This is a genomic window from Microcoleus sp. S13_C3, from assembly GCF_036700905.1.
Lineage (GTDB): Bacteria > Cyanobacteriota > Cyanobacteriia > Cyanobacteriales > Microcoleaceae > Microcoleus.
Genome location: NZ_JAUBPT010000003.1, coordinates 1 through 57,671, shown reverse-complemented (window position 1 = coordinate 57,671; position 57,671 = coordinate 1). Strand labels below are relative to the sequence as shown.

Below are 57,671 nucleotides of genomic sequence, written 5' to 3'. Positions count from 1 at the left end.
CTGTTTGAAAGGGATTTACCGGAATTTTATAGTAATGTTTTGAGCGTGGAACAAAGGTTAGAAAATTTTGAGAAGTTGATGTCTGAACCCGAAGAATTGATGATTTTGCTGAAACCGTTAATTCCTGAGTTAGTGAGGGAAGAATTAGATGGGTTGAAGTTGGAATTACAAAAGGCGATCGACCTCGCGAGCAATAATAAAATTAATCGGATCGAGTTGGAGGCAAAATTAGCAGACTGGGAAAATCAGATTGCTAATTTGAACCAGCAGCCACTGCCGAATGCAGAACAGTTAATGCAACGGCTGATGCCGGTGGTGGGCGATCTGCTCAACCGTAAGGTAGAGGAGTCTAAGTTAGAGGTGGCTTCGGCGATCGCACCGAGAGTCAATCAAGTAATTCACAATCAAAACGGACTTGAAGAACAGGTAGTAAGAATTGAAGATAGAGTAGCGAATATTCAGCAGCGTTACCAGCAGCAACCGGAAGATTTAATCAAGCAGCTAGTACCAATAGTTAGCGATTTACTGAACCGCAAAATTAGTGAATTAAAGTTAGAGGTTGTAGAAGCAGTTGCCCCCTCAGTACAGGTAAGAATAGCTTGGGTAGAAATAGAAGAAAAAGTATTGAGCATCATCGAAGGCCGACTGGCTACGCAACAGTCGCCAATTCAGAAGCCAGAAGAGATAATGGCGATGCTAATGCCAGCAATAGCTGATTTGCTGAATCAGAAAATAGATGAATCAAAATTACAAGTAGCAGCGACGATCCAACCTTTGATAGAATCAGCAATTCTTCAAAGAGAAGTTCAAGGAAAATTGAGCGACGTAGAAAGTAGACTAAATAATCTTCAGCGACAGCAAAAAACTCAGCCGGAAGATATAATGGCAAGGTTAATGCCGTTAATGATTGAGTCGCTGAACCGGAAAATCGAGGAGACAAAGTTAGAGGTGAGAGAGGCGATCGCACCTGGTGTCAACACCGCTATTCAAAACAGCGGTATTGCAGCACAAATATTAAATAATGAAACTAAGATTGGCGAAGTTCAGCAGCAAGTTTTAGGCGAGATAGAAGGGTTGATGGCAAGAATAATGCCAGTGATTGTAGAAATGCTGTCTCGAAGCATCGGCGAAGCAAAGCTAGAAATAGAATCTGCGATCGCCCCCGCTGTCGATGCCATCATTCAGAATAAAAGGATCGATCAAAGACTCGGGAAGATCGAACAACAGATTGTGGCGATCGAACACCGGATTTATGAATCCACAGACTTGTTTACAGATTTACTGAAACCTTTGATTGACGAGCTGATGATTAGCCATCACGCCCAACTACAAAAGTCGGTCATCGAATCTATTTTACCATTGTTAGATGAAGTTGTAAGTTATAATTACAGACTCAACGATAAAGTAGGGGAACTCGATCGCAAAATTACTGATGCGGAATGGGGAGGCGATCGGGAAGAATTACTCGCCCGAATTAAAATCATGTTTCCCGAAATGATGCTCCAAACAATTAATGAGTCGAGAAAATCATTTGTCGAAACCATAAGTCCGATAATTGATGAAATAATTAATACTAAAACCCGACAAAACAGGCAGTCGATGGGAGTAGCCATATCGCCGGCTCTGACTGTGGGAATCAGCCACAGAATGAGTGAATCGCCCGATGAAATTGCAATGGCGATCGCGCCGGAAATGGCTGCCGCTATCAAACAGCAAATTCATCTCAAGCGAGAAGCAATGTCGGATGCACTTTATCCGATCATCGGCAGCACGATTTTAAAATACATCGCCGAGATGATGGGGGAGATTAATGAAAAACTCGAATCCGCTTTAAGTCCAGAGGGAATTAGTCGCAAAATCAAAGCCAAATTACAGGGCATTTCTGAAGCAGAATTGCTGATGAAAGAAACAACACCACTGAGTGTTAAAGCTGTTTTTTTAATTCAAACACAATCGGGATTAGTAATTTCAGCAGTGCAGCATTCTGAACGCGAACAGCTAGAATCAGACATGGTGGCTGGGATGCTGACTGCTATTCGGGCTTTTGTCAACGATTGTATATCTCAGTCGGGAAATGTGGCAGAAATTGATGCCATAGAATACGGCACATCTAAGATAGTATTGGAAGTAGCTGGTTCGTGTTATCTAGCAGTAGTGATGCAAGGAGAAACCCGCCAGTGGTTTAAGTATAAAATGCGATCGATATTCAACAATATTGTTCAAGAATACGGAGATAAAATTCAGTCATTTAACGGCGATCCAGCAACTGTACCACCCGAAGTAAACTCGAAATTGCAAAAATTAATCGATACAGAGGTAAAAGTTAAATCTTCTAAACTTCCCATTTTACCAATTATCGGTTTGGCAGCGTTAGGTTTAATTGGCATACCTTGGGGAATTCATCAATACCGCAGCGGAGTTGAAGCGAGCTTAGAAGCAGATACGAATTTAGCATTACAATCTGCTCCAGAGTTATCGGTTTATCGTATCGCGGCAGATGTTAAAGATAAATTATTGGAGATTTCGGGACGAGTGCCGAATCAAAAGCTGCGCTCGAAAGCGGAAAAAATAGCTCAGCAAGCAGCTCCAAAATTAAGAATTGAAAATAAAATTATAGCCGTTGAAGTACCTCCCGATCCGGTTTTAGTAGAAGCCGATGTCAAGCGGACTGCAGCTCTTTTGAATAAAGTGGAAAGCATTAATATCTCAGCTCGCTATGCAGAGGGAAAAGTCGCCGTTGCAGGCAGTGTTAGCCAAGTGCCAGATGCTCAGAAAATAACTCAAGCTTTTGAGAAAATTCCGGGGGTGAAGTCGGTAACAAATACAGTGATAATAGGAACTCCACCGCCACCAAAGATAATAATGCCAGTTCGCGTGTATTTCGGTGCAGGTTCAGCAAGTTTGCAGGCGAAAGATGTAGCAGAAAAGCTTAGCAAAGTCAAGGAATATATGGAGACAAATCCCACGAAGAATTTAAGGATAGTGGGCTACAGCGATTTTAAAAGCACTCCGGTAGAAAATCAAAAGTTGGCACTGCAAAGGGCGACAAATGTGAAAAATATTTTGGTTAGACAAGGGATAAATGGCAACAGAATAGAAGTTGCTTCTACTAAGGGTCGTCCCGAAGGTGTGGAGGCCAATCAACCGCTGTGGCTGAGCAGATTGGTAGTATTTGAGGTGATAAATTAGAAATAGGGAATGGGGAATTGGGCATCGGGCATCGGGCATCGGGCGTCGGGCATCGGACATTGTTAATTGGGAATTTTCCCTAATGACTAATGACTAATGACTAATGACTCATGACTGTTGACTCATGACTGTTGACTCATGACTCCTGACTACTGATATCATGTCCGATCGATTAACCATAATATCCCGGCCGGGGCGGGTTTTTGAGATGGTCAATTATTGGCAGGTATTGTTGGTGAACCCGCCCCTACCTGATTTCGGGTAATCGACAGGATATGACTAATGACTACTGACTACTGACTACTGACTACTGACTAATGACTACTGACTACTGACTACTGACTAATGACTCTTAAATTAATCGAACTCGCCCGGAGGTAAAGGCTTGTATTCGATCGCCCGCCAAGCATACTAACAAGCGACCGCTTCCGTCAATGCCGGCGGCTTCTCCGCAGATGGTTTGCGAGGAAAGTTCGATCGCCACCGGGCAGCCAATCAACGCATCGCGGCGGCGCAATTCCGGCAAAAGTAGCGCTAAACCGGACTTGGAGGCTGGCTTGTCTGTGGTAGAAAACATATCGGCTAGTTCGAGTAAATAGTGCCGCAGTCGATCGACCAAACACAGTTCATCTGGTACTGTACTAGCAATAGAATGCAAGCTTACCGCATTGCCGAGATCCCTTTCATCCAATCCCGCAGCCGCGAAATCTACGCAGCGGTTGAGTCCAATTCCCACAACGGCGCGAGTTTTACCCAAAGCATTGCCCGAAGAGGCTTCGCAGAGAATGCCGGCTAATTTGTGGCGATCGATCCAGACATCGTTTGGCCATTTCAGGCGCAGCATATCGCGACAGTCGGGAACCAAATCTTCGATCGCGTAAATCACGGCTAAACCCGCTGCTAAACTGAGTCCCGGCAACAGAGTGGGGTTTAGGTTGTCGAGGACAAAACTAACAGTCAAGACACCGCTTGGGGCGTGCCAGGTGCGCCCGTGTTGGCCGCGCCCGCTGGTTTGTCGCCTAGTAAATACTGCATCTCCGTGGTGGAGTTGGGCCGCGCGGGCGATCGCCCAACTGTTGGTACTCGGACAGGTATCCAACGAGTGTAGCCAGTGAGGGAGGTTTGGGCGATGGGCTTCTGGCAATGCGGGCACGGGAGTTAAGGGCAATTCAGACAATGTTGGATTTGTAGTATTTGATATTTAAAAGCTGATTATCGCATTTTCCAGAAGTGCCACCTCGCGCGACGGCGAGAATTCAGAGAAATTTGAGTGTAGTACAGTTTAAGCATCAGATTTACCTTACGCCACAACATCTGTTTAGCAGCACAATCTCTTATTATATAAGGTTTTTGGGGGACGGCGAGGGTTGATGGGAGCGATCGACACCCCTTTAAAAAACCCAATTTAAAAAAAAGTTGTATTACCCCCTTGACAGTCTTGTATTACGCAATGTAGTATAAATGTATGGCGAAGGGGAAAGAGCTTCAAAGCCTTACCCCACGAGCAATATGAACCTTGAAAACAGAATAGGAAGTTAATCGTGTCACATAATTGTGGACATCGGCGGTGTAGACTCCGGCAACAATAGCCCGATCGGGTTGTAGTACGCGGAATCAACCGCCACCCCGTCCCAACTTGAGTAATTCAAGGACAGAATATTGTTCATTTTCGCGGGGGTATAGCTCAACCGGTCAGAGCAGTCGCCTGTCGAGCGAAAGGTTGCGAGTTCAAGTCTCGTTACTCCCGTCAGTCGATTTTAGATTTTAGATTTTAGATTTTAGATTTACTCCACAGGAGAAGAATCTCGGAATTGGAACTTTGGTCTAAAATCCACACCTCCTATCGGAAAGCAAGTATCCGTTTTTCGGCGGGGGTCAAAGTCCCGTAGGCAAAAGTCAAGCCGTCTCCCCCTCAAGGAGAAGATTGCGAGTGCAAACCTCGTCGGGACTCCCAGGTTAGGTGGCTGAGTGGCTCAAAGCGTCGGTCTGCAAAACCGAATTGCGCGGGTTCAAATCCCGCCCTAACCTCTGTTCCTATTTATTCGCAGGAGCAATCTCAAATCTCAAAGAGCAATCCAAAATCTAAAATCTAAAATCTAAAATCGATAGTGCTGTAGGCAAATGGTTTAAGCCGCTTGGTTTTCACCCAAGTGATTGCGGGTTCAACTCCCGTCAGCACTTCCAAACTGGGTCGTTGGCAGAATGGTTTTGCAGCCGCCTTTTAAGCGGATGGATCGAGGTTCAATTCCTCGACGACCTACCAAAAATCCTATCTTGGGTCGGCCCTCCTATTGGTGTGGGTAGCTGTCTGTAAAACAGTAGCTTAAAGCGTTGCTGGTTCAATTCCAGCCCGACCCATTTGTAACTGCATTTAATCTGCAGTTGCAATCTTGAGAGCGTGGTGTAGCCGGATAACATCTCAGTTAATAAAACTGAAGATTGAGGGTTCAAATCCCTCCGTTCTCGCTCGCTGTGGAGAGGTGGCCGAGTGGCTTAAGGCGCTTTCCTGCTAAGAAAGAGCGGTTTAACAACCGTCGAGGGTTCAAATCCCTCCTTCTCCGTTTTCCCCCGATAGCTCAGTTGGTAGAGCGCTTGTCTGAAGAACAAGAGGTCGTCAGTTCGATACTGACTTGGGGGATTGCGTTGCCTTATAGCTCAATGGTAGAGCAAGCGGTTGTTAACCGCTAGGTTGTAGGTTCGAGTCCTACTGGGGCAGCCATTTTTTAAATTGCCGAGTGGACGAAAGGCAAGTCGCATGGCCCTGAACCATGAAGTTGCAGGTTCAACCCCTGCCTCGGCACCCAATTATTGGGAAGTCGCCTAATCGGTATGGCACCGCTCTTTGAAAGCGCCAGAATGCAGGTTCGATCCCTGCCTTCCCAGTTCTGCTATTACCAAAGCAGATCAATTACACTCCTGTAGCCCAATTGGCAGAGGCTGCAATTTCAAAAATTGTTTTGTGTGAGTTCAAATCTCACTCCCGAGTACCAAATTTTCTACTAAGTTTCTACTTGCTCCTGTGGCGGAATTGGCAGACGCGGCAGACTTAAAATCTGTTTTATTTTGAGTGTGAGTTCGAGTCTCACGCTTGAGCATGAACGGGATGTAATTCAGCGGCCAGAAGCCATGCTTTGGGAGCATGGAGTCGTTGGTTCAAATCCAACCATCCCGACTTTACCCCTGTGATGTAATTGGAAAACATCACTCGCTCAAAACGAGTGTTTTTTGCAGGTTCGAGGCCTGTCAGGGGTATGAGGTTTTATTCAATCTCAAATCTCAAATCTCAAATCTCAAATCGGTTTTGCCCCTGTAGCCCAATTGGTAGAGGCGCTAGATTTAGGATCTAGTTAGTGCTGGTTCGATGCCAGTCAGGGGTATTTGGTGACATCGCGGGTGAAGTAGCCTGGGTAGGCTTGGAGGTCTCATAAGCCTCTTAATAGCAGGTTCAACTCCTGCCCCCGCCACCAAAAAAGCAGGTGTGATGTAATTGGCAACATGAGGCTCTTGTAAAGCTTTCTTGCAGGTTCAACTCCTGTCACCTGCTTGGGAAAATACGATCGCTATTTAGCCAGAATTGCGATCGCCACCTTCCCAAATTTGCAGTTGTCGTTCCGCCGCAACAAAACAGTTTACATACGGCGTGGGATAAACAAAATAGTCGTAAGCCAGTGCCATTTGCCGCGCGGCTTCGCGATAAGGAACTCTGCCTATCCCCGTTCCTAAACCCGGACAAACGACACTCTCAATTTTACGTTTTGCGTGTCGATTGTAGCGCCGAATTGTTAATAGCATTGCCCACATTGCCACATACGGAACGTCTGTACCCACAACAGACATAGGTACGCGCATGGTGGGAGTATGAGCGAGAAAAGGATGTTTGGGATGGTGAGTTTCGATGATGAATGACGTGCCAACGGGTTGTTCGCCTAAATAGTCTTCCAAGATATGCTGCTGCACCCTAACCATCAGAGAATGACCGAAAAAACCAACGATAGCTGCGTCGATACCGCCATCCATCATGCCAAATGAATTAGCGGGACTCACCAAACAGTCATACTCGGTTAAATCCTCGAAACATTTGTTGGTAATTTCGACATTGGGTAGGTAGAAAAAATGCTCTTGGAATGCGGCGAATAGTTCGGGATTGGGTGCTGTAAGTATAAGTTTCATGTGTTTTATCTCCGAGCGCTAGTTTAGCAAATAGCTAAGGGCGATCGTACTCATTTTTCCAAAAACTTGTCATAATTGAGGTTGAGTAGTTCAAGGTTAAACTATGCTAGCAACTGACAACACCTCAATGGGAAAAATTATTACCACACTCACCGTGACTAACCGCGCCGATCAAAATGTCGCAGCCAGAGGATTTATGCCTTCCGACCAAATCCGTTCAGTCACTCTAAATAATGTGCTAGTTGATACAGGTGCAACAACATTGTGTTTGCCTGCAAGTATCATTGCACAACTCGGTTTAGAATTGCTCAAAGAAGTGGATGTAGAGACTGCTAATGGCATTGGTAAAGCCAGAATTTTTCAGGATGCTAAAATTTCTTTGGTAGGACGTGAAGGAACGTTTGAGTGTTTGGAATTGCCGGGAGGTATGAATCCTCTATTAGGCGTGATTCCTCTAGAAGCCCTGGGAATTGAATTAGATTTAAAAAATCAGCGATTAGTAACTTTACCCATCAGTCCAACGCAAACTTACTTGACAATTTTGTAAAGGCTGTATGTTGAGGTTAAAGAGATACAATCGGTAAAACTAATTGAAGTGCGGATATGGTGCAACGGTAGCATCTGAGTCTTCCAAACTCGCGATACGGGTTCGAGTCCCGTTATCCGCTTGGCTAAAACGAGGTTTTCTTCAATCCGAAATCTAAAATCGCCAGAGGTTTTCTTCAATCCAAAATCTAAAATCTAAAATCTAAAATCGGTTTATGGGAGTGTAGCTCAATGGATAGAGCGCCGCGCTTCGGACGCGGATGTTGTGGGTTCAAGTCCTGCCACTCTCGTTGTTTTTGCTTTAATTTAAGGAGGTTGATTCCATTGAATGGATAATTTTTTATAGTAAGAGCGATCGCCCTTTGCGTGTCCCAATCTTTGGAGCCTACATACTTTAGTACGAGAGGAAAGGTACCGCTGTCAAAATCAGCGGGCGTTTGAGAACGAGGAGTGCATTGAACCCGGCAGGTTGGCTTGAAGGTAGCCATCCTTTAAAGAGTGTGTAATAACTCATCGGCGGAGTCCCTCTAGTAACTGAGAAAACGCAATGCTCTGATAACTTGCACGGAAAGTGCGTGAAGCGCAGCTATCCCGTAGGGAATCGCACAAATCAACAAAAAATACGGGAGTGTAACTCAACTGGATAGAGTGTCGAGCTTCTACCTCGAATGTTGTGGGTTCGAGTCCTACCACTCCTGCTGTCTGGGGTTCGTAGCTTAATTGGTAAAGCATCTAACTGGCTGTTAGAAAGATATCGGTTCAAATCCGATCGCGATCCACCACACCAATTTTAGATTTTAGATTTTAGATTTTCGATTTTAGATTTTAGATTGACTCCACAGATGAATCTGGGAGCTTGAACATTCATCTAAAATTCGATTTCTCCACAACTTAAGTCGGAGGGTTATATTCGTTTCGGGGTCATAGCTCAATTGGTAGAGCGCTTGCTTTGCACGCAAGAGGCCAGGAGTTCGATCCTCCTTGACTCCACTTCCGGTGTCTGAAGTCGAAGCGGTCGAGACGCTAGCCTGTGAAGCTAGTTATTAGCGGGTTCGAGGCCCGTCGGACACCTTTGAATTGATAATGGAGGTTATGATATTAAGGTATTTTTGAGAGGTTGATTTCTGAAACTTTTTTTGTTGAGAGCAGTTAATAAAGGCTAATTCAATTCCCTTTTCTAAACAGGCTTGAAACTTGCGACTATCATTATTGTGAATAGACGCTAGTTTTTCTGCCCCATAAATTGGCTCGTAATGGAAAATGCCATTTAACTCAAAAGCTAAATTTAGAGAGGGAATGTATATATCAAGCTCTGCATTTATGGCATCTTTGCGATTGAAATAAATTTCTATCTATCTCTGGATAAAGGTTTAAAAGCTGCTCCTCAATCCAATATTCAAGCTTAGAGCGTCGATTTCCATAATTTTTATGGCAATTTTTGTAAGTGGCTGCACATGAATTTGAACAAAAATCTGGTTTGCCCTCTTGTAGTCGGTGTCTTTGTTTATAAAAAACCTTATCACAGGTAAAACAAACTACTTCCTTCGCTAGGATTGGTTTGACAAATAACGGTAAGCCTGCTGCTTTCAAAGCATTATTCCAACTTCCAAATTTTCTGACTACTGTATTGTGTGTTACTGGGCAAGGAATACTTTTATCTCTAACTTTATTTAAGGCAGGAACTTCACCGTGAGACTGATAGTATTCTTGGAACCATTTTATTAGTTGATCTTGAGTGATTTGCATGACAAGCTTTTAAAGGTATTGCCATCTTACTCTTAAATGGGGTGTGTATTAATAATAAAAAATTTTAAGAGTCGTTATACACCCAAAATTTGGGAAGCTGCTGCCGAGAGGACGGCAACCTGTCTCGAACACAGGAGTGCAGTTAACAACTGTAGGGGTTCGACTCCTCCAGCTTCCGTTATTCAACTTGGAAGATGCCGCCGAGTGGACGGCAAGCAATCTTGAAAATTGTGGTGCGACAGCGATGTCGTAAGGGTTCGATTCCTTCATCTTCCTTTTTACTACCCACCGGAAGTCAAAAAGCGAGACATCGTGCTGATAACGCAGAGGTAGGAGGGGCAGTACCTCCCCGGTGGATTTCTTATGATTTTATATATAAATAAGGGAGAATTCTGGTTGATTTTTTCACGAGCTTTGCTCTCATATACTGAGAAAAATTATGGGGAGGTCGCCTAAGTGGAATGGCACCGTAAAAACTTTGGAAAAGCGGCTCCCAAAAGGACGATCGGGTTTGTTGAGTAGGGTAAAAAGTTGCTTCGCGACGTTCCCTGAAAACGCAAACTGGCAGCGGGTTGCGGAGGCACTGAAAGGAATTAACAGTCCGAGATGGGGGCAGTTCTCATCTGCTTGCGGGCAGTAAGGAAGCGCGTTTCCTGAAAGTTGCTGTCGATTGATGCGGGTTCGAGTCCCGTCCTCTCCATTCAAGGTTCAAGTCCAAATCGAAGAGTTTCAACCCGTGCCCTAACAGTTAAAGCATACATACTCGGCTGTTAACCGACTAAAACCAATGCTTTACGCACTTGCACGGGTTGAACCTCAGAACCTCAGTTGTTCTTGAGGTCTAAATCCCGATCGTAGCTGCCGATTGGCCGCAGTCTGGTCATCAACTGCTTCAGCAAGAAGCCGTTGCTGTTCCAAGCGGTATAAGGAGTAGCCCCTTGTCCCTTCAGGCACAAGGTTTGTCGGGCTTTGTTGTGGCAGATATTTGCCAGCAGGCTAACGACTGACACTAAGCCGAGTTCATCGACAAGGGCTTCGAGTTCATCTTGAGTCACAAGCACACCTCCAGGGTTGACTATTTTCCTGAAGGATAGCACAATGGGGAAAGAAAGGGTACCAAATGGGGCTAGTCAGGGGTAAGTTTATCGTCAATCAGCTTATATTCGTTGATAGTTGCCAGGAGCATCAGTTTAGACATGGATATTCCTGACTCGTCAGACAGCTTCTTCAGCTTTTGATGAATTCGGTTGGGCATTGTGACTTTTATGGTTTTGGAAACTTCCTCTTGTTCAGTCATTTCAAGCAGTTATGTTTAGTTGACACCAGCTTATCCTCTTTCCGAGTACCGATCGCACCTTGCTGCGATCGTCTGTAGGGATGCGGGCGCAGCGCGATAAAATGGCTGCTGCTAGGAAACTGGGCGCTAACAAATAAAAAGGTCGATCGCAAATCTTTAACCAAGGGAGCGATTGGATCTATTGGTTACATTCAGAAGCACCCAGTAACCACACAACTTAATAAAAAAGGTGAAATATGCGAAAATTAAAATATTGTGTTATACTATTCTAGATGCGGGAGTATAGCTCAGTTGGTTAGAGCAGGTGACTCTTAATCTCAAGGTCGAAGGTTCAAGTCCTTCTACTCCCATCCCAAATCCTGAACCTGAATTTATCGAAACTCACGAGTGCAGTCAACTGCTGTAGCGGTTCGAGGCGTCGGGGTGTTTGCATTGTCGGATTTTTAATGCCGATCGAGCATTGGGGCGAGTTGATCGATAAAAGTGCGATCGCCCAAGCTATTTTTAAACTGAATAACAACAGGAAATGGTGATTAGCTATGATGGCCAATCTCTCGGCGCGCTGCTATACGGGCGATCGCGATTTAGATGCGATCGCCCATTTAATCAATACTTGCGAAGAAGTCGATCGGCTCGATGAAGGCACTTCCATCTCGGAACTACAACAAGAATTTAACGCACCGTCCCTAGATGTAGCCCGCGATATCCGCCTTTGGGAAGATGCGGAGGGAAAATTAATCGGTTTTGCTCAGTTGTCACTTTCTGAGCCTGGGGAAGTAATTGACGGTTGGCTGTGGTTTCGCGTTCACCCCGACGCGCGCGGAGGCGATGTGGAAGCAGCCGCGATCGCCTGGGGTGAAGTGCGGATGCGCGAGGTGTCTGCGATACGGGGCGCGCGCGTGAAGCTGCGAACCTACGCGCGCGCTGAGGATTGCGATCGCATTTCATTGCTGACAAGTAATGGTTTCAAGGTCGATCGCTATTTTTGCCGAATGGCGCGATCGCTCTCTGAACCGATCCCACAACCGCACTTCCCCGAAGGTTTCGCGCTGCGTCAGTTCCCCGGCGAACAGGATGCGGCAGCTTGGGTAGAAATGTTCAACCAGTCGTTTATCGATCACTGGAATCATCACGATTTAACAGTGGATAAATTTAAGTACGAGTTAGCTAAACCCGATTACAGAAATGATTTAGACTTGATTGCTGTTGCTGATGACGGCACATTTGTCAGTTTTTGTTACTGCAAGATTAGTGTGGAAGAGTGCGATCGTACCGGGCGCAATGAAGGCTGGATTGCTTGTCTCGGCACTCGGCGCGGCTTCCGCAAAATGGGATTGGGACGATCGATGTTGCTCGCTGGTTTGCATCGACTGAAAGCTGCCGGTGTGGCTACTGCTATTCTCGGCGTCGATGCTGAAAATTCATCAGGTGCGATGGGACTTTACGAGTCTGCTGGCTTCCACAATATTCGCGACAGCATTTCCTATGTTAAGGATGTTTAATCGATATTTTTTGGTGAAACAACCCGGTTTCTGGCTACCCGTGCATAAGTCCTATCTAATTATGGGCGGGCTCTCCGGCCCAACCCTTACTCCCCACAATCAAATTCACGGGCGGGCTCTCCGGCCCAACCCCTACTCCCCACAATCAAATTCATTCTTTGTGGAACAGGCATCTTGCCTGTTCCTGACAATAGTGCGAGATATGCGATCTAAAAAAACTTTTGCTACCCCCTTGACAGTCGTGTAGTATTTATGTAGTATATAGATATGGAAAGCGCAGGACAAGCAAAAACCTGTATTTTTCGTGCAAATTCTGAACCTTGACAACTAAATATTGCTCAAAATTTCAATGAACATCAATTTGAAAGTCTTGTAACATAGACTCGATGGTCATGTTGTTACTTTATACGAGACTGTTCGGTTACACACTGACTCGGCCCGAGTCAGATGTTGTACGAAATCAGTCTAATTTCAACGAATTTCATGCGGATTCAGAACAGACAAGTTCAGCCAGATTTCAACCAACCAAAAAGGCTGAGGAACTCCGCAAAATCAAACAAGCTTATCATTTAGAACGGCGCTTCTTTCAGTAAAGATTATCAGATTTCGTGAATCTTTACCGATACTGGCAATTTGCCCGCGTCTCACAAAAAGCCAAATTCGAGAGCAGATAAGCTACTAATCCAAAATCCAAAATTGCTCTAGGAGGTATCGGTAATGGTTCACATTCGTTTTGAAGGACGTTCCTACGATCTGGCCGAAGACCAACTGGGTATCGCGGCAGGAATGAGCGACAAGGCTATTAAGGAACGTCTGGCAAATCATTTTGATGTCAAGGGATCTCGCTTCGAGTCTTACGTTCTGGATCGCCGTCCCAGCGGTGATTTAATTGTCCGCCCAGAAGCTGTTTACGGCTAGAAATTCACTTAAAGCACGTATTAGGCCGCGCACCCCAACTAAAGAAGCTTACAAACTGGAAACGTTCGACTTAAAATCGAATAGTAGGTTCAATTCCTACCTGCCGCGAGGCTGAAACAATGCTTCTCTGACTTGTGCGCTGCCTTTTATAGCTGAACTTTTTATATCTATCCGGCGCTTAAAAGTTCCACTTCGCGCCCCAACACAGGAAGCTTACATACTAGCTCATTGGTAGAGCAATTCCCTCTTAAGGAAATGGTCGCGGGTTCAACTCCTGCGTATGTGCCAACGGCTTTCTTGACTTGCGCGAAGTGACTTTTTAGGCGCTATAAACTCTTGTTGTTAATTCAGGATAATAATTAAGTAATCCTGTTTGTATTGAAGACTTCCGTCCTCAAAAATAAATTGGGTATTAGCCATGAGAAAAAGACTGGCAATTTACCGATCGCCCAAGGAGATAGACAGTCTGATTCATGCCTTCCAAGAAGGCAACCTGTCACGAAGTCAATGGACGCACGAAGCACATTTAACTGTTGCCCTGTGGTATCTGTGTTATGACTCGGAGCAAGAAGCGATAAATGCGATTCGCAATGGCATTAAACGTTACAACTCGGCTCAAGGAATTGAAACCACAAAAAACAGCGGGTATCACGAAACACTAACGCTGTTTTGGGTGCGAACTATTCGCCGGTATCTCGCCGATGAAAGCCAAAATCGCTCGATCGTACATCTGGCTAACGGTTTGATTGCAAAATATGCCGATCGCACTTTACCATTTCGCTATTACACGCGCGATCGGTTGATGTCTTCGGAAGCTCGAATTAACTGGGTTGAACCCGATTTGAGATCCCTTGAACTAGAAACAGTTTCCCTCAAATAATTTTCAATAGCAGTTATTGCCGCGCCCCAATCGCGAGAGCTTACATACAGACCCTATTAGGTTTAGCCATAGGTTTACTAAAAAAAAGCTCCCCAAACTTGCGCGGTGATTTTTAAATTTCACTTGCTAGCGTGCAACAACTGCCAACCACCGATTTTGAATACTTCTAAAATCCAAAATCCAAAATCGAATAGGAAGGTAACACCAATGAATATGAATACAGCAGAGCGCGATTTGCGTTTGGAAATGCTCAACAGTCTGCTCACAACTCCTCACCGCCAATTAGAAAAAGTAGCAGAAATTCACAAGTTAATTATCGAATTAGACCCAATTTTTTACGGTCATTTAGCAGTGTGGTATCAACGTCACGGCGACGTGCGCGATCACAAGGAAGTTTTTGCCGGAAATTTGCTGACTTCGGCGCTGATGGAACACCGAGATGCCGGTTTTATGATGCTGCAAGAGTTCCCTCCCTACGAGGTTTCGCGGATTGTGGACTTTATGAAGCGGCACCAGAATAAGATGCCTCGCAGCGCGCGCACTGCTGTCACTCGCTATCTGAAATCGCGGGAAAAGAATGCACAGTTTTTCGATCGCGCCGCCCTCCGCAACCGCAAGGCGATGAAGCATTTGTACGCAACGCTGCACGTCAAGCCGAGCGATCGCGCTAATGCTATTCTGTTTAAAGACAATCCGCCGTCCGACTCTCTGGCATTCGTTTTGAAGCAGTTAGCAAAGGCGGCGACACCTGCGGAACAGGCGAATTTGATTGTTGAGTACAAGATTCCGTATACGATCGCAGTTGGTGCGATCAGACAGCTAACGCCAACAGTTTTGGCCGCGCTGATTAACTCGATGTCGCCGCAGGAAGTCATCAACAATTTGAAATCGATTCAGTCGCGGGGCGCGATGGATCACGCGGAAGTCAAGCAGTTGATTGACTCGAAGCTGGATGAAGCGGCCAAGTGCGATCGGGTTTCTGCTTACAAAGCGAGTGTTGCGGGTGCGGGCGCGAACTTCGACGCAGCAACGGCGGCGAAGCTGGAAGCGGTGACAAACGAACAGGTGAAGAAGCGTGGCAAGATTGCGAAAGCAACGGGTTTGTTGATTGACAAGTCGGGTTCGATGGAAAGTGCGATCGAAGTCGGGAAGCGTCTCGCTGCTTTGATTTCGGGCATTTCCGAGGCTGCACTGTTCGTTTATGCCTTTGACACGATACCCTATCCAGTGCAAGCAAACGGCAGCGAATTGACAGACTGGGAAGGCGCTTTCAAGCACATTCGCGCTGGCGGCGGCACAAGTTGCGGTTGCGCGGTGGAAGCAATGCGAATTAAAAAGCAGGTTGTCGAGCAATTCATTATGGTAACAGATGAAGGCGAAAATGCTGCACCTTATTTTGCAGATGCTTATCAAAATTACTGTCGCAGTTTGGGGGTAATTCCTGATGTTGTGATTGTGCGAGTTGGTGCTTGGTGCGAATATGTCCAGAAGCAATTGAAGGACAAACAAGTATCGGTAGAAACCTTTACGTTTGCCGGGGATTACTACTCCTTGCCGAATTTAGTGCCGATGTTGAGCCGTCCTTCGCGACTGGAATTGTTGATGGAAATTCTGGATACGTCGCTGCCTGTGAGGGATGACAAGTGATATAATTGGGCATGGCTCGTGAGTTAAGCTCGCGGGCAATGCTCGCAAAGTTAGTGGGAGTTAGAATTGTATGTCAACTGAGACTACATACACTGACGCTGAAGCTAATTTAGAAAATCTCTGCGATCGCGCTGTTGAAACTGGGGAAGTAATAGTTATTACTAGACCTCACGGCAAAAATGCAGTTTTGATTTCTGAGGTTTAATTAGAAAGTTTGCTAGAAACACTTTATTTGCTGAGATCGCCTGCCACTGTAACTCGCTTGTTAAGGGCACTGAAGCGAGCTAAATCAAGAGTCATTCAACCTCAGACACTCGATGAAATTTGCAAAAAATTTGGGATTAATGAAGAGGATGATACTGAAAATGAGGTAGCGATCGCCAGTTAAACCATTGATGAGAGAATCACAATCTTCTACTATACTCTAAACTTGGGAGGCGCAGTTGGTGACTTCAATATTAATCAAGGATTTAGCAACCGACTTAGAGCTTTTTACCGAAGATCCAGTGGAAAGATTTATTACCAGCGGGGTAAGTTGGCAACAGTATGAACAACTACTGACTCAACTCGGAGATAGTCCTTGGTATCGGGTTACTTATTTAGATGAAGTGCTGGAAATTATGGCCCCAAGTCGCCGTCACGATCGAGATAAAACCAATATTGGGATGCTGCTAGAAGCGTATTTTCAAGAAACACGGACTCGGTTTTGGGGATTGGGTTCAACTACCTTCCGCATTCAAGCAAAAAAGGGCGGTACAGAACCGGACGAGTGCTATTGTATCGGTACAGAAAAAGAATTTCCTGATTTGGCGATCGAGGTTGTACTCAGTAGTGGCGGCCTGGACAAGTTAGCAGTTTACAAAAAGCTCGGAATCAGAGAGGTTTGGTTCTGGAAAAATCGTCGCTTTGAGGTTTTTCATCTTCGGGGAGAGGAATATGAAAAAATGCAGCAAAGCGAGTTGTTGCCGAATTTGGATTTATCAGTGATTGGAGAGTATGTACAACGGCCTGATCCCCTTGAGGCTGTGTTGGAGTTTCGGGAAAGAGTTAGAGAAAATTTAAGGGGAAGTTGAGATTTAATATCCTTCTTTACTACCAAAAATCTCCCTCAATATCCTCAATCGACAACTTTTTACCTTTTTTCACTTATTCTCTAATTTGATCAATAATTTCTTGTAATTCTGGATTAGCTATGGATGACACTAACTGGGAATCCGCACCAGCCAAAGCAGCGCGTAACTTTTCCGAAGTCAGTGCAGGATATTTCTCTAACACCTGCTGTTGAGTCCATCCCGCAGCAAAGAGCCCTAGCAAAAATTCTACAGAGAATCGAGTTTCTGGCGCTGCTGGTTGACTTGTTGAAGCTTTCGGGTTTGGATGAATGAGCTTTCGCCAGTCCATTGTTTTAGTTAAACGATTTGGGAAGATTCCGCCGATTATACTGCATTTGGACACAGTAGAAACACGGGCATCGTTGACTGACTTTGTAACAGTGCCACCGCAGGTCATACCATGTTAGATTTTAGATTTTAGATTTTAGATTGGGAATCACTGATGAATTAAGGGTTTGAAGCTTGGCTAGAGTCGCATTTTTTGGGAACTGGTGTCATTTCGCGATTTTGCCATTAAATTGTTATTACGATCGCAGTACAGCACTTTCTTATAGACTAGAGTAATGGTGTAGCGACGGGGCGAGATCCCTTTTTCCTTTTGTCCGTTTCAATACCAAACCGCGTTAGCGAAGCCCTCGAAGAGGATCGCACTAGATCTCAACCCACTGTTCAACGAACTGTGCAACCCACTGTGCAAACCACTGTGCAACCCACTGTGCAACCCACAATACAACTACTTTAACTTCTTAAAACTATGGGAAAAAAGTCGAAAGCCAAAAAATCCCAGGTCAAAAAATCCAGTTTGCTCTGCCAGCGACTCCAAGAAGCTCTCGATCGAGGCAGTAAAGTTTGGATTAAAACAAATAATAGCAGTTTCGGCGGCATCCCGATTAATTTGTTCGGGGAGTTTGCGGAACTTTTGGTGATAGTTCCCCCTAACGAACAGGGGGAAAATATCGATGCTTACGGACAAGTTACGTGGCTGATTCGACTCTCTGATATTATTGCACTCGCTTATCCTACTGAATACTGGTCTAAAGATAGATTAGAAAGTTTGCTGCCACCTGATGCAGTTACTTCCGAAGTAGGAGATTAACTGTAAGGTGCACATTGTGTACCCTACTTTTAGCCGATTGGTATTCTTTAAGGTGCGCCCAGCGCACCTTAAACTTACTATTGTCTAAACTATTTTACCAGCGATAATCTACACTGCTACGACCAATTTTTATCACTTTAATTACTTGTTGCAAGCTGAAAGCTGCACTTTACAGTTGCCGCCCTCTAGTTCGCTGCAACCAGCGAGAGCTTGAGCTTCGGCTGCTGCTTTATCGTCACCCCAGCCCGCACCGGCTCCTCCTTTGCCTACTGCGATCGCTCCACAATTATTACTATTAGATGTCAGGGGTTCGCAGTCGTTCGCACCTCCGCTGTGCTCATTGCAGACGGCTACTGCTGCGTTTAGTGCTTCTTTCTCTGTAGGATGATCCCAACTAATACCAGTGGCATCAGAAGTCGGAGAATAAGCAGTAGCTCCATAGCTGTCCTGAGCTTTAGCTACCTGGACTGAGCCAAAAATAGGAAGTGTCAGAGCTGTCACTACAACCAACTTAGAAAAGAGCTTTGGCAGCATATTTACTTGATATATCTACAAGGTTTAATTTGGATTATCGCTCAATATTATATTAGGATAGTGATTTGTGTCAAGAGGGTTTACAAATCTTTAGGAGTGCTTAAATTAAAAGTGCGTTCTGTAAAAAAGAGTAAGATTACGGAGGTCAATTTAGTGGCAGATATTCGCAAAATTCTCAGCCAACTCGCTGCCCAAGAAGGGCAGCTACTCGATACCCTATTCCTGGCTCCCTGCGTGCGCGGGGGAAGCGTGCGGATACGGGTTAGCTCAATGGTTTATACTTTTAAACCGCAGCCGCGCAACTTTGAAGGATGGGGTATTTTTAAGCCTATTAATGAGAAACTAGCTGCGGTAATTGAGGAGCCGAGTTTGCCGCAAGTGGCGGAGTATTTGCAACTGCTCGTACCCGTTCGCTTGCACTTGGCTTACGTGCTGCAAGGCCAAACGTGGCTGGCTTATCCTGTTAACGAATCTGATGCTAAACAGCGCACGGGTGTTGCGAAACCAGTACCAGTGGATTTAGTAACAGAAGGTTCGCAGTTTGAGCAGATTGTTGCGCGCTGGGACGGTCATTGTTTGTGGTTTGAAGAGATTGACAGGCGCGCCGATCCACTGCCATCTGAGAAGTTAAAAGCAGCTTTAAAAAAGTTGCTTTTGCCTCAAGAAGTTCGCTTTAAAGGGATGACGCCGGAAATGCGAACTGTTTACGAATTGGTGTCCCGAAATATTAAAGATTTCGATCCGAAAGTGCGGGAAGAAAAGCGCTTGCAGCGGGCGTTGAAAATGGGCGGCGGTGAATTGCGGGATTTTTGCGATCGCGAAAATTATTGGCTGGTTGAATGGACTAGCGGAACGGGAGAACACCACACTTCTGCGATCGCCAAAAATGACTTGACAGTTATGAGTGCTGGCATTTGTCTCAGCGGATTGGACAAAGACTTCGACTTGCATTCATTAGTTGGAGTAGTTGAAAATAGATAATGGGAATGGGGAATTGGGCATGGGGCATGGGGCATCAAAGAATATCTAATAGTTAGTTGTCAGTTGTCAGTTGTCAGTTGTTAGTTGTTAGTTGAGCCTGGTTTGTATAATAAAAAATAATCAAGAAATAACCAATGTCCTGCGCGGGCCAATGCCCAATGCCCTGCGCGGGCCAATGCCCAATGCCCAATGCCCAATGCCCAATGCCCATGAGTATATTTTTTCACGAACAACTTTATAGAAGTCCCGCAGTGATGTCGCAGATCAAAAATTTCCCGGTAACGGTGTGCGGGGCGGGTGCTTTGGGTGCGAATATTACAGAAAGTCTGGCGCGATCGGGCTTTGGTCAGTTAAAAGTCATCGATCGCGATCGCATCGAGGAACGCAACCTTTCCACTCAACCCTATTATCGATCGGACATCGGCGCATTCAAAGCAAAAATTCTCGCCAACAACCTCTATCGCGCTTTGGGAGTCAGCATTGACGCGCACTCAAAAGAATTGACACCCGCAAATGCCGATCGGCTGCTTGCTGTCAGCGCCACAGTCATCGATACTTTTGATAACAGTGTCGGGCGGCAAGCAGTCAAGGATTACTGTGCGAGTGTCTCCCTTCCCTGCGTACACGTCGGATTAGCTGCCGATTACTCCGAAATAATTTGGAACGAACACTATCGGGTTCCTTCAGCGGCGAATGATGACGTTTGCGATTACCCGCTGGCGCGAAACTTGGTAATGCTGACGGTTGCAGTTGCCTGCGAAGTAATTGTTACCTTTGCTGCTACCAAACAGCAACAAAATTTAACTTGCACGATCGGAGATTTTGCAGTAAAGCCACTTATATTGTAGAATGTCGGTTGACTGTTGCCAGAAACCCGGTGAATCGAGATTGGATGCCCCCATCCCAGAAACCCGGTTTCTCACTCTCAAACAATCGTCAAACTTGCAAAAAACGCTTGAGAAAATTAACAGGGAAAGTATGGCCGGAACACAGACTTTTTATTATTTACTAGCAATTCTCGGTCTATTAGTTCTGACGGGCACAAGTAGAGCCAACTATGCAGCGAGCTCCGCAGTTTGCCACACAGATGATTGCCATCAACCAGTAGTAAGACACCATAAAAGGATTTTAAAATGCGGCTCGAAAGGGCACGATGTGAAGAAACTGCAAAAGTTGTTGAACGCGCGGGGCTTGTCCCCACACCCGATCGTAATTGATGGCGTGTTCGGTCCGACAACCGAAGATGCAGTGAAAAGATTTCAGCGACAAGCGGATATTCCTGTAGACGGAATTGTGGGAGGCAAAACTTGGGACAGACTGTTTGCTAGTTTGTAACTTTAAGCACCGGACAACAAAGGTTCCTAAGTCAGTCGATTTTAGATTTTAGATTTTAGATTTTAGATTTACTCGATAACAGATGAATCTGGAAGCTTAAACTCTGTAATCTAATTTTTTTTCTAGACCCTCGATAGCCTCGGAAAGCAAGTACCTGTGTTTGGGTGGAGTCATCTTTGGTAATCATTAATCGCTGCGGTTTGTAGTTGGACAGATAGCGCATTTTGTGCAACTACAGACACAGAAGCTTTAATCAACAATCAATCGCCTACTAGATTGCTAATGAATGAAGTTTTAGATTTTTGGTTTGGTCGATCGCACTCTCCTGAGTTTGGCAAAGTCCACAAGAAATGGTTTGAAAAAGATGCGGATTTTGATGCAGAAGTGCGATCGCGCTTTCTGCCGCAATACAAACTAGCCGCCTCCGGTAAACTCGACTCATGGCAAGATTCCCCCGACAACTGCCTCGCATTAATTATACTGCTCGATCAATTTCCGCGCAATATGTTTCGCGGAACGCCCCAAGCATTCGCCACAGACAGCAAAGCTTTAGCCACCGCCGAATACGCTGTTAATAATAAATTCGATCGCCAATTGGTGACTGTACAAAAATTATTTGTTTATCTGCCTTTTCAACACAGCGAAAATTTAGAAAACCAGCAAAAATCTGTCGAACTATTTCGCCAACTCAGCGGCGAACCTGACAGCGATTCACTCATTGAATACGGGATGCAGCATTTAGAAATAATCGAGCGTTTTGGGAGATTTCCCCACCGCAATCAAATTCTCGGCCGCGAAACAACTCCCGAAGAAGCCGAGTTTCTGAAACAACCCGGTTCGGGATTTTAAAGCGCGATCGCAAAACCTCGATCGTTGTGATATATTCGAGACTTGTAGAGGCGGTTTTAGCGCGCAATCAGAACCAACAGCCATCTCTTTACAAAACCCGCCGCAACCCAGCGAATCTCAAATTGAATAGTGAAATTATGTCCGGTCGAGCGACCCCGATTTTGGTAGGGGCGGGTTCACCAACAATACCTGCCAATAATTGACCATCTCAAAAACCCGCCCCGACCGGGATATTATGGTTAATCGATCGGACATGATATGAAATTAGAAAAGAAGATAAATTCTTGATTCAACAAAAAGTATACGAGGGTGAAGAATTTATCGATCGCCCAATCGTCAGCGGCGATACTGCACCCGATAAATCCGGTTGTTCGCTTCCTCAGTAAACAGCAAACTCCCGTCAGGTAAAACCAGCAAACCAACGGGCCTCCCCCAAGTTTTCGGGCCCGACGGATCTGTGAGAAAACCAGTCAGAAAATCCTCATAATAACCTTGAGGGCGTCCGTTCGCGGCATTAAAAGGTACAAACACGATTTTATAACCAGTTCCAGCGTTCCGGTTCCAACTGCCGCGAAACGCCACAAACGCCCCGTTAATAAATCTTTTGGGAAACGTTTTGCCGTCGTAAAACTGAAGCCCCAAAGCGGCCGAGTGCGCCTGAAACAGCACGTCTGGCATTAATGTTTTAGCCGCTAAATCAGGTCGATCGCTATTGCCGTTTCTGGAGTGGCGCGGGTCGAGCAAATTCGGCTTAAAATAAGTGTAAGGCCAGCCGTAAAACTCGCCTTGACGAATTCTTGTCAAGTAATCCGGCACCAAATCATCTCCCAAACCGTCACGTTCGTTGACTGTCGTGTAGAGTTGATTGGTTTTTGGGTGAAAATCCAATCCCACCGGATTTCGCAAACCCGAAGCAAAAATTTGCTGGTTCTTGCCGTCCAAATTCATCACTTGAACAGACGCCCTCGGCAGCGGTTCGACATCGGCATTAGACTGCGATCCAACTGAGACGAAAAGCTTGCTATTGTCGGGGGAAACGACAACATTTCGCGTCCAGTGTTGGTTGTAGCCGCCGCCCGGTAAATCGGCAATTTTTTGACCAGTACCTGTCAATTGTTCCTGCCCTTTTGTGTAGGGAAATCGGCGGACTTCAGCGGTATTTCCGAGGAAAAAATAGCGCTCGGCAAAAGCCATGCCAAAGGGAATATTTAACCCGTTTTGGGCATTTGCAAAAGTTTTGCGAACCTCAGCAACGCCGTCGCCGTTGGCATCTCGCAACAGCGTAATTCGATTCTGCCGGGTTTCTGTTACCAAAACATCGCCTGTCGGCGTCAAAGCTAGCCATCGGGGAGCGTCTAAATTGTCAGCAAAAACGTTGACGACAAAGCCAGGAGGCACTCGCAGCACTGGCGATGCGGGAATCGGTATTACTTGAGGAGGTTTTGAGGCGCTTTCGCTGGCTCCTGGCTGCGGCAAAGTAGTTGCAACAATACGGATTGGCTGCGGCGACAGCGGTTTGGTCGGTACAATTTGATTTGTCCCAACATTTGTCACCGGTGCACGGGAGGGAATTTGCGAGACGGGGCTGTTGTCGCCCACAGCAGGGGCGATCGCATCTGTAGCTCGATCGCACGCAATCATCGGCAACAGCAGAATTAGCAGCAAGAAATGCAGGTAATACATAGCAGCGATTTCTCCACAATTGCTGGACAATTCTATTATTCTAACTGCTATTAAACAGCTAAGCCACCGCCGGCGCGGTGGCTTAATTCCATTTACTGATACCAGTTGCAAAAAAGAATGCAATTGTAGGCCTGTGCTCCCAACTTTGAGCTCGATCAGTCAATCGATTTTAGATTTTAGATTTTAGATTGAAGAACGCGATCCCACGAATGAATCCGGGGGCCCCGGATCAAATTGCTTGATCGTCATTGCCAATTCCCAATCGAAAATCAAAAATCTCAAATCGAAAATGGTATAGCCTAGCTCTACCAAAGTCCTCTCACAGGAGCCGGACGAGGAGCCGGAGCCGGAATTGGACGGGGAGCCGGCATCGGAGCCGGACGAGGAGCCGGACGAGGAGCCGGACGCGGTGGCGGTTCTGGAGCCGGACGCGGTGCCGGTGCTGGGGTTGCGGGACGAGCAACCGTTGTGGCTACGACCTTATAATCGGGGATCACCGCGATATTTTGTATCTGAGATCCGGCGACGGTGGCTCTGACTTTCATTCCCGGTACTAGGCCAATAATTCTCAGGACGCATCTTTGAATCCTGAGAGTCCTGTACGGCGTGTTTTCTTCGCGAATAGTTACTACATCGCCGACAATATCTTTGACAAAACCGACAATGGTTGTAGTGTTTGCTGTGGTGGTGGTCTGCGTTTGGGCTATTTGAGTTGCAGGGTTAGCCATCGCAGGATGTACTGAGACCGCCGAAATTAGCACCGACAGTGTTGCACCTGTCAATAATTTGATGTTCTGAAGACGCATTGAAACCTCACATTAACTGCTATTCAGGGTTGGGTTTGCTTCCGCTGCACGAAAGTCCCAACTTCTATACCTAATCCAGTTTAATCCCCAGAGTAGGAAATTTATGACAATCTCAAAAAAAGATTATCGAACAAGTATTGAAAGACTAAATTTTACATCATAAGTTCCCGATTTACAACAAGTTCAGCGGTTTGCATCTCTAGAGTGTTGCCGTGATATATTGAGTTTATTCGATCGACCGTAGCAGTTTTTTTCCGCAGACCTAACTGTTGCTGGGAGGAACTCTACCCAAAGACAGATTGTGCTTGCCGGATACTGCAGCGCCATAGTTTGAATACTCGATCGCCCGCTGGTCATTGCTAAAAAATCAAATTAGTCGGAGGTAAAATTTAATCATTTTCTGGCAAGATGTACGCATAAACCGGGTTTTGTAACGACATTCTATTGCGTAACTCGACTGAGCAGCTTATAAAAACCTTGTTGTTTTGGTATTATTGCCTAAGCTTTGTGTTGAGTTACAAGTGATCGGTGGTGGAATTTCAACTAAAAACTGTGCAGCGCAGTTGCCGTCATTCGATTTTAGATTTTAAATTTTAGATTTTAGATTGACACCACGGATAAATCCGGGGGCTTGAGGATGCAAGGATTTTGGATTTGGGATTGATTCCACGGATAAATCACGTGGCGGGTATCACCTTTGAAATTCTTGGTCAAAAAGCCATCTCAAAATTTTTCGGATCGGGTGCGGTTGGCGGATAATTAGATAGGAACTTTGTAGGAACTGCTGGTTAGGAGTTTAGCGAACAAAAAAATGGTGAACAGCAAATTGTTATTTAATAAGCTAATTGTGCTTAGCTTGAGTGCAGCCGCGCTGTCGGTGGGCATACAGCAGCAGGCGACGGCCGAAGTTGTGGCTAATTCAAGTAATAGTGCGATCGCAGCGCAGCGGCCCACATCCGAGACACAATTGCCGAATCTCGGAGCCCCAGAACTGCCGCCCTTGGGAGAACCATTTCGTTATATTCCCCAGGAACCAAAGCCTGCGGTAAATCCTATTGAGGAAGTGCGTTTAGTGCTGAAATTGCGAGAACGCCGCGTCTATGTTTACCGACAAAATAAGGTGCAAACCAGTTTCCCGGTTGCTGTGGGAAAAGGTGGCTGGGAAACTCCTACAGGCAATTTTAAAGTTATTCAAATGATCAAAGATCCAGTTTGGCAAAATCCTTGGACAGGAGAACTTATTCCTGCGGGGCCAGACAATCCATTAGGGAGTAGGTGGATGGGGTTTTGGACGGATGGCAAGAATGTGATTGGTTTTCATGGTACTCCGAACCCAGAGTCGATCGGGGGGGCGGCTTCTCACGGTTGTGTCAGAATGTTTGACAAAGATGCACAGGCTTTATTTGAGAAAGTCGCCGTTGGCACACCGGTGATAGTTGAGCATTAGTTATTAGCAAGTATAAAAACATCAATTCCCGGCGATTGAAATCGCGGCTACACATACAAAGTCCGCCTACGCGGACTGAAGAATTTCTTAGTCCGCGTAGGCGGACTTCGTTTGTATAGTAGCGGTTTCAACCGCCGAGGGATCAAGGGGTGTGGTTTCAACCGCCGAGGGATCGAGTAACGAACCCGGATTTGACCAAATATTCGATCGCACCTTGGCGGCTGGTTGGATAGTTGAAAAGCGATCGGGCATTTTCCCCGTTGGTACCGCATTTTGAATACCGCACCAATGTCAGCACAGAATTGCCTAAAGATTTCTTTACCCTCCGGATCGGTTGTGCGACTCAATGATAATACTAAAAGATTAAGGTAACAAACAAAACAAGGTATCAGCAGCTATTGCTTCTAGTAATGGTGAAGCTGACTACGATATATCATTAATTTCACAGGAGTTAGGCTCGCATGAACTCAAAGCAAAGGTTAGCTCAGTTAAAAACAAACTTAAAGTTGCTATACGAGAAACTTGGCGAGATGGAAAAGGATCTCACCATGACTGCAGACCCAATGCAAGCAATCAGCATCAAACAGCAAATTCGAGAGCGAGTTTTACCGCAAATTCGCAAGTACGAGGAGGAGCAGTCTTGGTGGCGTCTGGCAGAAGATGCACGCTATTGTGAATTGGCAGAAGTGGATGCGAGTAATGCCATCATTGAGGTTCGCCCGAAAGTTGAAGAAATTGTGAACAAATCCAGTGCCAACTATCCCGATGACTTGATGCGGAAGTTGCAGGAGATTCTCGACACGCTGAATGAACAGCAGACACCTGCAGCAGCTAAGCTGATAGCCGCTGTGCATCTTATACCTGGGATTCTGTCTTGTGAGATGGAACTTGGTACAGAAATCTCGTTTACAAGCGTATTTGAGGGAATTAAACAACTGTTAAAAAAAAACAGTACCAATAGAGTCACCAGTTCCACCCACACTACCAGCAATTGATCCGCGTAGTCCTCAATCAATTCCCCCAGAAGCATCAGTTGTACGCTCACAACTTTATCAGGCGATTGAGCAACCAGGGGCATTAATATGCGTAAAAACTTCCAGACCCAGGGCCACAATCTATTTAATACCCAATGAAATTATCAAGGTTCACACTCCGAAAAACTATAAAGCAGTTCGCGTGAACTTTCAGTGGGCAAACAATGATTTAACCCACTCAGATCAGTTATTGCAGTGGTTCTGTGCCCAAATTACGTCGGAACTTCAGCTACAAAATACACTAGCTGAGTCTTGGCAGGGAGAAAGATCGAGCAACATGAACTGTACTGACTATTTTGAAAAATACCTGTTACCGAAAATCCCAACCGCCCTTGTCTTGGTCTTGTATAACGTGGAGTTGATTCTTGAAGATCGAGCGAGCGATGACGACTTTTTTCGATTGCTGAAAGCTTGGCGTAATAAGGCTGCAAACAACAAGATTTGGAAAAAACTGCGGTTGGTAATTGTGTATTCTCAAGACCACAATCCGCCTTTTTCTGTAGGAGTAGTAATTAATTTTTTATAGCCAGAAGCGAGACAATGAGGTTTCACATTTGCATGATTTGTATCAACAGTCTTTCACAGTAATTGGAGAATTAATTGATGTACGAATTATCAGGAAATTTACCCCTAAATTCGCCCACATACGTCGAGCGTGAGGCAGATGAAAGCTTATACAAAGCATTGATCTCAGGAAATTTTTGTTATGTCTTGAGTCCGCGACAAACTGGCAAATCAAGTTTGAAAGTGAGAACAATCCAACGGTTGGAAACACAAGGGTTTGATTGTATTGATATTGACCTTAATATGATCGGCAAGGATATCACAATAGATCAATGGTATGCAACGGTGATCGATCGTCTGGCAACACGCATAAATCCCCCCGATTTTAATGTCACTAGCTGGTGCAATCTTTATCGTGAACAGTCGGCGGTGTATCGATTGAGAAAATTTATTGAAGAGAAATTGGTTCCTCATCCCAACAAGATTGTCATTTTTGTAGATGAAATCGACTCTGTGCTCAGTAATAGCCTCAATGGCAAGCTAGATGATTTTTTCGCATTGATCCGAAGTTGTTCTAACCAAGGGGCTAGTCAACCAGAATTCAAGCGTATAACTTTCGTGCTGTTAGGGGTAGCTACTATCTCAGAATTGATCGCAGATCCAAAGATCACCTCGTTTAATATTGGTACGGCTATTGAGCTTAACGGCTTTCATCTGGAGGAAGCTGAACCTTTGCTTCGGGAATTAGAGAAGAAAGTTAGTAATCCCCAAGCGGTGCTGAAAGAGGTCTTAGCTTGGACGGGTGGGCAACCTTTTCTTACCCAAAAACTTTGCAAACTTATAACAAATGGTATGGAGGCATCGGGGGTTGAACAGTTGGTGCAACAGCGGATTGTCCAAAACTGGGAAGACCAGGATGACACGTACCATTTGAGGACTATACGCCATCGCATTATTAACTCCTTCTCCAGTCCGCAAAGTGGTCTATTGCTAGGGCTATATCAGCAAATTTTACAAAACAAAGAAATTATTGCCGATGCCAGTGATGAACACCAAGAATTGCTGTTATCAGGGTTGATTGTTAAACAAGATAAAAAATTAAAAGTTTACAATCCTATTTACCAGCTTATTTTTAATCTTAAATGGGTTGAGAATCAGCTACTGGATAGGCGACCTTACCAACAAGAAATAACGCAATGGCTTGCTAATCATCGACCCCCATCTAAACTGTTGCGAGGAAAAAAGTTAAATGAGGCACTCACATGGCTTGAGGGTAAAACATTAACCTCACAAGACGAGGAATTTATAAATGCAAGCCTAAAATGGAAAAAGGAAAAAAATCGGAAGTTATGGATTGGTAGTGTAATTTTCTTGCTTGTGCTTGTGGGTACGGGTGGGTTTGGCTACTGGGTTTGGCGGCATATTCAAGATGTGAATGAGCTATTATCTAGCGAAGGTGAGCGGACTCTCTTTAAGGGCATTGAAAATGCTAATCGAGATAAAGGTATTGAAGCTTTCAACAAACCTAATTATGAAGAAGCTTATAGGTTTTTTGAAAAAGCGAGAATAGCTGATCGTAAAGATCCAGAAGTAGAAATTTATTTCAATAATGCCAAAGCCTTGAAAGAGGAGAAATCAGGAAACAAGGAAAAGAAAGAATTAGTCACTCTTGCAGTAGTTGTACCTCTGGATAGTAAAGACGAAATCGCTCAGGAAATCTTGCGAGGAGTTGCACAAGCACAATATAAATTCAACGACAAAAAACAGAACCGATTCTTGAAGATTCTAATAGCTAAGGATGGGAATGACCCCAAGAAAGCAGAAGAAGTTGCTAAAAAGCTCATAAAAAACCAAGATATTATGGGAGTGATTGGACACAATACCAGTAAAGTTACGGAAGCTGCACTCCCTGAGTATCAAAAAGGTAAGCTAGCTATAATCTCCCCCACTAGCACTAGCACTACACTCATTAGCGCTAAACCGGAGAGTCAGGTTTTTTTCAGAACCGTGCCGAACGACACAGAAACTGCTAAAAAATTAGCGAGTTATGCCATAAACAACAACTACAAAAAAGTTGGTATTTGCAATAACCCTAAGAGTACATATAGTGGGAGCATAACAAAGGCGTTTAAAGACTCTTTTGAAAAAGAAGGTAGAGAAGTTGTAGGAGATCCGATTGATTTGACCTATCCTGCACTGGATGCTTCTGGCGTAGTTGCAACAATGCTTAATAATCAAGCTAATGCATCTGTATTGTTGCCAGACACAGAGAGAATTTCTGTGGCCATTGAAATTGCCAGCGCCCAGGAAAAACTAAGCCAGTCTGGAACCAAAAAGCTACAGCTACTTGGAGGGGATGCTTTGTACAATCCACAGATTTTAGAAGGCGGAAAGGCTGTTGAAGGTTTGGTTTTAGCTGTACCTTGGTTTCGAGATCAAAAAAATTCAAAAACATTTGCTGCTGAAGCTAAGGAAAGATGGAAAGGGAATGTTAGCTGGCGCACAGCAACCAGTTATGATGCGACTCAAGCTTTAATTAAAGCTCTGCCTGTGGCTCAAAAACCCTCCCGCGATGCTGTATTGAAAAACCTCAAATCTATTAATCTTACAGCAAATGAAACTTCAGGAAGTCCACTCCGTTTTGTTAACGGTGAGCGCCAAGGTCAAGAACCAGTTCTCGTCAAGGTATTTAGAGGTAGTAATGGCCTCGATTTTAAACTGGAGAATGAGTGATATCATGTCCGGTCGAGCGACCGCGGTTTTTGTAGGGGCGGGTTCACCAACAATACCTACTAATAATTGACCATCTCAAAAACCCGCCCCGACCGGGATATTATGGTTAATCGATCGGACATGATATGATAATTCCCGGCGATTGAAATCGCGGCTACACATACAAAGTCCGCCTGCGCGGACTGAAGAATTTCTTAGTCCGCGTAGGCGGACTTCGTTTGTATAGTAGCGGTTTCAACCGCCGAGCGATTTTGATATTAAATAGATTGCTGATATTTTTCCAACAACTCCGGGATGTAATCGTAGCCATCAACACCGATCGCCGGAATGATATTCCCTCGACTTTTCGCCAAAGCTTGTTTAAAAGATTCCGCCCCCATTTGACCACGCAAAATTGTCAACAAACCAGCCGATTGACGCCACTCCATCGCACCAATTTGCTCCAAAGTATACATCCCCAAACTGCCCGCAAATATCGCTTTTTCTAGTGAGTTGATTCTGTAATAAGCTTGAGCCAAGTAAGCCAAATTCAGACCTTGCAAATATAAATCCCCTGAGAATTGAGCCGCTTGCCAACCTTTGAGCAAATATTCGATCGCACCTTCAGCATTTTCCAGGGCGATTTTAGCAATACCGAGACTGCTGGAACAAAAAGCTTGACTTTGCCTGTCTCCCAATCTTTCCGATAGCAACAAACCTTGTTCCAAATAACCGATCGCACTCTCATAAACCTCTGGTTCCACTTCCTCCAACTGCCGCGCTTGAAACACTTCACTGTAACCCAAATTAGCCAGAGCATTTGCCTCGCCTTGTCGCTCTCCCGCTTGTCGTGCCATAATTAAAGCCCGCTGGCTGTAATTAATCGCTTCCTGATAATTTTTTTGAGCAACATAGTTGCGGCTGATGTGATTGAGATTGGCAACTTCGCAAGCTTTGTCTCCTTCGGTACGGGCAATTTCCAGCGCTTGCTTGTGCAGCAAGAGCGAGCGCTCGTAGGCCCCAGCCGCCTGCATCGAATAACCCAAAAGCGTCAGAATCCGAGCTTTCGCTTGAGTGCCTTCAACTCGGCGCAGCGGTTCGTCTAAATAATCCAAAGTATGACGCAGAGCTTTACCATCAAAGGAAGCAAAAATCCCGCCGTAAAGCGGAAAATATTCTCGCTGAGAAAAAGCGCGCAAAATTTGCAAAGTTACTTGAAAACAAGCATTTGCCAACTGCTCCCCGCTCTTGGTAGAATTATTAAACCCACTAGCTAGCTGACTCCAAATTACCGCAAAAGTAATGTAAGTAGAAATTGAAGCTTTTGTTGACACTTTGGAATCGTAAACTTGCTTGTCAAACCATGTCGCCAACGCCCGCTGCAAGCACTGCAAAATAATCGCCACTTCCACCAATATGCCTAAATCTAAATTCGATTGCTGGGCTGCGAATTGAACTACAGATTCACCGAGCGCAATAGTATTCAAAAGAGCCTGGGGAAAGGGACTGTTAACTTTTTTTGCCCAAAAAGCCCAAGGCCCATTTTGTTCGGGACTACCTGCAAATCCTAGCTGCTGCGGCTGATAAATCCAGCCCACAAGTTCCGGTTCCAAACGCTGCCAAGATTCTAAACCTTTGGCGATGCCGGCGGTGATTTGCTGCAAATCTTGTTCGGTTTCGGGATTAGAAGTTTGCAGCATTTGTTGGTGCAGAGATTTGGCTAATTGCTGCAATTGATCGAGAGTCAGCGGATGTTCTTTATTCGGATCGATTACTTGCAATAATGCCAGGAGGCGGGCGTTAGATTCGGCATTAACGATTTGTTGGATTGACGATGCAATTTCGCGATCGACGCGGTTATCTTTCTGCCAGCGTTCCCATTCTCCTTGGATGGTTTTGAGAGCTCGGAGGCTGCGATTTGCCTTTGCTTGTTTGATTTCGTCTTTTTCATTTCTGAGTTGATTTTCGGCGGCATCAAGGCGTTCGCCGAAACAGCGTTCAAAGATTTCGCCAGTACCGGTACTAATGTCTTGCACCAGCATTTGATAAACTTGTTCTTTGGAGCGAATTTGACCTTTGAGGGTGATTTCGACAATTTTGTCGATTAGTGCTAGGTAGCGATCGCGCAATGAGGTAGATTCAGGCATAATTTATTTTTAGTTAATAAGTTTTTATCGACAGCGCTTGCAGCTTGCACAATTTCATGCTGCTATTTAATTTTACAGCTCATCTGGATTAATGCCCATTGCTCGCAGTCGATCGGCTAAACGATTTGCTCGCTCTCTTTCTGATTCAGCTCGTTGCCTTTCAAACTCGGCTCGTTGCCTTTCTGATTCAGCTTGCTGTCTTTCAATTTCAGCTTGCTGCCTTTCAAACTCGGCTCGTTGGCTTTCCAATTGAGCTCGCTGTCTTTCAAATTCTTCTGGAGTCAGAATCAAATTGCCATTAATATCATACCAGCGCAACCACAACCTTTGATTGTGCAGGAAAGCACCTTCCCACAAACCCAAACTTAACTGTATTTCCGGTATCCAAAATCGAGAACCTGTTAACAATTGTTCGCGGTAACGGTTGCCAATTAACCGAAATACCCTCAATTGGTTGTTGTATTTGCTAAAAACAAAGTAATAAGGAATCTTCAAAATTCTTTCGTAAACCTGCCACTTAGTCGGCGGTTTGTTTGGTTCTGATTCTGTCAGTCCTAAATCTTCATCTTCCGTACCAGGTGACAGAAACTCGATCGCAATTAAAGGAGTTATTGCTTCGTCCCAAATCACGTAACTTTGGCGCAAGTCTCTGTCTTGGTAAAATCTCGAAACCCCCACAACTAAATACCAATCGGGTCTTTTGTACCAATTGGGATGGTTGGAGTCGTAGTATAGATTGAGATCGCTGGCCGAGAAGAGGCGATCGGGTGGATAATTAGAGGGGAGGCAGCTATCGCACAAAAGTTGTGCTTGCCACCGGTGATATTCGTCAGGCAAACCAGGCTCCTCCGGGTCTTCACTGGGTAGATCGTACATCGTCGGCAGCACTTTTCTTGGGGAAGATTGCGAATCTGGTATGTACATTGTTATACAATTATCCCTGCGAGATGTTCAGGAGATTCAGGCCCTACGGTAATTGTAATATTATAGCGCGATGCGATGTCTTGCTGCAGAAAGTCGGTATCTTCTGCACCGGGAATTTTATCGAGATAGCAATTTTTCACTGCTAACAAAAAGCCTGCGATCTCTTCTGATGAATTTGGGGAGGCGGCTACCTTCAACAAATCTTGCCATTAACTCTCATCTTGGCCGTTAATATATCGTGGTGAAATCGGTGAGTTTATCCTCTGTTACGCTGCGGTTTATTTGGTTTAAATAGTGCAGCCTTAACTCAAAAAAATTAGCTGGTAACTTGCCGTTTGTTGTGCCTTCTTTCTTTGCAATGAATGGGTTGCCAGAGAGTTTGGCTAGCAAAACGGTGATGTTTCTGTCGCCGGCTATTTCGGTTTTAAGGTTTCCTAGATTTTGAGCAGCCGCAGTGGCTTGATGGCCAAGTTTCCCAAGAGGACAAATATGTAAATTCCCCAGATGTAGGGATTTTTGGGAAGTGATTTGATGAAGGGGCGATTGCTTTGTTCAGCTTTGAGATCATTGATGTATAGCCTTTCGAGCTCTCATATGAGGTACTCATGGGCATAGGGCATAGGGCATAGGGCATAGGGCATAGGGCATAGGGCATAGGGCATACCTCACCACGCTTGAGAACCGCTATATACACGGAGATTTGCGATCGTTGTTTGTGACAAATTAGCTTTAGGTTCATCCAAAATTTTTAAGGCTGATTCTAGGTTTGATACAGCCTGATTTAACTCCGGTGAAGTTAGCGTCTTTGCTTTTTCTTGAAGGTGAAGAGCAATACTTAGCAAGACAGGGGCCACAGGGCTACGCACATTTGCATCGGAGTCTTTCAGCAGCGGAACTAGCTGCGGCACAACAGTTTTAGCTTCTGCACCCATACTTTCCAAAGCAGAGGCTGCACTACTACGCAGATTGGCATCGGAGTCTTTCAGCAGCGGAACTAGCTGCGGCACAACAGTTTTAGCTTCTGCACCAATCATCCTCAAAGCAGAGGCTGCACTACCTACGCACATTTGGATTGGAGTCTTTCAGCAAGACAATTAGCTGCGGCAGTGCAGTTTAAGCTTTTGCACGGATTTTATTCAAAGCAGAGGCTGTACTACTACGCACATTTGGATTGGAGTCTTTCAGCAAGACAATTAGCTGCGGCAGTGCAGTTTTAGCTTCTGCACCAATCATCCCCAAAGCAGAGGCTGCACTATTACGCACAGTTGCATCTGAGTCTTGAAGCAGGGAAATTAGCTGTGGCACAGCAGTTTTAACTTCTGCACGCATCCTTGCCAAAGCATAGTCTGCACGGCTACGCACAGTGGCATCGGAGTCTTTCAGCAACAGAATTAGCTGCGGCACAACAGTTTTAGCTTCTGCACCCATCCTTCCCAAAGCATTGGCTGCACGGCTACGCACAGTGGCATCGGAGTCTTTCAGCAACAGAATTAGCTGCGGCACAGCAGTTTTAGCTTCTGCACCCATCATGCCCAAAGCATAGTCTGCACGGCTACGCACAGTTGCATCGGAGTCTTTCAGCAACAGAATTAGCTGCGGCAGTGCAATTTTAGCTTCTGCACCCACCGACACATCTGAGTCTTTCAAGGTTTTGACAAAGGCAGGAATAGCAGGAAGACGAATTGGTATTAGAACCTCAGCAGCACTCTGGCCGACTGACAAATTCTGATCCTGCAAAGCTTCCATCCAATCAGGGATGGCGGGTTCACCTATTTTTCGTAACAGCTTAATAGCTGCATCAAGTGCCGTTTCATCGTTAGTCTTTAACTTGTCGGTGAGGGAGGCAATCTGTTTGGGATTAGCTGTGGGTTCGTCCTCAATTTCAGCCGCAGCATTGCGAGTCAACAGCAAAGGCGATGTGAAAGATAGAAACGAGAGGGCAATTACGGCAGCTAATCTTTGTCGGCAGTGCTTCGTCATGGGCTAGAATCCTTGTGTTTGATGAGCCGTCTCAGCCATTTGAATAATTGTGTATACATTCTCATCAAACTGTTTCAGGACTCCGGGGCATCTAAATTTGTGCTTGTCCGTGGTGAAATCGCCCTAAATACTGCTTAAAAAGGGGGACTTTAAGAACATTCGGCAGTCTAAGGCATAATGAGATATCTTATATTCGTTCTATGATGTGTTTATGATTTCCGAACCCCTTACCCTCTCAACAAGCAATCCTGTTTTAGCAGCCAAAGGATTAACTCGTCGTTTTGGTGGTTTAATTGCGGTAAACGACGTATCTTTCACAGTTCAAAAACACGAAATTTTTGGATTAATCGGCCCTAACGGCGCGGGCAAGACAACTCTATTTAATCTAATGACTGGACTGATACCTGCTTCTAGTGGCAACCTGATTTATCAAAATGAAAATATTTCCCAATTGAAGCCTTATCAAATTGCCAATAAAGGTATTGCCAGAACTTTTCAAAATATCCGGTTATTTGGGGAACTTTCTGCGGTGGAAAATGTGGCGATCGCCCGACACATCCACAGTCGATCGGGCAATCCAGTTTTATCGGTGCTGGCGGGGATTTTCGGCTTGCCAGCATCTAACGCAATGGAACGCAAAACCCAGCGAAAAGCCTTAGAATTGTTGGATTTAGTCGGATTGGGCGATCGCGCGGGCGAACAAGCCAAAAACTTGTCCTACGGCGACCAGAGGCGCTTAGAAATTGCCCGCGCTTTAGCCCTAGAACCGCAAATACTCTTGTTAGATGAACCGGCAGCGGGGATGAATCCCAATGAAAAGCACAAATTAAGCGAATTTATCCGCGAAGTGCGCCAACAATTCAATTTAACTGTAATATTGATCGAGCATCATGTACCGCTAGTTATGGGATTGTGCGAGCGCATTGCCGTCTTGCATTTCGGTCAGCTTATTGCCTTGGGCGAGCCTGCTGTTGTGAGGAATGACCCGGCTGTGATTGAGGCTTATTTGGGAGATGAAAAATAACTAAGGAAACCCGGCGATTGGAAATCGCGTCTACACAAACAATGTCCGCCTACGCGGACTAAGAGTAATATTAAAAAATCACATATTGCACCATTATTACACATTCTGTAGGGGCGGGTTCACCGACAATAATTGCCTAAAAATAACAATCTCATAAACCCGCCCCCACCCAACATTAAATCGCAATGTACCTCAAACTCAAAGTCACAGAAAATGCACGATAGCCCACCCAAAATATCTCAAAATATCCTCTTAGAACTCAAGAATCTTTCTGTAAATTATGGTGGCATTCAAGCCATACAAAATATTAATCTCACGATTAATGCAGGCGAGGTTGTCAGTCTCATCGGTGCCAACGGTGCGGGCAAAAGTACCACATTGAGAGCGATTTCTAAAATAGTTAATTTGCGACAAGGACAAATTATTTATAACGGGCGCGACATTAGCCGCCGTCAAGCTCACGAAGTTGTGAAATTGGGAATCGCCCATAGCCCAGAAGGGCGGCGGGTTTTGGCGCAGCAAACGGTGTTAACTAACTTAGAATTAGGGGCCTATATTCGATCGGACTCGGCGGCAGTAAAAGCCGATTTAGAGCGCCAATTTGAGATATTTCCGCGCCTAGCAGAAAGACGCCGCCAGCTAGCAGGAACTCTCAGCGGTGGGGAACAGCAAATGTTGGCGATCGCCCGCGCGTTGATGTCGCGCCCCAAACTGCTACTATTAGACGAGCCTAGTTTAGGCTTAGCACCCGCGATCGTCAAAGAAATTTTCGGAATTATTCACAACCTGCGTTCCACAGGCGTTACAATCCTTTTAGTCGAACAAAACGCCAGTTTAGCACTGCAAATTGCCGATCGGGGTTACGTGCTAGAAGCTGGTAACATTACTCTCACAGGTATGGGAGCGGAGTTGCTAAACGACGAGCGAGTCAGGAGCGCATATTTAGGATGACTTGGTTAATTTTAGGACTCTTGACCGCTTTTTTTGAAGCCGTCAAAGACGTTTTTGGGAAACAAAACCTCAAAAAAAGTGACGAATATGTCGTCGCTTGGTCTCTCTCATTTTTTTCAGTCATCTTTTTGATTCCCTGGGTATTATATACAGGAATTCCGACATTAAACTCTCAATTTTGGCTCGCCCTATTAATCGGAGGTAGCATCAACGCTGTCACATCCCTCCTCTACATCAAAGCCATCAAACTATCAGATTTATCCCTGACACTCCCGCTGGTAGCTTTGACACCATTATTCATGTTGGTAACTTCACCGTTAATTGTCGGTGAATATCCCCAACTTTTTGATTATATTGGCATTTTACTAATCGTAGGAGGCTCTTATTTATTAAATATAAAAGAGAAATCAAAAGGATATTTAGCCCCATTCAAAGCACTGCTGAATGAACCAGGACCCAAATTGATGTTAATCGTCGCATTACTATGGAGTATTGCCTCAAATTTTGACAAAATAGGAGTTACAAATTCATCCCCTATTTTTTGGGTATTCTCTTTGTTTGGTACAATCAGTGTCTTGCTACTGCCAGTTTTATTGCACAAAACCCCAAATTCAGGGCGAAAAATTCTCAAACAATTACCAATGCTAGCTGCTATGGGGTCTTTCAATGCTATTGGAGTGCTTTTTCAAATGCAAGCTTTGACATTAACTTTGGTAGTGCAAGTGATCGCGATTAAGCGTACTAGCGTGTTAATGGGTGTATTGTTCGGTCATTTCATTTTTAAGGAAAAAGATATTCAACAAAGATTATTAGGGGCCGGAATCATGATTTTGGGAGTTTTATTTATCAGTTTATAGGTTGAGATTTCCGGAACTTTGACCACGAATTTCTTGAGGGTATTCGCCACGTGATTTATCCGTGGAATCAATCCAAAATCGAAAATCGAAAATCCTCAAGCCCCCGCATTTATCCGTGGGGTAAATCTAAAATCTAAAATCTAAAATCTAAAATCGATTAACGCTCATTCTCCCCCCGAATGTAGGGGCGGTGCGACCCCTACTCCCCGTGCCCGCCCTCTCTCGGTTTGCCGGGAATGTCCGGGTGGGAAACACGCCCTAGCCTCTATTTATGTATAAGTCATGTTATACTCAAGGCGATCGCACTTTCTATCACTATTTATTAAAATAAAAGAAATTAATGCACAAAATAGCAGCCACACCCGGAGGTTGGAACCCTCAAGCAGAAGGAGTAATTTTTATTCAGCAAACCCCCGCACCAATAGTATTTATTAGTGCTGCGGACACCGACATTCAAACACTCGCAGCCGCCGCATCCAAAATGCCGGCAAATTTTCCCAAAGTGCGCGCAGTAAATCTGCTTCAGTTGCAGCAACAACTAACCATTGACACCTATGCCGAAGAAGTTTTAGAACGCGCAGAGGTAATAATTTTAAGGCTGTTAGGAGGGCGTTCTTATTGGTCTTACGGGTTAGAAATTCTGCGGGAAACTGTGCAGAAAACTAACGCATCACTAATTGTAATGCCGGGAGAAGACAGTCCCGATCCTGATTTAATTAGCCATTCCAATGTATCGCTATCAGCAGTCAATAAACTGTGGCGCTACTTCACAGAAGGCGGAGTTCAAAACTTTGTTAACGCACTCAAATTTGCCGCCGATACTTGCCTGAAAACTGCTTATAATCCGCCCCTCCCTCAAACAGTTTCCCGCGTCGGAATTTATGATTGGATCGGGCGCGGGGAAGACGGGTCAGAAGCCCGTGCTACCGCTCCTTTAGGATTTGACTCATTTCCAGGAGCTGCCTGGGAACGCAGCTCAAAAGCCTCTGTATCGATTGTAACTCATACAGCTAATGATAATACAACCAATTTATTAATCGATCGACTATCCCCTGAGTTTCCAGGTAATTTAGCAGACTTACCACCACTAGCTAAAGTCGGAATTTTATTTTATCGCGCTCATTATCTATCGGGAAATTTAGCACCGCTCGACTCTATTTGTCAAGCACTATCTGAAAGAAAATTACTCCCAGTCCCCGTATTTGTTTCATCCCTGCGCGAACCAGATTTGCAAGTAGAATTGCTGGAATATTTCCAACCAAAAGACTCCGAACCAATTCAATTACTCATCAACACAACCAGTTTTGCAGTCTCCGGTTTCAGCAATCAAGAACCGGAACAAAACAGCTTAAAATCCTTAGACGTTCCCGTATTGCAAGCAATCTTCAGCGGCGGCGGTTTGGAACAGTGGGAAACGGAACTTCAGGGACTTTCGCCCCGCGATGTGGCGATGAATGTAGCATTGCCAGAAGTAGACGGAAAAATCATTACTAGGGCTGTTTCTTTTAAAGCCGTACAGACTTGGAACAGCGAATTAGAAACAGATGTAGTAGGCTATGTAGCAGCGGGCGATCGCATTCAATTTGTAGCAGATTTAACCGCGAATTGGGTGAAAATGAAACAAACCCCAGCAGCCAACAGACGCATCGCCATAATTCTCGCAAATTACCCCACTCGCAACGCCCGCTTAGCTAACGGCGTCGGCTTAGATACACCCGCTAGCTGTGTCGAAATCCTCAAAGCTATGCAGCAAGCTGGCTATCAAATTGAAAACATCCCCGCTAGCGGCAACGAGTTAATTGAACTCCTGACTTCTGGCGTGACAAATGACCCGGAAGGACGCGAATTGCGGCCTGTTCATCAATCTTTGGATTTGGCCGAATATGAAGAATATTTTGCTAGTTTGCCGCAGGAAGTGCAAGAGGGGATTTGTAAAAGATGGGGGCTTCCGGGAAGCTATGCACAAGATTTTATAAGTAACAATAGGTCTTTTCCGATTCCGGGAATTCATTTCGGTAATGTATTTGTAGGAATTCAACCATCGCGGGGATATGAAATTGACCCCGCGTTAAATTATCACGCCCCAGACTTAGAACCCACTCACAATTATCTAGCTTACTATTATTGGCTGCGAGAAAAGTTGGGGATTGACGCTATAATTCATGCTGGAAAACACGGCAATTTAGAATGGCTTCCCGGTAAAAGTATAGCATTGTCTAACAAATGTTATCCAGAAGTAGCATTAGGCGCAATGCCGAATTTTTATCCCTTCATTGTCAACGATCCGGGGGAAGGTTCCCAAGCAAAAAGACGATCGCAAGCTGTGATTATCGACCACCTGACACCGCCGATGACTCGCGCCGAACTCTACGGGCCTTTGCAGCAGTTGGAAACCTTAATTGATGAGTATTGTGAAGCCCAAAGTTTAGATCCGTCCAGATTGCCTATGATTCGCGATCGCATTCTCGCCCTCACCAACAAAGAAAACTTAGATAAAGACTTAGGAATACAACTAAATAAATCGGAATTTACAGAATTTATTACCCGCACCGACGGCTATCTTTGCGAACTCAAAGAATCCCAAATTCGTGACGGATTGCACATTTTCGGTCAGTGTCCCGAAGGTAGACAGTTGAGAGATTTGATAATTGCGATCGCCCGCCATCCCACCAACGGGCGATCGGGCTTAACCCGCGCCCTAGCAGAAGACTCAGGCTACGATTTCGACCCCTTAACCTGCGATCCAATGTCGATAATTCAGCACCGCACAGCAGGCGATTTAACAGCAGAACTCGAAGAAAAAGCCGCTGAATTAGTAGATAACTTAATCGAAAACATCCGCGTTAATCCGCGTTTATCTGCGGTTACAAATCCGCAAATTGGAGAAGCCACCCAACAAGAATTAAACTGGATCAATAACTATCTTTTACCTTCACTCATCCAAACAAACCAAGAAATTACCAACCTTTTGCGCGGACTAGATGGGCGGCACATACCCAGCGGCGCATCCGGCGCGCCCACTCGTGGCCGACCAGATGTATTGCCCACAGGTCGGAATTTTTACTCAGTAGATATCCGCGCCATTCCCACAGAAACCGCCTGGAGAGTTGGCAGAGTTGCTGCGGAAACTTTAATCGAAAGATACACCCAAGAAAACGGCGAATATCCGAAAACTTTGGGTTTGTCAGTGTGGGGAACATCCACCATGCGGACGGGGGGAGACGACATCGCCGAAGCCCTAGCATTGATAGGAGTTCAACCAGTTTGGGATGGCCCTTCGCGCCGGGTTGTAGATTTTGAAATCTTGCCAGTTTCTGTTTTGGGGCGGCCGCGCGTTGATGTTACTTTGCGAATTTCTGGCTTTTTCCGCGATGCTTTTTTTAATTTAATTGATTTGTTTGACAGTGCGGTAAAAGCTGTGGCAGATTTAGACGAATCTGCAGAAAATAACCCTTTAGCAGCACAAGTTAAGGAAGAGATTTTGTATTGGGAATCTACAGGTTTGAGTCAGGAAGAGGCGCAAGGGCGATCGCAATTTCGAGTCTTTGGCTCAAAACCAGGTGCTTACGGCGCAGGACTTCAAGGCATAATTGAAGCTCAAAACTGGACAGACGACAGCGATTTAGCAAAAGCTTACATTAATTGGAGCAGTTACGCCTATACCTCCTCTAGTTCCTCAAATTTGCCGGGAGATGTAGCAGGACTTAAACAGAGTGAATGGGGATGTTCTGCACCCGAAGCATTTGAACAACGCCTCGGCCAAATGCAAATAGTTCTGCAAAACCAAGACAACCGCGAACACGACATCCTCGACTCGGACGATTATTATCAATTCCAAGGCGGAATGACGGCCGCAATTCGCAATTTGCAAGGCAAAAATCCTGAAACCTATTTCGGAGATAATTCAATTCCCGAAAATCCGAAAGTCCGGCAACTGCGAGAAGAAATTGCGCGGGTTTATCGCAGTAGGGCTGTGAATCCCAAATGGATAGAAGGTGCGATGCGACACGGTTATAAAGGTGCTTTTGAAATTGCGGCAACTGTTGATTTTTTGTTCGCTTACGATGCTACGGCAAATTGTGTAGAGGATTTTATGTATGAAGGAATCGCAGAGGCTTACATTTTTGATGAGAAAGTGCAGACATTTATTCAAGAAAACAATCCTTGGGCACTGCGAGATATGGCGGAAAGATTGCTAGAAGCTCGTCAGCGGGGGTTGTGGCAGAGTGCGAACCAGGATACATTGGATAAATTGAGGTCGATCGCCCTGCAAGCCGAAGCAGTCATCGAATCGAAGTAATTTGTTAAGAACTCGTTACAATTGAGGTGACAAATTCCGACTTATGTGCGATGGTGCTAAAAAAAGTTGCAGCCTCTTGGAGTTCAGTTAGCTAGCTGCTATTGTTGAATACCTTAAACTAGAGAGAGAGTATGAAAATTCAAAAAGAATGGCAAATATTTTCAGCCTTTTTAGGTCTATTTGCCCTACTGACAAGACCAGTAGCAAGCCACAACGATGCTTCGAGGTTAGCCACGATTGAATCTCTCGTAGATTTCCATACCTTCATTATTGACAATTCCAGATTCGTGTGGACTATAGATAAATACTTCTACCAAGGTCACTTCTACTCTGACAAGCCTCCTATTCTATCTATATACGGTTCATTTTTCTACGCTCTGCTGAAGGCATGTGGTATTTCTTTTAGCAACCAATATAGGCTCGCTATTACCCTACTGATAATTTTAGTTGTGGGAGTAGCTACAGCCACGGGCATGATTTATTTATACAAAATTTTCAACCTTTTGGCAGTAGAGGAAACATGGATAAATGTACTTTTAATAATTGCTGGGACGGGAACTCTGCTGTTGCCTTATTCAACCGTATTCAGCAATCATGTCATTAGTGGAAGTCTACTGGTGGCAGGGTTTTACTATTTGCTCAAGGTAAAAGAAAGTGTTAGATATTCTCTGCTCTCAGGTCTGTTGATCACACTGGCTGGCAGCATTGATGTAGTAGCTTTTATTTTTGTCCCGTTTCTTGCTGTCAGCTTTTTCAATAAACCGCTGAAATCAAAGATAGTTTTTGCTTTAGCTTGCGGTTCAGTTCTGGTGATTTACTTTCAGTTAAATCTTTACACGTCTGGCAGCCTGCGCCCGCCTTCCATGAATTCATCCCTGTGGGAATATCCAGGCTCTATGTTCGATCGCACAAACCTTTCAGGCTTAGCATATCACTCTAATTTTTCGGCCCTGCTGTATTATGCTTTTCACATGATAATAGGTCATCGAGGCTTGATTTCCTATACTCCTATCGTGGTATTTTCTATTTGGGGGTTTGTGAAAGTTTTCCAAAATAAAGAATTCAAATATCGCCAAGAGTATCTATTAATTTTTTTGGCATCATCCGCCTACGTCCTGATGTACATTCTGCGTTCTAACAATTATAGCGGGTATTCTTACGGAGTCAGGTGGTATGCCAATCTCATGTTTTTGCTGTGCCTACCGCTAGCTCAAATCAGCCAGGAGGTAAAAAGCTCCAAGATGTTAAGAAAAGCTTTTATAATTGTGAGCTGTATGTCGATTGTAATCTCTTTTGTCGGCGTAAATAATCCTTTTGTAGGGGTTGACAAACAGCGTCCGAGTTCATTTTTAAATGCTTTACTTTACACCTTTAAGCCAATAGATACTCAAATTTACGGCGACAACCAGGCGATGCAACTGTCATTTTCCCACTCTTTGCTATTTGTACTCAAGCAGTTAAGGGTAATTGTAATAGCAGGACTCGCTGGCTTGTCGTGCTATTTATTAGTGAATCGTGTCAAGCAATTTGTAGCAAACAGACCTTTGCTTGAGGATGGCAGAGATTAGGTCGATCGCCCTGCAAGCCGAAGCAGTCATCGAATCCCATACATAAATACTCAAAACGTCACCATCGCGGCTGCCGAGGAATGGCCGCTTGCGGTAATATCTATTAATGTTTCGCGATCGCTGAAAGCTTTATGATTCGCCGCTACATTGCTAGCATCAGCACCAGCATCCTCAAACGTACCTGCGCCGCAGCCGCTGTATTAGCCGTAACTTTGGGATGTTCGTCAACGAAGCCACCCAACACCGCAGGGCCATCGGGTTCGATCGAATCCGCCGTCCTAGCGCAGTCCCCCACGTCTCTGTTAGCTCAAAACCGCAACAAAACCAAAAAATCCCTCAGCCTTCCCTCTTGCGCGCAAAACGACGCCTTCACGGAGTCAGTTAACTTTGCCACCCAAGCTTCTAATTTGGCTCAATCAGCCAGTTCAAAAGAGGACTGGGACGAAGTAGCCGCCCTGTGGGTGCAGGCCGTCGCTTGGATGCAAGCTGTTCCCCCCGGCAGTCCCAGACGGGCGTTTGCGGAGAAAAAAGTGGTGGAGTACATGAGAAACCTGGTGTATTCCCAACAGCAAGCGGGCGCAAACGGATCGCAAGCCAGTACAGTCAGCTTCAGCAGCGATTTACTCAACGAACAACTCGAACTTTACCTATCCTACGTTGCTGCCGTCGGGCCCCCAGACGTTTTGATTGTCGGCAGTTCCCGCGCATTGCAGGGCGTCGATCCCAAACAACTAAAACAATCTTTGGCCCCAAGGGGCCGTCCGGGCTTAAAAGTATTTAACTTTTCAGTCAACGGTGCAACTGCACAAGTAGTTGACTTTCAACTGCGACGGCTTTTGAAGCCGGATCATTTGCCTCAAATGATTGTCTGGGCGGATGGTGTGCGCGCATTTAACAGCGGCCGGGACGATCGCACTTTTAATTCGATCCTCGATTCCGAAGGCAGCCAACTTTTAGCAGCAGGCATTCGCCCCGAACTACTTTCCGATGAACCCAACGAGATTCCGCTGTGTTACAGATTCCCGCAGCCCTGCGCTAACAACACTTTCCGCAAAGCATGGGCATCTGTCGATCGACCTTTCACGGGCGGGCAAGACGCGCACCCCACAATCAACCTCCTGTCTCGTGGAACGGGCATCTTGCCCGTTGCTGACACCCAACCCCTACTCCCCACAATCAACCTCCTGTCTCGTGGAACGGGCATCTTGCCCGTTGCTAACACCCAACCCCTACTCCCCACAATCAACCTCCTGTCTCGTGGAACGGGCATCTTGCCCGTTGCTAACACCCAACCCCTACTCCCCACAATCAACCTCCTGTCTCGTGGAACGGGCATCTTGCCCGTTGCTGAGAAGGCTGCAAGATATGACTTAAAACCGATCGCAGCGGATGCAGCCACCCAAAAAGCACAATTGATTCCAGTCTCGCGACGCACAACAGTAGCCATCAGACAACTCAACCAATTGGCAGATTCGATCGACTCCAACGGATTCATGGCTATGTCGGGCAAGTACAATCCCAACACTTATTATCGAGAACGCGCTTACGTTTCAGGGCAGTACGATCGCGACTACGAAAACTTCAACCTCGGAGGCAAACAAGCAGCAGCCTTTAATTCAGTTGTAGCATTTACCAAAGCTCGCAAAATTCCCCTAATTTTCGTCAATTTGCCCCTCACCGACGACTACTTAGACGGAACTCGCCTGTGGGCAGAACAGCAGTTCCGGCAGCGAATGCAGCAACTCTCGCGGCAAAAAGGCTTCGCTTTCCGCGACTTGTCGCAGCGGTGGCCGGGCCGCAATGACTATTTTTTTGACCCCAGCCACCTCAACCGCTTTGGGGCCAGGGCAGTTTCTAGCCTACTCGCGGCTGATTCCAGCATTATCTGGCCACGGCCCAAATCCAGCCGCAGCGACGGGTGAAGGAAGTTCGGCAACGGATTCTGTAACGGATGTAACGGATGTAACGGATGTCAGTCCGAGGGAAGTCGGAAGATGTGGAAATGCAGTCATAATAATATTTCTTATTCCCGGCTTTCTTTTTACCAGGCAAATCCTGGTAACGCAGATCCACAGGCTCTGCCTCGCAATGCTCAAAAATAGTTTAAAATCTAACCTGATGTCCAAAACCAATTTCTGCGATCGAACATTTTAAGATATTTCACTCAGCCTAAAATCTAACAATCAAAAATCCAAAATCGATAGATTGTGAGCTCACTCTAAAATCTAACAATCCAAAATCCAAAATCTAAAATCTAAAATCGATAGGTTGTGCAACTAAAACAAGTAATTATCGCCCACAAAGCCAGAGATACCCTCAGCCAGCGGTGGGCAGAACAGTGTGCCCGCCAATTAGAAAGTCGCGGGTGTCAGGTTTTAATGGGGCCGAGTGGCCCCAAAGATAACCCGTATCCCGTGTTTTTAGCTTCTAGTAACAGCCCAATAGATTTAGCGGTGGTGCTCGGCGGCGACGGTACGGCCCTAGCTGCGGCGCGGAATTTGGCGGCTGACGGCATCCCGATTTTGGCAGCGAATGTGGGGGGACATCTGGGTTTTTTAACCGAGTCTTTTGATGATTTCCAAAATACTGAGGAGATTTGGGACAGACTTTCGGAAGACAGGTATGCTGTGCAGACGCGGATGATGTTGCAGGCAACAGTTTTTGAGGGAAACAGAACCAATCTCGAACCCCAAAGCGATCGATTTTTGGCACTCAATGAAATGTGTGTCAAACCTGCTTCAGCCGATCGAATGCCGAGCTGTATTCTAGAAATGGAAGTTGACGGCGAAGTAGTCGATCAATATCAAGGTGACGGTTTAATTGTGGCAACTCCCACCGGTTCGACTTGCTACACTGCATCTGCCAACGGGCCGATTATGCACTCAGGAATGGAGGCGATCGCCGTTACTCCGATTTGCCCTTTGAGTTTATCCAGTCGGGCGATCGTCCTCCCGCCCGGTTCAGTCGTCAGCATTTGGCCTTTAGCAGATTACGAACTCAGTACCAAACTCTGGACAGACGGCATTTTGGGTACTGCAATTTGGCCAGGACAGCGCGTAGACGTGCGGAGGGCGGACTGCGAAGCCAAGTTTATCATTTTGCGGGAAAACTATTCTTATTTCAACACTTTGAGGGAAAAACTTCACTGGGCAGGAGCCCGAATTCGGTACAGCAACAATCACCGCAATTAATCCGAATCATCGACCATTAATCATTAATCTGTAGGGGCGGGTTTTACCAACAATATTTGCCTAAAATCAATAATCTCATAAACCCGCCCCCACAAGGCGATAAATCGCAATTTACATTTTTATGCTTCGAGCGAAAGAAAGGTTGATCTGGGTTATTAGTGGGGGCGGGTTTATATAGATGGTTTGCGGTCATTAAATATTATTCGTAAAACCCGCCCCTACAGGATGCTATTTTACAGGCAAAACCCACCTTACCCAACCCATAATCTCTGTACTTTGTTAAGATCGCTCAATATCTTGACAAACAGCCTGATCTATGCAGCTTTCCAAAAAATCAACCCGACCTTTCAACCCTCAAGATACCTATCCCTGTCCCGTGTGCCGCACCGGTCAAATTTCCACCCTAGCACTGATGGACGCCCTAGCTTGCAACTTCTGCCAGCACATTTATACTGCCAGCGTTGAAAGACAATCGCTCCAAATGGCCGATCGCCAACCGCCCGTAACTTGGCACTGGAACGGCAAACAGTGGATAGGAGCCCACCTCGAAGGCGTAGAATTCGGATGGCCCTACTTGGCAGCGGCTTTGGGTCTAATTTTCCTTCCCACTACCTTGCTGGGACTTTCAGCTTACTATTTTCCCCCGGTTCCCGGCAGCCGGTTGTCGTGGCTGCCCGCCGCTTGGACAGGCTTAGCTTTTTTGTCCCATTTAGGCATTGTGCTGTGGTTGATAGGTGAATTTTATCAATTCCCAGTGGTAACTTACTTCAGAGCTTGGGGGCGCAGGATAAGCAGGCGGTAGCTTAAATGCTCTCTAACAGCCGATCGTCCGAGGACTTTGCACCGACATCGATCCAGGTAAAATTAGAGGCGATCGCAAAATTCAATTCCCAATCAGCACTTAAGCAGCTATAATCGTTAGCTATTCTAAATAGTCAAAAGCAAACGCATTGCGATTTGTGAGGAGAGCGATGAACATACTTGGAATCTCGGCGTACTATCACGACAGCGCCGCAGCCTTAATTCGCGACGGAGAAATTATAGCAGCAGCGCAGGAAGAAAGATTTTCCCGCAAAAAGCATGACGCCAGATTCCCTAAGAATGCGATCGCTTATTGCTTGAAAGAAGCGAAAATAGATTTGCGGGAACTCGATCGAATAGTCTTTTACGACAAACCTTTAGTCAAATTCGAGCGCCTTCTCGAAACCTATTTAGCCTACGCACCCCAAGGTTTTCGCTCTTTCCTAGCAGCCATGCCGATATGGCTCAAAGAAAAGCTTTACCTTAAAACCATGCTCAAAAAAGATCTGGCAGCAATAGCAAACTGCAAAACGAATAAACTGCCATCTCTGCTATTTACCGAACACCACCAATCCCACGCAGCATCGGCATTTTTCCCCAGCCCGTTTCAAAAAGCAGCCGTTTTGTGCCTCGACGGCGTGGGCGAGTGGGCCACAACCTCAGTTTGGTTGGGAGACGGGAACCAACTGACACCTCAGTGGGAAATCGATTTTCCCCACTCCTTGGGTTTGCTTTATTCAGCTTTCACCTATTACACCGGCTTCAAAGTCAACTCTGGCGAATACAAACTCATGGGTTTAGCTCCTTATGGCGAACCCAAGTATGTAGACAAGATTCTCAACTATTTAATCGACCTCAAAGATGACGGAACTTTCCGTTTGAACATGGATTATTTCAACTATACTGTTGGCTTAACCATGACCAATAAAAAGTTTGACGAACTGTTTGAAGGGCCGCCACGTCAAGCTGAAGGAAAATTGACTCAGCGGGAAATGGACATTGCCGCTTCCATTCAAGTTGTTACCGAAGAAGTTGTTTTGCGACTTTGCAGAACAGTTAAAAAAGAATTGGATGTCGATTATCTTTGTCTTGCCGGCGGTGTTGCTCTCAACTGTGTGGCTAACGGCAGACTGTTGCGGGAAGGTATTTTCAAAGATATTTGGATTCAGCCGGCAGCGGGAGATGCTGGCGGTGCTTTGGGCGCGGCTTTGGCGATTTGGTATCAGTATTGCGAACAAACTCGCACTGTGAGCGCCAACTCGACAGCAAATAGTATAGAATCCCTCAAAACTGAACTTATCACTACAAACGCAGCGGTTGAGGAGAGGACTGAAGTTCTCACTGCGAACCCAGCGGTGGCAACTGTGGCGAAGTCTGTTGCTCATTTAACTTGTCACGATCAAATGCGCGGCTCATATTTGGGGCCGAGGTTTACTGACGCAGAAATTCTCGAATATTTGGATGCTGTCAAAGCCAGCTATCACCGATTGGAGGATGCCGAATTAATGCCCCAGTTGGCGGAAATTTTGGAACAGGGAAATGTGGTGGGATGGTTCCAGGGGCGGATGGAATTTGGGCCGCGGGCTCTGGGCGGTCGATCGATCATTGGCGATCCCCGCAGTGCTAAAATGCAGTCCGTGATGAACCTGAAAATTAAATATCGGGAATCATTTCGACCTTTTGCGCCGTCAATCTTAGCCGAACGAGTTGCGGATTATTTCGAGATTGACCATTCTAGCCCTTATATGCTATTAGTAGCACCTGTCAAGTCCAGTCTCCGCATTCCCATGACTGCGGAACAAGAGCAGTTGTTTGGCATTGAAAAGCTCAACATTCCGCGTTCCGAGATTCCGGCTGTCACCCACGTCGATTACTCGGCTCGCATCCAAACTGTTCACAAAGAAACCAATCCTCGCTACTATGACTTAATCAGCCATTTTGAAAAGCGATCGGGCTGTTCTATTGTGGTAAATACTTCTTTCAACGTCCGAGGCGAACCCATTGTTTGCACTCCAGAGGATGCTTACCGCTGTTTCATGCGAACCGAAATGGACTATCTGGTTTTGGAAAATTACTTGCTTCCCAAGTCCGAACAAATTCCTTGGAAACAAGATGATGCTTGGAAAAATGAATTTGAACTAGATTAGTCATTAGTCATTAATCATTAGTCATTAGTCATTAGTCATTAGTTATTAGTTGGAACGAATAACTAATAACTAATTCCCCATTCCCCATTCCCCATTCCCCATTCCCCATTCCCCATTCCCCATTCCCCATTCCCCATTCCCCATTCCCCATTTCTAATGAGCGACGAAATTAAAAAACTCGACAAAAAAGGCTTGCGCGATTTCGGGCTGCTAATTGGCGGCTTGATTGCAGTGCTGTTCGGTTTAGCAGTACCTTTATTGCGGCGGCATTCTCTACCTTGGTGGCCGTGGGCAGTCGGCGGAGTGCTAGTGCTGCTAGCATTGGTGGCGCCCAAATCGCTGAATCCCGTTTATCACGGGTGGATGCGCTTTGGACTTATTCTTAACAAAATCGAAACGCCGATCGTCCTAGGGATAGTTTTTTACCTGATACTTTGGCCGATGGGAGTTATTAAAAGCCTGTTGGGCGAAGATGCTATGCGACGAAAACTCAATCCTAAAATGGATACTTACCGCGTCCCAAGTAAAGCCAGAACAAAAGTTAGTATGGAGCGTCCTTTTTAAGTGTTTGAAGCAACTTTAGATTTTCTCAAAGATTTGTGGGCGTTTATGAAAGAACGCCAAAAGTATTGGCTGTTGCCGCTCATTGTGACTTTAGTCTTTTTGGGAGCTTTGATTGTATTGAGTCAGGGTTCTGTGATTGCTCCATTTATTTACACGCTGTTTTGAAATAATGAGCAAGTTGAAAGATTTGGGTGTCAATTTGGGTTTGACACTCGGCGGTTTATTGATGGGGGTGGTAATTGGTGAAATTGGATTGCGAGTGGCTAAAGTTGAGGGCTATCCAAAAATAGGAGATTTCGCAGACTCTGCGCCAACTCGTTTTCACACTTCCGATCCGAATTTGGGCTGGAAGCTGAAACCTGGTGTGTCGGGCGAGTGGAATGGGGAAGGTGCGAGTTTTGTGCAGGTGAATAGCGAGGGTTTGCGCGATCGGGAACATACAAAAGCAAAACCTCCAAATACTTTGCGCGTTGCGGTTTTGGGCGATTCTTTCACCGAAGCAATTCACGTACCTGTCGAACAAACTTTCTGGTCAAAATTGGAACGAAAGTTAGGCAACTGCGAAGCTGTTAAGGGACGCAAAAATGTTGAGGTAATTAATTTCGGGGTGCAGGGCTACGGTACTGCTCAAGAATTAATTATGCTGCGAAAAAAAGTGTGGGATTACAATCCTGATATTGTAATTCTTGCTTTTTTTATTGGCAATGATGTGATAAATAATTCTCCGAAACTGGAATACGATCGCTACCGACCATTTTTTGCTTATGATTCTAGTGGCAAGTTAGTACCGGATATGTCTTTTCGCAATCTGCCGCCGATCGATCGCAACGAAAGAGCAGTTTCCTTCGTAGACAGGATGCCAAGTTGGCTAGTCAACAATTCGCGCATTTTGCAGGTTATTAAAAAAGTAGACTTAGAAAGGAAAAAGCGCGAGTTATCTGAGGATTTTACCAATTTAAGTACCCAAAACCTCAAGGAACCTCAGAATGCAGCTTGGCAAGAGGCTTGGAGGGTGACAGAGGGTTTGATTGTGACGATGCGGAATGAAGTCGTGCAGAAAAATGCTGATTTCTTGCTTGTGACGATCGGCGATCCGATGCAAGTTAGACCGGAGGCCCTGGTGCGAAAAGATTTTATGACAAAGAACAACATTCAGGATTTGTTTTATCCCGATAGGCGGTTAAAAAAATTGGGCGCGCGCGAGGGTTTTCGGGTACTGAATTTATCCGAACAGATCCAAGGTTACACGGACAAATATCAAGTATGCGCCCACGGTTTTGAGAATTCTGTACCCTGTGGAGGTCACTGGAATGAACTCGGACATCGGCTGGCTAGTATCCTGATTAACCGAAATTTGTGCCAACAACTGAAGCAGTCTCAACTCCCCAAAAAACAACCGTAATCAGTCAAATTTCATGAAAGATTCAACTGCGCTGAAAAAAGGCAAAAATATATTAATTATAATCGCGGTTAATGTGGCGATCGCCTTTATTTGTCTGGAAGCTTTGTCGCTAGCTTTTTATTTTATCAACCAAAAGCAGTTTTTCTATACCAGAAATAAAGCCAAAGAAAAAGTAGTAGAAGATATTGAAAGGGTCGGCATTAGACTTGATGAATCTATCGTAGAAAGACTGCACCCACTTTTTGGCTACGTGCTAAAACAAGGTGCTTTCACCAATGAAAAATTAAAGTTAAAAGTCAACAAACAGGGTTTTTTTTCCCTCTACGAATATCCGTTTTTCAAGAAGAATAAAAATCAAGTTATCATCGGAGTTTTTGGGGGCTCAGTTGCGAATAATTTTGCCGTTTCTGAATACGTAAATCGTCGATTGTCTAACAAATTGAAGACTTATCCAGAATTTGCAAACAAGGAAATTATTGTTTTAAATTTTGGCAATGGAGGCTACAAACAGCCGCAACAATTGTTAATTTTAAATTACTTTCTGGCTTTGGGTCAAGAGTTAGATATAGTCATCAATATTGACGGTTTTAACGAAGTAGCACTATCAAATTTAAACAACAAAGCCCAAGTTGAAATAGGAATGCCCAGCGTTCAGCACATACAGCCGTTAACAGGTTTAGCGAGCAATAACTTGTCCCCAGAAGTGATGAGTTCCATAGTGAAAATTAACGAAACCAAAAAACAATTGAAAGCAGGTATTGACAAATTGCAAACTTGTCAACTTGCTTTGTGTCACGCTGTCACCTCGCTACAGGTGAAACAATTAGTCAACAATTACCAGCAAGCAGTGATCAAGTACGATTCGCAAGTCAAACCATCCAACCCAGACACGGCAAATAGCAGTATAGTGTACATTCCCAAAGCTGACTCTGTTTTGCAGGATGCCGCTGCTTTTGACAAAATGGCATCGCTGTGGTACCAATCGTCGATCGGGATGAATCAAATTTTATCAAGTAGAAAGATTAAGTATTTTCACTTTATCCAGCCCAACCAGTATTATCCCACTAAGCGAGCGTTTACCGCCAAGGAAAAGGAAATCGCGATTAACAAAGAGAGTCCCTACATTGAAGGGGTGAAAAAAGGTTATCCGGTATTGTTGTCTAAAGTCGATGATTTGCAAAAAGCTGGGGTTAATGTTTTTAACGCAGTGAATATTTTAGATAATACCAAAGAGACGGTTTACAAAGATGCCTGCTGCCACTATAATTCAGTGGGAGACGAAGTATTTGCAAATTATGTTTCCAGTTCTATTATTAAAGTAGTCAGGGAGTCGAAATAAAGGTTTATGAAAGATTTAAAATTCCTCAAAAACGGACAAGAAGTTCTCAAGATAACTTTGATTAACTTAGCGCTTTTACTGGTTTTCCTGGAAATCGGTTCCTTGGGATGGTATTTTGTCAAGCACAAGCAATTTTTCTATACTAGAGAAAAGGTGCAAAATAAGTCGGATTTAGGAATTAATTTAGAAGGAGTGCGGCTGAATCAGTCTATTGTGGAAAGATTTCATCCTTTTTTTGGGTTTATTCAAAAACCCAGCCGCGATTTTCGACCGGGTTTTAAAGTCAATAATTATGGGTTTATTTCTCCTTACGATTACCCTCTCAAAAAAACTAAAAATAATCAGTTTTTTATCGGAGTTTTTGGCGGTTCTGTGGCTTCCGATTATGCAATATTTCAAGTTCAGAATCAAATTTTACCTAAATACCTCAAACAGTTGCCGGGTTTAAAAGATAAAGAATTTGTAATTTTATCTTTTGCAACGGGAGGCTACAAACAGCCGCAGCAATTATTAATTTTAAACTACTTTTTGGCTTTAGGTCAAGAATTAGATATGGTCGTCAATATAGATGGTTTTAATGAAGTAGCACTTTCTAATTTAAACAATAAAAATAAAGTCGATATGGCGATGCCAAGCATTCAGCATATTTTGCCACTGGCTAACTTCGCGAATAATAGTCTTTCTACTAAGGCTATGGAAGCAACTCTCAGAATTCAAGAAAATAAAACTAGGATTAATCAGGGTTTGGAACGTTTACAAAACTGCTCTTTAGCTGCGTGCGATGCTGTGACTTCTGTTTACGTTCAACATCTAGTAAATAACTATAAAACAGATGTTCTTAAGTTTGAAGAAGAACAGACTAAACAACAAAAAAATGACCGTAGCAGCGTTATTTATATCAATACTAATAAGGCGGTTTTACCGGATTCAGTAGCTTTTGAAAAAATGGCAGGGAATTGGGCAAAAAGTTCAATTTTTATGCACAAAGTGCTGTCAGCTAGTAATGTGCCTTATTTTCATGTTCTTCAGCCTAATCAATATTATCAGACGAAAAGGGTGTTTGGTGAAGCCGAAAAGAAGATTGCTTTTAACAAGGAGACTCCTTATGCTAAATCTGTAGAAATTGGATATCCGGCTCTTTTCAAAAAGTTTCCTAATTTAGAAAAAAATAATATCAATATATTGAATGCTGTCAATGTTTTTGACAAGACTAAAGATGCTGTTTATGTAGATAGCTGCTGTCATTACAATAAAGCTGGGGAAGTAATTTTTAGTGATTATGTGGGCCGTTCTATTCTGGAAGCTTTGCGGAAGGAGGAAAGAAAAAACAAGAAGTGATATTATGTCTGGTTGATTCGTTATTGTACAATTTGCGAACTCGTAGGGGCGGGTTAACCAACAATATATAACGATAACGAACAATATATAAAAACCCGCCCCACTCACCCATAATTCACATCAACCTGATATTTATATTTAATTCCTAAATGTAGGTGATGATTTATCGTTGGGTGGGGGCGGGTTTTTGAGATTGTTTGTTTCCGGCGATGAGGGTTGGTGAACCCGCCCCTACGGGTATTATGTCGATGGATTAAAATTACATGGTTTTTAGTTTTGGGTTTTTGGCTGGCTGGGGGAGCGATCGCCCGCTGAGTCGATCGGCATTACCAAGACTTTATCAACTCGGTTCCCGTCCATATCGACTACTTCCACGCGCAAACCGTTCCACTCAAAATGCTCGGCTGCTGTGGGAATTTTGCCCAAATTGGTAATTACAAAACCGCCCATTGTGTGGTAACTTCCTTTGTGTTCTGCTGACAATTCTTCGATTCCAAATAGCTCAAAAAAATCTTCGACTGCTAGCATTCCGTCTAACAGCCAAGAACCGTCTTCGCGCTGCACGGCTTCCGGCTCGTCAGCATCTTCAATCGAGGGAAAGTCGCCAACGAGTTCGACTAAAATGTCGTTGACTGTAACCAATCCTTGAATGACGCCGTATTCGTCTACTACCAAGGCAATTTGATTGCTAGATTGTTTGAAAAGTTCTAATACTTTTAAACCCCGCGTGCTTTCCGGTACAAATAACGGTCGTCGTAAAGAAGCGCTTAAATCTAGGGGTTGACCAGTTAAAGTCCGAGACAGCATATCAGTAACGTGCACTAAACCGACAACGTTGTCGAGCCCTCCCTGACACACGGGAAACCGAGAATGACCGCTGCCGAGCATTTTTTGGCGATTTTCTTCTACTGAGTCGTCGAGGTCGAGCCAGGTAAGATCGGGACGCGGGGTCATTAAGGCGCTGACTCGCCGATCGCCCAAACGAAACACTCTTTCCACCATATCTTGTTCGGCTTCTTCAAAGGTTCCGGCTTCTGTTCCTTGCTCGATTAAAACTTTAATTTCCTCTTCTGTAACTTGCGGTTCTGTCGAGGGCGATATCCTCATCAGTCGCATCACTAAGTCAGTGGAATAACTTAACAGATAAACCGCAGGAGCGCCAATTTTTGAGAGCATTCGCATGGGAATTGCTACGCTTGAGGCGATCGGCTCTGGGTTGTTAAGCGCCAGCCGCTTTGGCACGAGTTCGCCGATAATTAAGGTCAGATAAGTGATCGTTAAAATTGCTACTACTGAGGCGATCGTCTGAGAATAGGGCGCGAGGGCAGGAATCATGCGTAACAAAGGCTCTACCCTTTTAGCAATTGTCGTTTCTCCGAAAGCGCCCGACAGAATGGCCAGCATCGTAATCCCGATTTGAACTGTCGGCAAGAACTGATTGGGGGCATTAGCCAGATCCAAGGCTACGCGGGCATTGGCTGAACCTTGGTTGGCCATCTGTTGCAGTCTCACCTTGCGTACAGAGATGATGGCCATCTCTGACATCACAAACAAGCCATTGAGGAAAATTAGCAGGAGAACAATCAGAATATCGGTACTTGGGGACATTTCTAAAATTTTCGGTAGTAACGGCGAAGCGCTGTGCCCGGTTAGTCGATTTTAGATTTTAGATTTTAGATTTTAGATTGACGACGCCGCCAGTATCTGGGGGATTTCCCTAATGTCTAAAATTCTTCGATCTTCACAACTTGAGTACGTGGCAGGGTATCCGTCTTTGGGTGCAGTCACAGGAGAGGTCTGGAAGCTGCGAATCTCGATCGCAAAATCGAAATTTTTTCTAAACCTGTCACTAGATTAACGTCCCGCGCTCGATCGCGATCGCAGGATCGACATATTAAAGCAGAAATCTATCTCCAGTTAAGTTCCAAGGCGTCAACAGCCGATCGGCACAATCATCAGAAAAGTTGGGTGGGACACCCCGTGCTTCTAGCACGGCTTTACAGGGAATATGTTACAATGTCAGGCATGACTCAGCGAGCCTACAAGTACCGATTTTACCCAACCACCGAACAAGAGTCACTCTTGAGGCGGACAGTGGGCTGCGTGCGGTTAGTTTACAACAAGGCTTTAGCTGCTCGCACCGATGCTTGGTATCAAACAAGCGAGCGCGTTGGATACGAACAGACTTCTTCTATGCTAACAAGTTGGAAAAAAGAGCAAGAGCTTGATTTTCTCAACGAGGTTAGTTGTGTACCCCTTCAACAGGGACTCAGACACCTACAAAAGGCATTTACTAACTTTTGGGCCTGTCGTGCCAAGTATCCCAACTTCAAGAAAAAGTGCAATGGTGGTACTGCTGAATTTACTAAATCTGCCTTTCGTTGGAAAGATGGCCAAGTATTTTTGGCTAAATGTACTGAAGCATTGCCCATTAGTTGGAGCAGACAGATTCCTGATGGTTGCAGTCCATCCACTATCACCGTTAAGCTCGATGCTAGAGGGCGATGGTATGTCTCCCTGTTGGTGGATGACCCCACCGTTAAACCCCTGCCCGAAGTCGATAAATCTATCGGCTTGGATGTGGGTGTTACCAGCCTGATTGCTACTAGCGATGGAACTAAAATTGCTAACCTCAAACACTTTAAGCGGTTGCACAATAAATTGAGACGGGTACAAAAAGCTCTGTCTCGGAAACAGAAAAGGAGCAATAACAGACAGAAAGCACGGCTGAAAGTAGCCAAAGTACACGGGCAGATCGCCGACGCCCGTAAAGATTTTTTGCATAAGCTGACAACTCAACTGGTACGTGAAAACCAAACGATCGTAGTTGAGGATTTGGCTATCAAAAATATGGTCAAGAACCACAAGTTGGCTAATGCTATTAGTGATGCCGCTTGGGGTGAATTAGTCCGACAACTGACTTACAAAGCAGCGTGGTACGGTCGAGAGCTGGTAAAAATTGACCGATGGTTTCCTAGCTCTAAAAGCTGTGCCAACTGCGGGCATATAGAACCCATTTGACATCTAAGAAGAGGGTGCAAGCCTTCTAATCATCAGCCTAATAAAACAAAGGTTGAGCTTGGCAGTCGCCCCTGCCAAACTTCTCTCAAAGTTCTTCACCAAAATTTTACATCTTTCCATCCAAGCATT

49 protein-coding genes, 26 tRNA genes and 1 pseudogene (1 of these 76 running past the window's edge) are annotated in these 57,671 nt (G+C 45.1%); 60 read left to right on the top strand and 16 right to left on the bottom strand.

Annotated elements, in window-relative coordinates; all coding sequences use genetic code 11:
- Positions 1-3,189 carry the 3' portion of an OmpA family protein gene (locus tag QUA16_RS01635; protein WP_333101620.1) on the top strand. 423 nt of this gene lie to the left of the window's left edge, so the window shows 3,189 of its 3,612 coding nt (coding positions 424-3,612); its start codon lies off the left edge, out of view; its stop codon occupies positions 3,187-3,189.
- 352 nt (positions 3,190-3,541) lie between these two features.
- Here QUA16_RS01635 and QUA16_RS01630 read toward each other — a convergent pair whose 3' ends face one another.
- The gene (locus QUA16_RS01630; RefSeq protein WP_333101622.1) at positions 3,542-4,366 is read right to left on the bottom strand and encodes a biotin--[acetyl-CoA-carboxylase] ligase; all 825 of its coding nucleotides are present in this window, start codon (positions 4,364-4,366) and stop codon (positions 3,542-3,544) included.
- Positions 4,367-4,862: 496 nt separating this feature from the next.
- Between QUA16_RS01630 and QUA16_RS01625 the strand changes: the two genes are divergently transcribed.
- The 17 genes from QUA16_RS01625 (at position 4,863) to QUA16_RS01545 (ending at position 6,733) form a co-directional block, all read left to right on the top strand.
- Positions 4,863-4,936 (top strand) — tRNA-Asp (locus tag QUA16_RS01625).
- Between the two features lie 132 nt (positions 4,937-5,068).
- Positions 5,069-5,143: transfer RNA gene (locus QUA16_RS01620), tRNA-Glu, on the top strand.
- Positions 5,144-5,217: transfer RNA gene (locus QUA16_RS01615), tRNA-Cys, on the top strand.
- A 79-nt stretch (positions 5,218-5,296) separates the two neighbouring features.
- A tRNA-Glu gene (locus tag QUA16_RS01610) sits at positions 5,297-5,373 on the top strand.
- A 4-nt stretch (positions 5,374-5,377) separates the two neighbouring features.
- A tRNA-Lys gene (locus QUA16_RS01605) sits at positions 5,378-5,452 on the top strand.
- A gap of 13 nt (positions 5,453-5,465) precedes the next feature.
- Positions 5,466-5,547, top strand: a tRNA-Tyr gene (locus tag QUA16_RS01600).
- A 34-nt stretch (positions 5,548-5,581) separates the two neighbouring features.
- Positions 5,582-5,655 (top strand) — tRNA-Tyr (locus QUA16_RS01595).
- An 8-nt stretch (positions 5,656-5,663) separates the two neighbouring features.
- Positions 5,664-5,750 (top strand) — tRNA-Ser (locus QUA16_RS01590).
- Positions 5,751-5,754: 4 nt separating this feature from the next.
- Positions 5,755-5,827, top strand: a tRNA-Phe gene (locus QUA16_RS01585).
- A 6-nt stretch (positions 5,828-5,833) separates the two neighbouring features.
- Positions 5,834-5,908, top strand: a tRNA-Asn gene (locus QUA16_RS01580).
- A 10-nt stretch (positions 5,909-5,918) separates the two neighbouring features.
- Positions 5,919-5,993 (top strand) — tRNA-Gln (locus QUA16_RS01575).
- 5 nt (positions 5,994-5,998) lie between these two features.
- A tRNA-Gln gene (locus tag QUA16_RS01570) sits at positions 5,999-6,072 on the top strand.
- A gap of 130 nt (positions 6,073-6,202) precedes the next feature.
- Positions 6,203-6,284: transfer RNA gene (locus QUA16_RS01565), tRNA-Leu, on the top strand.
- Positions 6,285-6,288: 4 nt separating this feature from the next.
- Positions 6,289-6,361: transfer RNA gene (locus tag QUA16_RS01560), tRNA-Pro, on the top strand.
- A 4-nt stretch (positions 6,362-6,365) separates the two neighbouring features.
- A tRNA-Leu gene (locus tag QUA16_RS01555) sits at positions 6,366-6,441 on the top strand.
- Positions 6,442-6,492: 51 nt separating this feature from the next.
- A tRNA-Leu gene (locus tag QUA16_RS01550) sits at positions 6,493-6,566 on the top strand.
- Positions 6,567-6,661: 95 nt separating this feature from the next.
- Positions 6,662-6,733, top strand: a tRNA-Thr gene (locus QUA16_RS01545).
- A gap of 20 nt (positions 6,734-6,753) precedes the next feature.
- On the opposite strand, the gene QUA16_RS01540 is transcribed toward QUA16_RS01545, so the two are convergent.
- A complete protein-coding gene (locus QUA16_RS01540) occupies positions 6,754-7,359 on the bottom strand; it encodes a macro domain-containing protein (protein WP_333101623.1) in 606 nt (201 codons plus the stop codon).
- A 103-nt stretch (positions 7,360-7,462) separates the two neighbouring features.
- On the opposite strand from QUA16_RS01540, the gene QUA16_RS01535 reads away from it, so the two are divergent.
- From QUA16_RS01535 to QUA16_RS01505, 7 genes are all read left to right on the top strand, one after another.
- Positions 7,463-7,906: a retroviral-like aspartic protease family protein gene (locus QUA16_RS01535; protein ID WP_333101624.1), complete on the top strand. Its 444-nt coding sequence runs from the start codon at positions 7,463-7,465 to the stop codon at positions 7,904-7,906.
- Between the two features lie 50 nt (positions 7,907-7,956).
- Positions 7,957-8,027: transfer RNA gene (locus tag QUA16_RS01530), tRNA-Gly, on the top strand.
- A gap of 95 nt (positions 8,028-8,122) precedes the next feature.
- Positions 8,123-8,195, top strand: a tRNA-Arg gene (locus QUA16_RS01525).
- Positions 8,196-8,529: 334 nt separating this feature from the next.
- Positions 8,530-8,603, top strand: a tRNA-Arg gene (locus tag QUA16_RS01520).
- Between the two features lie 7 nt (positions 8,604-8,610).
- Positions 8,611-8,687, top strand: a tRNA-Ala gene (locus tag QUA16_RS01515).
- A gap of 135 nt (positions 8,688-8,822) precedes the next feature.
- Positions 8,823-8,895 (top strand) — tRNA-Ala (locus QUA16_RS01510).
- A 6-nt stretch (positions 8,896-8,901) separates the two neighbouring features.
- Positions 8,902-8,976: transfer RNA gene (locus QUA16_RS01505), tRNA-His, on the top strand.
- 234 nt (positions 8,977-9,210) lie between these two features.
- Here the strand turns inward: QUA16_RS01505 and QUA16_RS01500 are convergent.
- On the bottom strand, positions 9,211-9,651 hold the full coding sequence (locus QUA16_RS01500) for a homing endonuclease associated repeat-containing protein (RefSeq protein ID WP_333101625.1): 441 nt from the start codon (positions 9,649-9,651) through the stop codon (positions 9,211-9,213).
- 92 nt (positions 9,652-9,743) lie between these two features.
- Here QUA16_RS01500 and QUA16_RS01495 point away from each other — a divergent pair.
- Positions 9,744-9,829, top strand: a tRNA-Ser gene (locus QUA16_RS01495).
- Between the two features lie 646 nt (positions 9,830-10,475).
- On the opposite strand, the gene QUA16_RS01490 is transcribed toward QUA16_RS01495, so the two are convergent.
- The 3 genes from QUA16_RS01490 to QUA16_RS01480 all read right to left on the bottom strand — a co-directional run bounded on the left by QUA16_RS01490 (position 10,476) and on the right by QUA16_RS01480 (position 11,112).
- On the bottom strand, positions 10,476-10,706 hold the full coding sequence (locus QUA16_RS01490; protein WP_333033740.1) for a hypothetical protein: 231 nt from the start codon (positions 10,704-10,706) through the stop codon (positions 10,476-10,478).
- 71 nt (positions 10,707-10,777) lie between these two features.
- Positions 10,778-10,948, bottom strand: coding sequence for a hypothetical protein (locus QUA16_RS01485; RefSeq protein WP_333101626.1), 171 nt, complete (start codon positions 10,946-10,948; stop codon positions 10,778-10,780).
- Positions 10,945-11,112 carry a hypothetical protein gene (locus QUA16_RS01480; protein WP_333101627.1) on the bottom strand — a complete coding sequence of 56 codons (168 nt, stop codon included), beginning with the start codon at positions 11,110-11,112 and terminating at the stop codon, positions 10,945-10,947. The genes QUA16_RS01485 and QUA16_RS01480 overlap by 4 nt, the downstream gene beginning before the upstream one ends.
- A 112-nt stretch (positions 11,113-11,224) precedes the next feature.
- On the opposite strand from QUA16_RS01480, the gene QUA16_RS01475 reads away from it, so the two are divergent.
- From QUA16_RS01475 to QUA16_RS01435, 9 genes are all read left to right on the top strand, one after another.
- Positions 11,225-11,298: transfer RNA gene (locus QUA16_RS01475), tRNA-Lys, on the top strand.
- Between the two features lie 189 nt (positions 11,299-11,487).
- On the top strand, positions 11,488-12,450 hold the full coding sequence (locus QUA16_RS01470) for a GNAT family N-acetyltransferase (protein WP_333101628.1): 963 nt from the start codon (positions 11,488-11,490) through the stop codon (positions 12,448-12,450).
- Between the two features lie 717 nt (positions 12,451-13,167).
- Positions 13,168-13,368, top strand: a complete 201-nt coding sequence (locus tag QUA16_RS01465; protein ID WP_333101629.1) for a hypothetical protein — start codon at positions 13,168-13,170, stop codon at positions 13,366-13,368.
- A 215-nt stretch (positions 13,369-13,583) separates the two neighbouring features.
- Positions 13,584-13,656 (top strand) — tRNA-Lys (locus tag QUA16_RS01460).
- A gap of 130 nt (positions 13,657-13,786) precedes the next feature.
- A complete protein-coding gene (locus QUA16_RS01455; RefSeq protein WP_333101630.1) occupies positions 13,787-14,248 on the top strand; it encodes a hypothetical protein in 462 nt (153 codons plus the stop codon).
- Between the two features lie 207 nt (positions 14,249-14,455).
- Positions 14,456-15,895: a hypothetical protein gene (locus QUA16_RS01450; RefSeq protein WP_333101631.1), complete on the top strand. Its 1,440-nt coding sequence runs from the start codon at positions 14,456-14,458 to the stop codon at positions 15,893-15,895.
- 70 nt (positions 15,896-15,965) lie between these two features.
- Positions 15,966-16,100, top strand: a complete 135-nt coding sequence (locus tag QUA16_RS01445; RefSeq protein ID WP_333101632.1) for a type II toxin-antitoxin system prevent-host-death family antitoxin — start codon at positions 15,966-15,968, stop codon at positions 16,098-16,100.
- Between the two features lie 9 nt (positions 16,101-16,109).
- Entirely contained in the window at positions 16,110-16,283 is a 174-nt protein-coding gene (locus QUA16_RS01440; protein ID WP_333101633.1) for a hypothetical protein, read from the top strand.
- 58 nt (positions 16,284-16,341) lie between these two features.
- Positions 16,342-16,968 carry a Uma2 family endonuclease gene (locus QUA16_RS01435; protein ID WP_333101634.1) on the top strand — a complete coding sequence of 209 codons (627 nt, stop codon included), beginning with the start codon at positions 16,342-16,344 and terminating at the stop codon, positions 16,966-16,968.
- 73 nt (positions 16,969-17,041) lie between these two features.
- Here the strand turns inward: QUA16_RS01435 and QUA16_RS01430 are convergent, their stop codons facing one another.
- Positions 17,042-17,296: a DUF433 domain-containing protein gene (locus QUA16_RS01430; RefSeq protein ID WP_333101635.1), complete on the bottom strand. Its 255-nt coding sequence runs from the start codon at positions 17,294-17,296 to the stop codon at positions 17,042-17,044.
- Positions 17,297-17,761: 465 nt separating this feature from the next.
- Between QUA16_RS01430 and QUA16_RS01425 the strand changes: the two genes are divergently transcribed.
- On the top strand, positions 17,762-18,103 hold the full coding sequence (locus QUA16_RS01425) for a hypothetical protein (RefSeq protein ID WP_333101636.1): 342 nt from the start codon (positions 17,762-17,764) through the stop codon (positions 18,101-18,103).
- A gap of 141 nt (positions 18,104-18,244) precedes the next feature.
- On the opposite strand, the gene QUA16_RS01420 is transcribed toward QUA16_RS01425, so the two are convergent.
- Positions 18,245-18,637 carry a DUF4189 domain-containing protein gene (locus tag QUA16_RS01420; RefSeq protein WP_333101638.1) on the bottom strand — a complete coding sequence of 131 codons (393 nt, stop codon included), beginning with the start codon at positions 18,635-18,637 and terminating at the stop codon, positions 18,245-18,247.
- A gap of 153 nt (positions 18,638-18,790) precedes the next feature.
- Between QUA16_RS01420 and QUA16_RS01415 the strand changes: the two genes are divergently transcribed.
- The 4 genes from QUA16_RS01415 (at position 18,791) to QUA16_RS01400 (ending at position 21,802) form a co-directional block, all read left to right on the top strand.
- Positions 18,791-19,618: a hypothetical protein gene (locus QUA16_RS01415; RefSeq protein ID WP_333101639.1), complete on the top strand. Its 828-nt coding sequence runs from the start codon at positions 18,791-18,793 to the stop codon at positions 19,616-19,618.
- 209 nt (positions 19,619-19,827) lie between these two features.
- A complete protein-coding gene (locus QUA16_RS01410; RefSeq protein WP_333101640.1) occupies positions 19,828-20,466 on the top strand; it encodes a ThiF family adenylyltransferase in 639 nt (212 codons plus the stop codon).
- Between the two features lies 1 nt (position 20,467).
- Positions 20,468-20,953, top strand: coding sequence for a peptidoglycan-binding domain-containing protein (locus QUA16_RS01405; RefSeq protein WP_333180982.1), 486 nt, complete (start codon positions 20,468-20,470; stop codon positions 20,951-20,953).
- Positions 20,954-21,235: 282 nt separating this feature from the next.
- A complete protein-coding gene (locus QUA16_RS01400) occupies positions 21,236-21,802 on the top strand; it encodes a DUF924 family protein (protein WP_333101642.1) in 567 nt (188 codons plus the stop codon).
- A gap of 336 nt (positions 21,803-22,138) precedes the next feature.
- On the opposite strand, the gene QUA16_RS01395 is transcribed toward QUA16_RS01400, so the two are convergent.
- Both QUA16_RS01395 and QUA16_RS01390 read right to left on the bottom strand, forming a co-directional pair.
- The gene (locus tag QUA16_RS01395) at positions 22,139-23,485 is read right to left on the bottom strand and encodes a sorbosone dehydrogenase family protein (protein WP_333101643.1); all 1,347 of its coding nucleotides are present in this window, start codon (positions 23,483-23,485) and stop codon (positions 22,139-22,141) included.
- A 305-nt stretch (positions 23,486-23,790) separates the two neighbouring features.
- Complete coding sequence (locus tag QUA16_RS01390) at positions 23,791-24,291, bottom strand: autotransporter (RefSeq protein ID WP_333101644.1); 501 nt, start codon at positions 24,289-24,291, stop codon at positions 23,791-23,793.
- 811 nt (positions 24,292-25,102) lie between these two features.
- Here QUA16_RS01390 and QUA16_RS01385 point away from each other — a divergent pair.
- From QUA16_RS01385 to QUA16_RS01365, 5 genes are all read left to right on the top strand, one after another.
- Positions 25,103-25,738, top strand: a complete 636-nt coding sequence (locus QUA16_RS01385) for a L,D-transpeptidase (protein WP_333101645.1) — start codon at positions 25,103-25,105, stop codon at positions 25,736-25,738.
- 151 nt (positions 25,739-25,889) lie between these two features.
- On the top strand, positions 25,890-26,015 hold the full coding sequence (locus tag QUA16_RS01380; RefSeq protein WP_333101647.1) for a hypothetical protein: 126 nt from the start codon (positions 25,890-25,892) through the stop codon (positions 26,013-26,015).
- A 271-nt stretch (positions 26,016-26,286) separates the two neighbouring features.
- Positions 26,287-26,733, top strand: coding sequence for a hypothetical protein (locus tag QUA16_RS01375; RefSeq protein WP_333101648.1), 447 nt, complete (start codon positions 26,287-26,289; stop codon positions 26,731-26,733).
- The gene (locus tag QUA16_RS01370) at positions 26,696-27,298 is read left to right on the top strand and encodes an AAA-like domain-containing protein (RefSeq protein ID WP_333180988.1); all 603 of its coding nucleotides are present in this window, start codon (positions 26,696-26,698) and stop codon (positions 27,296-27,298) included. The genes QUA16_RS01375 and QUA16_RS01370 overlap by 38 nt, the downstream gene beginning before the upstream one ends.
- 77 nt (positions 27,299-27,375) lie before the next feature.
- A complete protein-coding gene (locus QUA16_RS01365; RefSeq protein ID WP_333101649.1) occupies positions 27,376-30,009 on the top strand; it encodes an ABC transporter substrate-binding protein in 2,634 nt (877 codons plus the stop codon).
- Between the two features lie 257 nt (positions 30,010-30,266).
- On the opposite strand, the gene QUA16_RS01360 is transcribed toward QUA16_RS01365, so the two are convergent.
- The 5 genes from QUA16_RS01360 to QUA16_RS01340 form a co-directional block, all read right to left on the bottom strand.
- Complete coding sequence (locus QUA16_RS01360) at positions 30,267-32,135, bottom strand: tetratricopeptide repeat protein (RefSeq protein WP_333101650.1); 1,869 nt, start codon at positions 32,133-32,135, stop codon at positions 30,267-30,269.
- Between the two features lie 72 nt (positions 32,136-32,207).
- Positions 32,208-33,059: a Uma2 family endonuclease gene (locus QUA16_RS01355; protein ID WP_333101652.1), complete on the bottom strand. Its 852-nt coding sequence runs from the start codon at positions 33,057-33,059 to the stop codon at positions 32,208-32,210.
- Positions 33,060-33,061: 2 nt separating this feature from the next.
- Positions 33,062-33,259, bottom strand: a complete 198-nt coding sequence (locus QUA16_RS01350; RefSeq protein WP_333180981.1) for a hypothetical protein — start codon at positions 33,257-33,259, stop codon at positions 33,062-33,064.
- Between the two features lie 465 nt (positions 33,260-33,724).
- The gene (locus QUA16_RS01345) at positions 33,725-34,126 is read right to left on the bottom strand and encodes a HEAT repeat domain-containing protein (RefSeq protein WP_333101654.1); all 402 of its coding nucleotides are present in this window, start codon (positions 34,124-34,126) and stop codon (positions 33,725-33,727) included.
- Positions 34,127-34,172: 46 nt separating this feature from the next.
- Positions 34,173-35,039 (bottom strand): HEAT repeat domain-containing protein, encoded by an 867-nt coding sequence (locus QUA16_RS01340; protein WP_333101655.1) that lies wholly within the window; start codon positions 35,037-35,039, stop codon positions 34,173-34,175.
- A gap of 211 nt (positions 35,040-35,250) precedes the next feature.
- Here QUA16_RS01340 and QUA16_RS01335 point away from each other — a divergent pair, with 211 nt between their 5' ends.
- The 14 genes from QUA16_RS01335 to QUA16_RS01270 all read left to right on the top strand — a co-directional run bounded on the left by QUA16_RS01335 (position 35,251) and on the right by QUA16_RS01270 (position 54,521).
- The gene (locus QUA16_RS01335; RefSeq protein ID WP_333101656.1) at positions 35,251-36,063 is read left to right on the top strand and encodes an ABC transporter ATP-binding protein; all 813 of its coding nucleotides are present in this window, start codon (positions 35,251-35,253) and stop codon (positions 36,061-36,063) included.
- A gap of 213 nt (positions 36,064-36,276) precedes the next feature.
- Entirely contained in the window at positions 36,277-37,014 is a 738-nt protein-coding gene (locus QUA16_RS01330) for an ABC transporter ATP-binding protein (RefSeq protein ID WP_333101657.1), read from the top strand.
- On the top strand, positions 37,011-37,871 hold the full coding sequence (locus tag QUA16_RS01325) for an EamA family transporter (RefSeq protein ID WP_333101658.1): 861 nt from the start codon (positions 37,011-37,013) through the stop codon (positions 37,869-37,871). The genes QUA16_RS01330 and QUA16_RS01325 overlap by 4 nt, the downstream gene beginning before the upstream one ends.
- A gap of 340 nt (positions 37,872-38,211) precedes the next feature.
- Positions 38,212-42,171, top strand: a complete 3,960-nt coding sequence (gene cobN, locus QUA16_RS01320; protein ID WP_333101659.1) for a cobaltochelatase subunit CobN — start codon at positions 38,212-38,214, stop codon at positions 42,169-42,171.
- Positions 42,172-42,302: 131 nt separating this feature from the next.
- Positions 42,303-43,739 carry a hypothetical protein gene (locus QUA16_RS01315; RefSeq protein ID WP_333101660.1) on the top strand — a complete coding sequence of 479 codons (1,437 nt, stop codon included), beginning with the start codon at positions 42,303-42,305 and terminating at the stop codon, positions 43,737-43,739.
- A 131-nt stretch (positions 43,740-43,870) separates the two neighbouring features.
- Positions 43,871-45,661: a hypothetical protein gene (locus QUA16_RS01310; RefSeq protein WP_333180979.1), complete on the top strand. Its 1,791-nt coding sequence runs from the start codon at positions 43,871-43,873 to the stop codon at positions 45,659-45,661.
- Positions 45,662-46,009: 348 nt separating this feature from the next.
- The gene (locus QUA16_RS01305; protein ID WP_333101662.1) at positions 46,010-46,930 is read left to right on the top strand and encodes an NAD(+) kinase; all 921 of its coding nucleotides are present in this window, start codon (positions 46,010-46,012) and stop codon (positions 46,928-46,930) included.
- Between the two features lie 316 nt (positions 46,931-47,246).
- Positions 47,247-47,732, top strand: coding sequence for a hypothetical protein (locus tag QUA16_RS01300; protein ID WP_333101663.1), 486 nt, complete (start codon positions 47,247-47,249; stop codon positions 47,730-47,732).
- A gap of 169 nt (positions 47,733-47,901) precedes the next feature.
- Complete coding sequence (locus QUA16_RS01295; RefSeq protein WP_333101664.1) at positions 47,902-49,878, top strand: carbamoyltransferase; 1,977 nt, start codon at positions 47,902-47,904, stop codon at positions 49,876-49,878.
- 156 nt (positions 49,879-50,034) lie between these two features.
- The gene (locus tag QUA16_RS01290) at positions 50,035-50,442 is read left to right on the top strand and encodes an SxtJ family membrane protein (RefSeq protein WP_333101665.1); all 408 of its coding nucleotides are present in this window, start codon (positions 50,035-50,037) and stop codon (positions 50,440-50,442) included.
- Entirely contained in the window at positions 50,443-50,607 is a 165-nt protein-coding gene (locus QUA16_RS01285) for a DUF5989 family protein (protein ID WP_190657062.1), read from the top strand. It abuts the gene before it with no gap.
- A 4-nt stretch (positions 50,608-50,611) separates the two neighbouring features.
- Positions 50,612-51,844, top strand: a complete 1,233-nt coding sequence (locus tag QUA16_RS01280; protein WP_333101666.1) for an SGNH/GDSL hydrolase family protein — start codon at positions 50,612-50,614, stop codon at positions 51,842-51,844.
- 13 nt (positions 51,845-51,857) lie between these two features.
- The gene (locus QUA16_RS01275; RefSeq protein ID WP_333101667.1) at positions 51,858-53,183 is read left to right on the top strand and encodes a hypothetical protein; all 1,326 of its coding nucleotides are present in this window, start codon (positions 51,858-51,860) and stop codon (positions 53,181-53,183) included.
- A gap of 6 nt (positions 53,184-53,189) precedes the next feature.
- On the top strand, positions 53,190-54,521 hold the full coding sequence (locus QUA16_RS01270; RefSeq protein WP_333101668.1) for a hypothetical protein: 1,332 nt from the start codon (positions 53,190-53,192) through the stop codon (positions 54,519-54,521).
- 270 nt (positions 54,522-54,791) lie between these two features.
- On the opposite strand, the gene QUA16_RS01265 is transcribed toward QUA16_RS01270, so the two are convergent.
- Positions 54,792-56,129 (bottom strand): hemolysin family protein, encoded by a 1,338-nt coding sequence (locus QUA16_RS01265; RefSeq protein WP_333101669.1) that lies wholly within the window; start codon positions 56,127-56,129, stop codon positions 54,792-54,794.
- Between the two features lie 417 nt (positions 56,130-56,546).
- Between QUA16_RS01265 and QUA16_RS01260 the strand changes: the two are divergent.
- A pseudogene (locus QUA16_RS01260) lies at positions 56,547-57,530 on the top strand (RNA-guided endonuclease InsQ/TnpB family protein); the annotation flags it as partial.
- Between the last annotated feature and the right edge of the window lie 141 nt (positions 57,531-57,671).

What these genes read in the sequence shown, in the direction of transcription:
- QUA16_RS01500 (WP_333101625.1), bottom strand. Translation starts at nt 9,651, where the DNA reads ATGCAAATCACTCAAGATCAACTAATAAAATGGTTCCAAGAATACTAT.
- QUA16_RS01360 (WP_333101650.1), bottom strand. Translation starts at nt 32,135, where the DNA reads ATGCCTGAATCTACCTCATTGCGCGATCGCTACCTAGCACTAATCGAC.
- QUA16_RS01540 (WP_333101623.1), bottom strand. Translation starts at nt 7,359, where the DNA reads ATGAAACTTATACTTACAGCACCCAATCCCGAACTATTCGCCGCATTC.
- QUA16_RS01445 (WP_333101632.1), top strand. Translation starts at nt 15,966, where the DNA reads ATGTCAACTGAGACTACATACACTGACGCTGAAGCTAATTTAGAAAAT.
- QUA16_RS01385 (WP_333101645.1), top strand. Translation starts at nt 25,103, where the DNA reads ATGGTGAACAGCAAATTGTTATTTAATAAGCTAATTGTGCTTAGCTTG.
- QUA16_RS01290 (WP_333101665.1), top strand. Translation starts at nt 50,035, where the DNA reads ATGAGCGACGAAATTAAAAAACTCGACAAAAAAGGCTTGCGCGATTTC.
- QUA16_RS01300 (WP_333101663.1), top strand. Translation starts at nt 47,247, where the DNA reads ATGCAGCTTTCCAAAAAATCAACCCGACCTTTCAACCCTCAAGATACC.
- QUA16_RS01315 (WP_333101660.1), top strand. Translation starts at nt 42,303, where the DNA reads ATGAAAATTCAAAAAGAATGGCAAATATTTTCAGCCTTTTTAGGTCTA.
- QUA16_RS01335 (WP_333101656.1), top strand. Translation starts at nt 35,251, where the DNA reads ATGATTTCCGAACCCCTTACCCTCTCAACAAGCAATCCTGTTTTAGCA.
- QUA16_RS01450 (WP_333101631.1), top strand. Translation starts at nt 14,456, where the DNA reads ATGAATATGAATACAGCAGAGCGCGATTTGCGTTTGGAAATGCTCAAC.
- QUA16_RS01430 (WP_333101635.1), bottom strand. Translation starts at nt 17,296, where the DNA reads ATGGACTGGCGAAAGCTCATTCATCCAAACCCGAAAGCTTCAACAAGT.
- QUA16_RS01390 (WP_333101644.1), bottom strand. Translation starts at nt 24,291, where the DNA reads ATGCGTCTTCAGAACATCAAATTATTGACAGGTGCAACACTGTCGGTG.
- QUA16_RS01365 (WP_333101649.1), top strand. Translation starts at nt 27,376, where the DNA reads ATGTACGAATTATCAGGAAATTTACCCCTAAATTCGCCCACATACGTC.
- QUA16_RS01465 (WP_333101629.1), top strand. Translation starts at nt 13,168, where the DNA reads ATGGTTCACATTCGTTTTGAAGGACGTTCCTACGATCTGGCCGAAGAC.
- QUA16_RS01330 (WP_333101657.1), top strand. Translation starts at nt 36,277, where the DNA reads ATGCACGATAGCCCACCCAAAATATCTCAAAATATCCTCTTAGAACTC.
- QUA16_RS01270 (WP_333101668.1), top strand. Translation starts at nt 53,190, where the DNA reads ATGAAAGATTTAAAATTCCTCAAAAACGGACAAGAAGTTCTCAAGATA.
- QUA16_RS01425 (WP_333101636.1), top strand. Translation starts at nt 17,762, where the DNA reads ATGGGAAAAAAGTCGAAAGCCAAAAAATCCCAGGTCAAAAAATCCAGT.
- QUA16_RS01345 (WP_333101654.1), bottom strand. Translation starts at nt 34,126, where the DNA reads ATGTGCGTAGGTAGTGCAGCCTCTGCTTTGAGGATGATTGGTGCAGAA.
- QUA16_RS01325 (WP_333101658.1), top strand. Translation starts at nt 37,011, where the DNA reads ATGACTTGGTTAATTTTAGGACTCTTGACCGCTTTTTTTGAAGCCGTC.
- QUA16_RS01410 (WP_333101640.1), top strand. Translation starts at nt 19,828, where the DNA reads ATGAGTATATTTTTTCACGAACAACTTTATAGAAGTCCCGCAGTGATG.
- cobN (WP_333101659.1), top strand. Translation starts at nt 38,212, where the DNA reads ATGCACAAAATAGCAGCCACACCCGGAGGTTGGAACCCTCAAGCAGAA.
- QUA16_RS01280 (WP_333101666.1), top strand. Translation starts at nt 50,612, where the DNA reads ATGAGCAAGTTGAAAGATTTGGGTGTCAATTTGGGTTTGACACTCGGC.
- QUA16_RS01310 (WP_333180979.1), top strand. Translation starts at nt 43,871, where the DNA reads ATGATTCGCCGCTACATTGCTAGCATCAGCACCAGCATCCTCAAACGT.
- QUA16_RS01485 (WP_333101626.1), bottom strand. Translation starts at nt 10,948, where the DNA reads ATGACTGAACAAGAGGAAGTTTCCAAAACCATAAAAGTCACAATGCCC.
- QUA16_RS01535 (WP_333101624.1), top strand. Translation starts at nt 7,463, where the DNA reads ATGCTAGCAACTGACAACACCTCAATGGGAAAAATTATTACCACACTC.
- QUA16_RS01455 (WP_333101630.1), top strand. Translation starts at nt 13,787, where the DNA reads ATGAGAAAAAGACTGGCAATTTACCGATCGCCCAAGGAGATAGACAGT.
- QUA16_RS01295 (WP_333101664.1), top strand. Translation starts at nt 47,902, where the DNA reads ATGAACATACTTGGAATCTCGGCGTACTATCACGACAGCGCCGCAGCC.
- QUA16_RS01340 (WP_333101655.1), bottom strand. Translation starts at nt 35,039, where the DNA reads ATGACGAAGCACTGCCGACAAAGATTAGCTGCCGTAATTGCCCTCTCG.
- QUA16_RS01275 (WP_333101667.1), top strand. Translation starts at nt 51,858, where the DNA reads ATGAAAGATTCAACTGCGCTGAAAAAAGGCAAAAATATATTAATTATA.
- QUA16_RS01265 (WP_333101669.1), bottom strand. Translation starts at nt 56,129, where the DNA reads ATGTCCCCAAGTACCGATATTCTGATTGTTCTCCTGCTAATTTTCCTC.
- QUA16_RS01405 (WP_333180982.1), top strand. Translation starts at nt 20,468, where the DNA reads ATGTCGGTTGACTGTTGCCAGAAACCCGGTGAATCGAGATTGGATGCC.
- QUA16_RS01355 (WP_333101652.1), bottom strand. Translation starts at nt 33,059, where the DNA reads ATGTACATACCAGATTCGCAATCTTCCCCAAGAAAAGTGCTGCCGACG.
- QUA16_RS01420 (WP_333101638.1), bottom strand. Translation starts at nt 18,637, where the DNA reads ATGCTGCCAAAGCTCTTTTCTAAGTTGGTTGTAGTGACAGCTCTGACA.
- QUA16_RS01375 (WP_333101648.1), top strand. Translation starts at nt 26,287, where the DNA reads ATGACTGCAGACCCAATGCAAGCAATCAGCATCAAACAGCAAATTCGA.
- QUA16_RS01470 (WP_333101628.1), top strand. Translation starts at nt 11,488, where the DNA reads ATGATGGCCAATCTCTCGGCGCGCTGCTATACGGGCGATCGCGATTTA.
- QUA16_RS01400 (WP_333101642.1), top strand. Translation starts at nt 21,236, where the DNA reads ATGAATGAAGTTTTAGATTTTTGGTTTGGTCGATCGCACTCTCCTGAG.
- QUA16_RS01395 (WP_333101643.1), bottom strand. Translation starts at nt 23,485, where the DNA reads ATGTATTACCTGCATTTCTTGCTGCTAATTCTGCTGTTGCCGATGATT.